The 57671-nt window shown below is 39.8% G+C and carries 64 protein-coding genes (2 of these 64 cut by a window edge); 18 read left to right on the plus strand and 46 right to left on the minus strand.

Annotation, left to right across the window (positions count from 1 at the left end; genetic code table 11):
* The 3 genes from coaD to NYE23_RS12570 all read right to left on the minus strand — a co-directional run.
* A protein-coding gene (gene coaD, locus NYE23_RS12560; protein WP_341078257.1) for a pantetheine-phosphate adenylyltransferase crosses the window boundary here: on the minus strand, window positions 1-450 show its 5' portion. It extends 30 nt beyond the left edge of the window; only the first 450 of its 480 coding nucleotides appear in the window; it begins with the start codon at window positions 448-450; the stop codon falls past the left edge of the window.
* Window positions 451-508: 58 nt separating this feature from the next.
* The gene (rsmD, locus tag NYE23_RS12565; protein ID WP_341078258.1) at window positions 509-1063 is read right to left on the minus strand and encodes a 16S rRNA (guanine(966)-N(2))-methyltransferase RsmD; all 555 of its coding nucleotides are present in this window, start codon (window positions 1061-1063) and stop codon (window positions 509-511) included.
* Window positions 1064-1414: 351 nt separating this feature from the next.
* A complete protein-coding gene (locus NYE23_RS12570) occupies window positions 1415-2818 on the minus strand; it encodes a stalk domain-containing protein (protein WP_341078259.1) in 1404 nt (467 codons plus the stop codon).
* A 185-nt stretch (window positions 2819-3003) separates the two neighbouring features.
* Here NYE23_RS12570 and NYE23_RS12575 point away from each other — a divergent pair, with 185 nt between their 5' ends.
* Entirely contained in the window at window positions 3004-3393 is a 390-nt protein-coding gene (locus NYE23_RS12575; protein ID WP_341078261.1) for a DUF7147 family protein, read from the plus strand.
* Window positions 3394-3428: 35 nt separating this feature from the next.
* On the opposite strand, the gene NYE23_RS12580 is transcribed toward NYE23_RS12575, so the two are convergent.
* The 5 genes from NYE23_RS12580 to NYE23_RS12600 form a co-directional block, all read right to left on the minus strand.
* Window positions 3429-3704 (minus strand): YlbG family protein, encoded by a 276-nt coding sequence (locus NYE23_RS12580; protein ID WP_009330926.1) that lies wholly within the window; start codon window positions 3702-3704, stop codon window positions 3429-3431.
* A gap of 160 nt (window positions 3705-3864) precedes the next feature.
* Window positions 3865-4302: a YlbF family regulator gene (locus NYE23_RS12585; protein WP_341078262.1), complete on the minus strand. Its 438-nt coding sequence runs from the start codon at window positions 4300-4302 to the stop codon at window positions 3865-3867.
* A gap of 59 nt (window positions 4303-4361) precedes the next feature.
* Entirely contained in the window at window positions 4362-4793 is a 432-nt protein-coding gene (locus tag NYE23_RS12590) for a lipoprotein (protein WP_341078263.1), read from the minus strand.
* 116 nt (window positions 4794-4909) lie between these two features.
* Window positions 4910-5152, minus strand: a complete 243-nt coding sequence (locus tag NYE23_RS12595; protein ID WP_341078264.1) for a YlbE-like family protein — start codon at window positions 5150-5152, stop codon at window positions 4910-4912.
* 11 nt (window positions 5153-5163) lie between these two features.
* Window positions 5164-5571, minus strand: coding sequence for a YlbD family protein (locus NYE23_RS12600; RefSeq protein WP_341078265.1), 408 nt, complete (start codon window positions 5569-5571; stop codon window positions 5164-5166).
* 159 nt (window positions 5572-5730) lie between these two features.
* Here NYE23_RS12600 and NYE23_RS12605 point away from each other — a divergent pair, with 159 nt between their 5' ends.
* Window positions 5731-6228, plus strand: coding sequence for a PaaI family thioesterase (locus NYE23_RS12605; RefSeq protein ID WP_341078266.1), 498 nt, complete (start codon window positions 5731-5733; stop codon window positions 6226-6228).
* A 14-nt stretch (window positions 6229-6242) separates the two neighbouring features.
* Window positions 6243-6617, plus strand: coding sequence for a hypothetical protein (locus NYE23_RS12610; protein ID WP_341078267.1), 375 nt, complete (start codon window positions 6243-6245; stop codon window positions 6615-6617).
* A 13-nt stretch (window positions 6618-6630) separates the two neighbouring features.
* On the opposite strand, the gene NYE23_RS12615 is transcribed toward NYE23_RS12610, so the two are convergent.
* The 3 genes from NYE23_RS12615 to NYE23_RS12625 all read right to left on the minus strand — a co-directional run bounded on the left by NYE23_RS12615 (window position 6631) and on the right by NYE23_RS12625 (window position 9116).
* Window positions 6631-7701, minus strand: a complete 1071-nt coding sequence (locus NYE23_RS12615; protein ID WP_445662618.1) for a CAP domain-containing protein — start codon at window positions 7699-7701, stop codon at window positions 6631-6633.
* A 338-nt stretch (window positions 7702-8039) separates the two neighbouring features.
* Window positions 8040-8471 carry a CBS domain-containing protein gene (locus NYE23_RS12620; protein ID WP_341078270.1) on the minus strand — a complete coding sequence of 144 codons (432 nt, stop codon included), beginning with the start codon at window positions 8469-8471 and terminating at the stop codon, window positions 8040-8042.
* A 12-nt stretch (window positions 8472-8483) separates the two neighbouring features.
* Complete coding sequence (locus NYE23_RS12625) at window positions 8484-9116, minus strand: CAP domain-containing protein (RefSeq protein WP_341078272.1); 633 nt, start codon at window positions 9114-9116, stop codon at window positions 8484-8486.
* 234 nt (window positions 9117-9350) lie between these two features.
* Between NYE23_RS12625 and NYE23_RS12630 the strand changes: the two genes are divergently transcribed.
* Window positions 9351-9710: a YugN family protein gene (locus tag NYE23_RS12630; protein WP_341078275.1), complete on the plus strand. Its 360-nt coding sequence runs from the start codon at window positions 9351-9353 to the stop codon at window positions 9708-9710.
* A 102-nt stretch (window positions 9711-9812) separates the two neighbouring features.
* On the opposite strand, the gene NYE23_RS12635 is transcribed toward NYE23_RS12630, so the two are convergent.
* The 9 genes from NYE23_RS12635 to cyoE form a co-directional block, all read right to left on the minus strand.
* Window positions 9813-10163 carry an Asp23/Gls24 family envelope stress response protein gene (locus NYE23_RS12635; protein WP_341078277.1) on the minus strand — a complete coding sequence of 117 codons (351 nt, stop codon included), beginning with the start codon at window positions 10161-10163 and terminating at the stop codon, window positions 9813-9815.
* Window positions 10164-10394: 231 nt separating this feature from the next.
* The gene (locus NYE23_RS12640; RefSeq protein WP_341078279.1) at window positions 10395-11567 is read right to left on the minus strand and encodes a GNAT family N-acetyltransferase; all 1173 of its coding nucleotides are present in this window, start codon (window positions 11565-11567) and stop codon (window positions 10395-10397) included.
* A 129-nt stretch (window positions 11568-11696) separates the two neighbouring features.
* Complete coding sequence (locus NYE23_RS12645; RefSeq protein WP_341078280.1) at window positions 11697-12164, minus strand: DUF420 domain-containing protein; 468 nt, start codon at window positions 12162-12164, stop codon at window positions 11697-11699.
* A 233-nt stretch (window positions 12165-12397) separates the two neighbouring features.
* Window positions 12398-13300 (minus strand): cytochrome c oxidase assembly factor CtaG, encoded by a 903-nt coding sequence (gene ctaG / locus NYE23_RS12650; protein WP_341078283.1) that lies wholly within the window; start codon window positions 13298-13300, stop codon window positions 12398-12400.
* Between the two features lie 180 nt (window positions 13301-13480).
* Complete coding sequence (gene ctaF / locus NYE23_RS12655) at window positions 13481-13816, minus strand: cytochrome c oxidase subunit IVB (protein ID WP_035328686.1); 336 nt, start codon at window positions 13814-13816, stop codon at window positions 13481-13483.
* 4 nt (window positions 13817-13820) lie between these two features.
* On the minus strand, window positions 13821-14450 hold the full coding sequence (locus NYE23_RS12660; protein WP_035328684.1) for a cytochrome (ubi)quinol oxidase subunit III: 630 nt from the start codon (window positions 14448-14450) through the stop codon (window positions 13821-13823).
* Entirely contained in the window at window positions 14450-16318 is a 1869-nt protein-coding gene (gene ctaD, locus NYE23_RS12665; RefSeq protein ID WP_341078286.1) for a cytochrome c oxidase subunit I, read from the minus strand. Before ctaD ends, NYE23_RS12660 begins: the two co-directional genes overlap by 1 nt.
* A 28-nt stretch (window positions 16319-16346) precedes the next feature.
* Complete coding sequence (coxB, locus tag NYE23_RS12670; protein WP_341078288.1) at window positions 16347-17423, minus strand: cytochrome c oxidase subunit II; 1077 nt, start codon at window positions 17421-17423, stop codon at window positions 16347-16349.
* A 111-nt stretch (window positions 17424-17534) separates the two neighbouring features.
* Window positions 17535-18473, minus strand: a complete 939-nt coding sequence (gene cyoE / locus NYE23_RS12675) for a heme o synthase (protein ID WP_341078289.1) — start codon at window positions 18471-18473, stop codon at window positions 17535-17537.
* 634 nt (window positions 18474-19107) lie between these two features.
* Here cyoE and NYE23_RS12680 point away from each other — a divergent pair.
* Complete coding sequence (locus NYE23_RS12680) at window positions 19108-20085, plus strand: COX15/CtaA family protein (RefSeq protein ID WP_341078291.1); 978 nt, start codon at window positions 19108-19110, stop codon at window positions 20083-20085.
* Between the two features lie 45 nt (window positions 20086-20130).
* On the opposite strand, the gene pyc is transcribed toward NYE23_RS12680, so the two are convergent.
* From pyc to NYE23_RS12695, 3 genes are all read right to left on the minus strand, one after another.
* Window positions 20131-23571: a pyruvate carboxylase gene (gene pyc / locus NYE23_RS12685; protein WP_341078293.1), complete on the minus strand. Its 3441-nt coding sequence runs from the start codon at window positions 23569-23571 to the stop codon at window positions 20131-20133.
* Window positions 23572-23751: 180 nt separating this feature from the next.
* A complete protein-coding gene (locus NYE23_RS12690) occupies window positions 23752-24954 on the minus strand; it encodes an FtsW/RodA/SpoVE family cell cycle protein (protein WP_341078294.1) in 1203 nt (400 codons plus the stop codon).
* A gap of 261 nt (window positions 24955-25215) precedes the next feature.
* A complete protein-coding gene (locus tag NYE23_RS12695) occupies window positions 25216-25497 on the minus strand; it encodes a YlaN family protein (protein WP_061793419.1) in 282 nt (93 codons plus the stop codon).
* 264 nt (window positions 25498-25761) lie between these two features.
* Here NYE23_RS12695 and NYE23_RS12700 point away from each other — a divergent pair, with 264 nt between their 5' ends.
* Window positions 25762-26259, plus strand: coding sequence for a peptidyl-prolyl cis-trans isomerase (locus tag NYE23_RS12700; RefSeq protein WP_341078295.1), 498 nt, complete (start codon window positions 25762-25764; stop codon window positions 26257-26259).
* A gap of 88 nt (window positions 26260-26347) precedes the next feature.
* On the opposite strand, the gene NYE23_RS12705 is transcribed toward NYE23_RS12700, so the two are convergent.
* Complete coding sequence (locus NYE23_RS12705; protein ID WP_341080717.1) at window positions 26348-27679, minus strand: PhoH family protein; 1332 nt, start codon at window positions 27677-27679, stop codon at window positions 26348-26350.
* A gap of 335 nt (window positions 27680-28014) precedes the next feature.
* On the opposite strand from NYE23_RS12705, the gene NYE23_RS12710 reads away from it, so the two are divergent.
* Window positions 28015-28620, plus strand: coding sequence for a YhcN/YlaJ family sporulation lipoprotein (locus NYE23_RS12710; RefSeq protein WP_341078296.1), 606 nt, complete (start codon window positions 28015-28017; stop codon window positions 28618-28620).
* A gap of 84 nt (window positions 28621-28704) precedes the next feature.
* On the opposite strand, the gene NYE23_RS12715 is transcribed toward NYE23_RS12710, so the two are convergent.
* Window positions 28705-29160: a pyridoxamine 5'-phosphate oxidase family protein gene (locus tag NYE23_RS12715; RefSeq protein WP_341078298.1), complete on the minus strand. Its 456-nt coding sequence runs from the start codon at window positions 29158-29160 to the stop codon at window positions 28705-28707.
* A 235-nt stretch (window positions 29161-29395) separates the two neighbouring features.
* Between NYE23_RS12715 and NYE23_RS12720 the strand changes: the two genes are divergently transcribed.
* The gene (locus tag NYE23_RS12720; RefSeq protein WP_035328651.1) at window positions 29396-29596 is read left to right on the plus strand and encodes a YlaI family protein; all 201 of its coding nucleotides are present in this window, start codon (window positions 29396-29398) and stop codon (window positions 29594-29596) included.
* Window positions 29597-29659: 63 nt separating this feature from the next.
* Here the strand turns inward: NYE23_RS12720 and NYE23_RS12725 are convergent, their stop codons facing one another.
* Genes NYE23_RS12725 through typA form a run of 3 tightly spaced genes read right to left on the minus strand, consistent with a single transcriptional unit; the run spans window position 29660 to window position 32146 of the window.
* Window positions 29660-29950, minus strand: a complete 291-nt coding sequence (locus tag NYE23_RS12725) for a hypothetical protein (protein WP_341078299.1) — start codon at window positions 29948-29950, stop codon at window positions 29660-29662.
* Between the two features lie 15 nt (window positions 29951-29965).
* Window positions 29966-30280, minus strand: coding sequence for a YlaH-like family protein (locus NYE23_RS12730; RefSeq protein WP_035328645.1), 315 nt, complete (start codon window positions 30278-30280; stop codon window positions 29966-29968).
* A 27-nt stretch (window positions 30281-30307) separates the two neighbouring features.
* The gene (gene typA, locus NYE23_RS12735; RefSeq protein WP_341078302.1) at window positions 30308-32146 is read right to left on the minus strand and encodes a translational GTPase TypA; all 1839 of its coding nucleotides are present in this window, start codon (window positions 32144-32146) and stop codon (window positions 30308-30310) included.
* Window positions 32147-32363: 217 nt separating this feature from the next.
* Here typA and NYE23_RS12740 point away from each other — a divergent pair, with 217 nt between their 5' ends.
* On the plus strand, window positions 32364-32549 hold the full coding sequence (locus NYE23_RS12740; protein WP_341078304.1) for a YlaF family protein: 186 nt from the start codon (window positions 32364-32366) through the stop codon (window positions 32547-32549).
* Window positions 32550-32580: 31 nt separating this feature from the next.
* Here the strand turns inward: NYE23_RS12740 and NYE23_RS12745 are convergent, their stop codons facing one another.
* From NYE23_RS12745 to NYE23_RS12755, 3 genes are all read right to left on the minus strand, one after another.
* Window positions 32581-33051, minus strand: coding sequence for a GNAT family N-acetyltransferase (locus tag NYE23_RS12745; RefSeq protein WP_341078306.1), 471 nt, complete (start codon window positions 33049-33051; stop codon window positions 32581-32583).
* On the minus strand, window positions 33038-33838 hold the full coding sequence (locus NYE23_RS12750) for an inositol monophosphatase family protein (RefSeq protein WP_341078308.1): 801 nt from the start codon (window positions 33836-33838) through the stop codon (window positions 33038-33040). Before NYE23_RS12750 ends, NYE23_RS12745 begins: the two co-directional genes overlap by 14 nt.
* Window positions 33839-34088: 250 nt before the next feature.
* Window positions 34089-34283, minus strand: a complete 195-nt coding sequence (locus NYE23_RS12755; protein WP_035328635.1) for a hypothetical protein — start codon at window positions 34281-34283, stop codon at window positions 34089-34091.
* Between the two features lie 195 nt (window positions 34284-34478).
* Between NYE23_RS12755 and NYE23_RS12760 the strand changes: the two genes are divergently transcribed.
* Window positions 34479-35099 (plus strand): YktB family protein, encoded by a 621-nt coding sequence (locus NYE23_RS12760; protein WP_341078310.1) that lies wholly within the window; start codon window positions 34479-34481, stop codon window positions 35097-35099.
* 78 nt (window positions 35100-35177) lie between these two features.
* Here the strand turns inward: NYE23_RS12760 and NYE23_RS12765 are convergent, their stop codons facing one another.
* Both NYE23_RS12765 and NYE23_RS12770 read right to left on the minus strand, forming a co-directional pair.
* A complete protein-coding gene (locus NYE23_RS12765) occupies window positions 35178-35453 on the minus strand; it encodes a UPF0223 family protein (RefSeq protein WP_341078312.1) in 276 nt (91 codons plus the stop codon).
* A gap of 42 nt (window positions 35454-35495) precedes the next feature.
* Window positions 35496-36455 (minus strand): NAD(P)H-dependent flavin oxidoreductase, encoded by a 960-nt coding sequence (locus NYE23_RS12770; protein ID WP_341078313.1) that lies wholly within the window; start codon window positions 36453-36455, stop codon window positions 35496-35498.
* Window positions 36456-36696: 241 nt separating this feature from the next.
* Between NYE23_RS12770 and NYE23_RS12775 the strand changes: the two genes are divergently transcribed.
* A complete protein-coding gene (locus NYE23_RS12775; RefSeq protein WP_341078315.1) occupies window positions 36697-38166 on the plus strand; it encodes an aminotransferase class I/II-fold pyridoxal phosphate-dependent enzyme in 1470 nt (489 codons plus the stop codon).
* 47 nt (window positions 38167-38213) lie between these two features.
* Here NYE23_RS12775 and NYE23_RS12780 read toward each other — a convergent pair whose 3' ends face one another.
* Window positions 38214-38342 (minus strand): GapA-binding peptide SR1P, encoded by a 129-nt coding sequence (locus tag NYE23_RS12780; protein ID WP_048010629.1) that lies wholly within the window; start codon window positions 38340-38342, stop codon window positions 38214-38216.
* Window positions 38343-38557: 215 nt separating this feature from the next.
* On the minus strand, window positions 38558-38857 hold the full coding sequence (locus NYE23_RS12785; protein WP_035328617.1) for a DUF3055 domain-containing protein: 300 nt from the start codon (window positions 38855-38857) through the stop codon (window positions 38558-38560).
* Window positions 38858-39032: 175 nt separating this feature from the next.
* Between NYE23_RS12785 and NYE23_RS12790 the strand changes: the two genes are divergently transcribed.
* Window positions 39033-39467 carry a DUF1885 family protein gene (locus tag NYE23_RS12790; RefSeq protein WP_341078321.1) on the plus strand — a complete coding sequence of 145 codons (435 nt, stop codon included), beginning with the start codon at window positions 39033-39035 and terminating at the stop codon, window positions 39465-39467.
* A 37-nt stretch (window positions 39468-39504) separates the two neighbouring features.
* Here the strand turns inward: NYE23_RS12790 and NYE23_RS12795 are convergent, their stop codons facing one another.
* The gene (locus NYE23_RS12795; RefSeq protein ID WP_341078323.1) at window positions 39505-40353 is read right to left on the minus strand and encodes a polysaccharide deacetylase family protein; all 849 of its coding nucleotides are present in this window, start codon (window positions 40351-40353) and stop codon (window positions 39505-39507) included.
* A 365-nt stretch (window positions 40354-40718) separates the two neighbouring features.
* Here NYE23_RS12795 and NYE23_RS12800 point away from each other — a divergent pair, with 365 nt between their 5' ends.
* Window positions 40719-42227 carry a glycine betaine uptake BCCT transporter gene (locus NYE23_RS12800; RefSeq protein WP_341078325.1) on the plus strand — a complete coding sequence of 503 codons (1509 nt, stop codon included), beginning with the start codon at window positions 40719-40721 and terminating at the stop codon, window positions 42225-42227.
* A gap of 68 nt (window positions 42228-42295) precedes the next feature.
* On the opposite strand, the gene NYE23_RS12805 is transcribed toward NYE23_RS12800, so the two are convergent.
* Window positions 42296-42541 carry a hypothetical protein gene (locus NYE23_RS12805; RefSeq protein WP_341078327.1) on the minus strand — a complete coding sequence of 82 codons (246 nt, stop codon included), beginning with the start codon at window positions 42539-42541 and terminating at the stop codon, window positions 42296-42298.
* Between the two features lie 285 nt (window positions 42542-42826).
* On the opposite strand from NYE23_RS12805, the gene NYE23_RS12810 reads away from it, so the two are divergent.
* Window positions 42827-43213, plus strand: coding sequence for a small peptidoglycan-associated lipoprotein (locus tag NYE23_RS12810; protein WP_341078329.1), 387 nt, complete (start codon window positions 42827-42829; stop codon window positions 43211-43213).
* A gap of 49 nt (window positions 43214-43262) precedes the next feature.
* On the opposite strand, the gene lpdA is transcribed toward NYE23_RS12810, so the two are convergent.
* The 5 genes from lpdA to NYE23_RS12835 form a co-directional block, all read right to left on the minus strand.
* Window positions 43263-44672, minus strand: coding sequence for a dihydrolipoyl dehydrogenase (gene lpdA / locus NYE23_RS12815; RefSeq protein WP_222497146.1), 1410 nt, complete (start codon window positions 44670-44672; stop codon window positions 43263-43265).
* 6 nt (window positions 44673-44678) lie between these two features.
* Window positions 44679-46025, minus strand: a complete 1347-nt coding sequence (locus NYE23_RS12820) for a dihydrolipoamide acetyltransferase family protein (RefSeq protein ID WP_341078332.1) — start codon at window positions 46023-46025, stop codon at window positions 44679-44681.
* An 84-nt stretch (window positions 46026-46109) separates the two neighbouring features.
* Window positions 46110-47087, minus strand: a complete 978-nt coding sequence (locus tag NYE23_RS12825) for an alpha-ketoacid dehydrogenase subunit beta (RefSeq protein WP_341078333.1) — start codon at window positions 47085-47087, stop codon at window positions 46110-46112.
* A 3-nt stretch (window positions 47088-47090) separates the two neighbouring features.
* A complete protein-coding gene (pdhA, locus tag NYE23_RS12830; RefSeq protein ID WP_341078335.1) occupies window positions 47091-48206 on the minus strand; it encodes a pyruvate dehydrogenase (acetyl-transferring) E1 component subunit alpha in 1116 nt (371 codons plus the stop codon).
* A gap of 581 nt (window positions 48207-48787) precedes the next feature.
* On the minus strand, window positions 48788-49456 hold the full coding sequence (locus tag NYE23_RS12835) for a YkyA family protein (protein WP_341078336.1): 669 nt from the start codon (window positions 49454-49456) through the stop codon (window positions 48788-48790).
* Window positions 49457-49719: 263 nt separating this feature from the next.
* Here NYE23_RS12835 and NYE23_RS12840 point away from each other — a divergent pair, with 263 nt between their 5' ends.
* Together NYE23_RS12840 and def are read left to right on the plus strand one after the other, a co-directional pair.
* Window positions 49720-49854, plus strand: a complete 135-nt coding sequence (locus NYE23_RS12840; RefSeq protein WP_081757237.1) for a YjcZ family sporulation protein — start codon at window positions 49720-49722, stop codon at window positions 49852-49854.
* A 175-nt stretch (window positions 49855-50029) separates the two neighbouring features.
* The gene (gene def / locus NYE23_RS12845) at window positions 50030-50581 is read left to right on the plus strand and encodes a peptide deformylase (RefSeq protein ID WP_341078337.1); all 552 of its coding nucleotides are present in this window, start codon (window positions 50030-50032) and stop codon (window positions 50579-50581) included.
* Between the two features lie 67 nt (window positions 50582-50648).
* Here def and NYE23_RS12850 read toward each other — a convergent pair whose 3' ends face one another.
* Window positions 50649-51425, minus strand: coding sequence for a Cof-type HAD-IIB family hydrolase (locus NYE23_RS12850; RefSeq protein ID WP_341078339.1), 777 nt, complete (start codon window positions 51423-51425; stop codon window positions 50649-50651).
* A gap of 637 nt (window positions 51426-52062) precedes the next feature.
* Between NYE23_RS12850 and NYE23_RS12855 the strand changes: the two genes are divergently transcribed.
* Together NYE23_RS12855 and rnjA are read left to right on the plus strand one after the other, a co-directional pair.
* Entirely contained in the window at window positions 52063-52275 is a 213-nt protein-coding gene (locus NYE23_RS12855) for a DNA-dependent RNA polymerase subunit epsilon (RefSeq protein WP_035328587.1), read from the plus strand.
* 3 nt (window positions 52276-52278) lie between these two features.
* A complete protein-coding gene (gene rnjA / locus NYE23_RS12860) occupies window positions 52279-53946 on the plus strand; it encodes a ribonuclease J1 (protein WP_341078340.1) in 1668 nt (555 codons plus the stop codon).
* A gap of 73 nt (window positions 53947-54019) precedes the next feature.
* On the opposite strand, the gene NYE23_RS12865 is transcribed toward rnjA, so the two are convergent.
* From NYE23_RS12865 to NYE23_RS12875, 3 genes are all read right to left on the minus strand, one after another.
* Window positions 54020-54679: a potassium channel family protein gene (locus tag NYE23_RS12865; protein ID WP_061794223.1), complete on the minus strand. Its 660-nt coding sequence runs from the start codon at window positions 54677-54679 to the stop codon at window positions 54020-54022.
* A gap of 126 nt (window positions 54680-54805) precedes the next feature.
* A complete protein-coding gene (locus NYE23_RS12870) occupies window positions 54806-56629 on the minus strand; it encodes an ABC transporter ATP-binding protein (RefSeq protein WP_341078342.1) in 1824 nt (607 codons plus the stop codon).
* A gap of 11 nt (window positions 56630-56640) precedes the next feature.
* On the minus strand, window positions 56641-57671 hold the 3' portion of the coding sequence (locus NYE23_RS12875; protein ID WP_341078343.1) for an ABC transporter ATP-binding protein. The gene runs 724 nt beyond the window's last position; only the last 1031 of its 1755 coding nucleotides appear in the window; the start codon falls outside the window, past its right edge — the gene reads right to left on this strand; it ends in the stop codon at window positions 56641-56643.

A 57671-nucleotide genomic window follows, 5' to 3' on the forward strand; every position in this document is an offset into this window, starting at 1 on the left:
TACAATATCAGGGACTAGTTCTGATATGTCCCCATTATATTTTGCCACTTCTTTCACAATGCTTGAGCTTAAAAACGAATATTGATTATTAGTCATAATAAAAAAGGTTTCCACTTCATCATTTAAGACTCTGTTCATGGATGTGATCTGCATTTCATATTCAAAATCAGACACTGCACGAAGGCCTCGAATAACAGCATTTGCATTTACCGATTTTGCATAATCCATCAGCAGCCCCTGAAATGAATCGACTTTAACATTCTTAAGATCCTTTGTAACTTCTTCTATCAACTTAATTCTTTCTTCAACACTAAAAAGAGGTTTTTTTGAAGAATTATTCAATACAACTACATAAACCTGTTCGAATACCTTTGCCGCTCTCTTAATAATATCCAGATGGCCGTAAGTAATTGGGTCGAAGCTGCCTGGACAAACCGCGATGCCTCCCATTGTTATCCCCCTGTCATGTTCTTATATGTATTTTTTCCATTACAATTCCCAGTATGTATTATTTAGCCCAGCTGTAAATAGAGATAGAAATTATCCCGTAATTTTCATGTTTCTGCTGAACCAGTCTTCCAACAGTTTCAGGGAGCTCCACATCTGACCCATGTTCACATAGAATCGTTCCCTGATCCGAAAGCAGATTATTCTCATCAATTACCTTAAGAAGCTTAAGCAGCTGCTGCTTGCGGTATGGCGGATCGAGAAATATATAATCAAAAGCCAGATCTCTCTTTAAAATTGCCTTGAGTGCACGATCTGCATCATTTCGATATATTTCCGCCTTTTCTTCAAAATCGCAATTCCGAATATTTTCATGGATGGTCTGAATGGCCTTTCCGTCCCTATCCACAAAAATGACCTTGTCCGCTCCTCTGCTCAGAGCTTCAATGCCAAGGCCGCCGCTGCCCGCAAATAGATCAAGCCCTTGGCCACCTTCAAAATAAGGCCCTATTATATTAAAAATAGCTTCTTTTACTTTATCAGTAGTCGGACGGGTTGAGCTGCCCGGAACAGCTTTTAATATCTTCCCTTTTCTAGTTCCTGATACCACTCGCATACGATCACCACTAACCTGCAATATTTCAATTTTCCAGAATTCGAAATGGAAAACTGTTTTTTTCTATCCTATCCTACCATATCTTACAATTTGTAGCCAACCGGCAATTTGTAAGCGAAATCATCAGCTGGAAAAAAATATAGTATGAAGTGTATATCCATGAGGATTGTGGAAATAATGTAATTAACAGCATCTATTCAAGGATGTTGTTGCCAACCGCGGAGAAGACTTACGTTTCCCCATAAGTTCTTCCTCCGGTTTCTCCTCTCCCTTTGCCTTCTATCCTGAAAAGGATATAGAAGGACCCTGCAGTTAACTGCAGGGCTTTTTATTTGCTTTTATTAAGTCTTTTTAGGGCGTCAGGTGAATCCCGCCTTCTCTTTCTTCCGCAGTCACTCCGAAAAGTGCTTTAAACCATTGGATTTCCATCCATACAGTTCCGTTTTGCCTGGTTAATGGATTTATTAGCAATCCATAGTCTTCTTCATTATAGATAAAGACATTTTTATTCAAATAGAACCGATAACTGTTATTCCCTTTTGACACAAGCATCGTTTCCTCGCCGGATAGAATCTTCACTTCATATCCCAATGCCTGCATCGCGGCAGTAAATGGAAGAAAAACCTTCCCATCCCTATATAATAAACTAATGCTTGCCTTCTCAGCACCAGACACCCATAGCTTCTTTTCTTCCTGAAAATACAACGGGACAAGCGGTGCTTCGTTTTTGATATTCATCGTGAAAAATTGTGTTTGAAGACCTTTAGCATTACCTAAAAGCTTGTCCAGCTTTCCTGCATTCAGAGAATCCGCCTGGTATACATTAATAAGAAAGTTTTTTAGTTCATCTTCGGTCAACTTCCCCTTAAATTCCTTCAGGGCTATGCTTCCTTTCGCTGAGCCGGGTTTTAAATCTAATAATCCTGCTGTGAATGCATCAACAATCCAGTCAGGAGAACCATCTGCAAACTTTCTCTGAAACTGCAAAGCTATAAGCTCTTTTTCCAGCTGGTCAACTTTAATGTATGGAGATGCAATCAGGATATTTTCATCCATATATTCAGGATAGCGATCGGTAAGGATAATCGACATAAATGGAAAATCCCCGATGTCATTCAGTTTCTTAAAATCTAAGCTGGCTGCACGAGTACCTGCTGTGTATACATCTGTGTTATTTATAGCCGTCTTCAAAAGAGGTTCCTCTTGCCAGTAGAGTGATGGAACATTTCCATAGCCCTCGAAATAATAATAATCGATATGATCTAATTTCTTTTGGGCTTTTAACCTGATTCCCGCAGCCCATGACCCCTCTCTTTTGAAAGAATCCGAAATTGATATGGACAAGCTTTCAGCCTTTATTCCGATGATTTTAACAAACCAATCAGTTAACAATAATGCTTTTTTCTTATCATTTATCGGTACAGTATACTCAAATATCATCTGATCATCAGCAGAAAAAAATGTATAAGGACTTTCGTCTGCTGAATCACAGGCTTTTCCGGTTCCAGTTTTGCAATTCCATTTATATAGAGTGTCGGGGATATCAAGCCTATATTCTTTTCGGGCCACAAGTCCGTATAACTTTTGAGTGATTTTTAGTTCTTTCAGATGCGTTTCGACTGTGATTTCCTGTGTAATCGCCTCGGAACTCTCCAAGGCAATCGCACGCTCAGAATAAGCCTGCCACTGCCACAGCACCATACCTGAAATAATTCCAGACAAAATTAAAAAAATTAATAAAGATGCCTTCCACATCGCTATGCCCTCTTAGTCATTTTTCTTTTAACCTAACAATACCAAAGGGAAGGTCATCAGTCACATTAATTTTTATAAATTTTATGATTTTTTTCCATTCTATTTTTATGCTGAAAATGATAAAGTATGGATGGACGAAAAGCATTTAAGAAGTGAATGCTATGAGTTTTAAGGAGGTTCTAATTTTGATACAGCGTTTTATAGAAATTGGCGAGGGATACTCAGATATTTATGAATTAATTGAAATTGCGCGGGCGAACAAGCATCGCTTGTCCCACATGGCTGCATTCCATACGAGCATCAATAATAGAGAAATGACATCCCTGGCAGTTATATTGAAGCCGACAGACCCTGGAGGATTTCAGCCGTTATATATTTGCCGTGAAGGGATACCGAATCCAAACTCAGTGCCTAATAAAAGGTATGATTTATTCGAGGATGCTGCGAAAGAGCTGAATAAAGAAATTATTCAGCTGACAGTAAAGCCTTCTGCTATTTTTAATGAAAAGGAATTATATTATCAATATTTGATTGGAATATTAAGGCTTAATCATTTTATTGCACCTTTGCGATAAATGAGAAAAAGGCATGAGCTTTTGCTCACGCCTTTTTATATTCCCATCTTATAATCATATTCTTTAGCCTTGTCCGGTTTGGAATTTTCAAATTCCGTTTTTAGGAACGGCTTATAGGATGGTTCCACTTTTTTAACAAAAGAATATGAATTTATCTTCTCCATAATTGTTTCCGTATCGGCAAGATCACAGTATAGCACTACATATTTGAGCCGTTTTGAAACATAATGAACATTTCCAAATCTTCTTAACATTTTTGCCTGCTTTAAAGAATAAAGCCATACGATTATTCCTTGCCTTTGACCAAGCATATAGTTTTCCCCTTCAGTGATCGTTTGTTTTATTTAGTCTAGCATAGAAAAATAACAGTTTTCAATGGGAAGGTTCAAACTGCGGATTATATTTAAAAAGAAAAAACCAGCATTAGCTGGTTTTTGAACGCTGACTCAGTGGAACGGCACTTATTCTTGTCTAAGAACAGCCACAGCTGCCTCCAGAACCGCAGCCTCCTCCGCAGCTTGATTCAAAGAAAGGATTGCCGGTGGGAACTTTAATATGTTCAGACACAGAACGTCCTATCAGCATGCTTACCTCATCCAGGAGGTTTTGCAGGCCGTTCTCTGCTCTTCTGAATTCCGCTACATGGATATCCATGTCCATGTCGCGCTTTAGCTCCCTAATTGACATCATCACCCTCTTATACTCTGGATGATATTTACCAAATCGCTGAACTTCTTCATACAGTTCTTTCATTTTGATAAAATCCTGTATCTTCCTTTGAGTTTCACGGCTGTTCTTTAATTTATATAAACTTTTACGGTAATGTTCCGCTTCTTCAGATTCTGTAATCATCGCTGCAAGTTCGTCAGCTTTGTCCAAAATAGCCATTCTTTCTAATGTAGCAAGCAAAATAGCTCACCTCCGTTTCCTATTTTATCATGAAACGGTTTAAAGCTAAAGCAAGTAAACTAAGGGATCACCACAAGAAACTCTCTTTTTAAAGAGGCTTCAGCACTGTCGCCTTTAACAAGTTCCAGTCCGATAAGATGTTTGCCTGAAGGAAGCCCTTTGATAATAAAAGCAGCTGAATGGATTTCATCCTTCTTCTTTCCGTTTATATAAAGGAGAATTTTGCCTCTTTCTTTGCTGCTCTGCTTTCTAAAGGACACATCACGCGCAATACATTCAACAAAAACTTCTTTTCCTTTTATTTGATGCCTTACAAAAAAAGGATCCTTGGCTGAGCTTTCCACACCTGAAACTGGCAATAGCTGTTCTGCTTTAACTGCATTCACCGGAGGACTGGCTTCCGCTTTTGTTTCGGGCTCGGGAATATCTTTCTGGCATGCTGCAAGAACAAAAATAACCAGCAATATAAAAATGTATTTTTTCATTTTCATTATTTTACACTCCTTTAGGATGTCTTCCGTAACGCTCTAATAAAATTAGTGTTTGCCCGGCTGCTTATTTTTACTCTATAACAAATAAAAAGCTCTCTCGTGTACGAGAAAGCTTTCTAATTGGATTGAGAATTCATGGCCTGAAACATGCTCATCATCATGGAGGCCATATGCACTCCATTCGTGAATTTTTCAACCTGATGGGGAATTGTTTTTTTATAATAGTGCAGTGCGGCCACTTCCAGAGATTGAATTTCGTTCGGATTTCTGCTCAGTTTTCTATACCAATAAGGCTGCTCACGGATAAATTGCCTAAGATCCTGCTTTTGTTCAAGATACTCGACGATGTCTTTTCTCATCTGTTTACCCCTTAATCCTTTTTAAATGTAAAAGGGCTGCTTGGTTTAGTCATACTTGGCTTTGAGCCTCCTGATGGTTTCTGGCCGCCGCCCTGAAATTGCGAAATAACCCCCTGCACAGCTGAAAGTGCCTGGCTGAGATTAGTGATGTAACCCTGCATTTGATTCGCATCCATTTGCTTAAGAGTACCCATAATGGTGCCCATCCAGTCACTTTTTTTCTCTTCGGTCTTTTGTGTATTATCTTTGTTTTCTCTATAGGGATCCCACCTTGAATCTTCTTCCCCAAGCAAATACCAATCCTCATATAATTCCTGCCACGTTGCATTTCCCTCCCTGACTTCTTTGATGATCAGGGGATTCTGTTTAACAAACTCTTTGAACTTTTCAACAGAGGGATGAAGCTTCGTTTTGGACATGCAAAATCACCTCGTTCTAATGCAAATGCCTATAATACCATATGAATATGAATGAAAAAGGTGAATATTTATGTCTGCTTTATTGGTCCATTAAAATTCAAAAATTCAGCCATTAATGATAATATATGAATGCAGAAAGATATTGAAAGGTGAATACTAATGAATAGAGATCTTATGGAATTATTTGATCAGTGCACCAGGAATGCGACTGACGAAGAATTAACCGCTTTAGAATCCCTGCTTTTAGGTTTTCATAAAAGACAAACCGGTCAAAACAGCTCTTATATTGGCGGACTGCTTCATATGGAACGGCACATAACTGAAGGTGAATGCATACTGACAGTTCCTTTAAGTAAGATCGTCAATAATCCGCTCGGAATTCTCCATGGGGGAATAACCGCTACAATTATTGATTCTGCTATGGGAACACTTGCGGCTTCGCTGCTTCCTGAAGGTTTTGGTGCTGTTACGACACAGTTAAATATTCATTATCTTGCAGTCGGCAAAGGGGAATACGTAACATGCAGAGCGACAATTGACCATAAGGGAACAAAAAGCATGGTATTATCTGCAGATGTTCTCCGTTCGGATGGAAGGAAAATTGCACAGGCAACAGGCAGCTTTTTTATCATCGAAAAGAAAAATGTAAATAATTAAAGGCAGGTGGGAAGATGGTCACCGCTATCGTTATACCAATAATTTGCCTTTATTTTTATTGGCTGACAAACAAGGAAATGCGGGAGGGTTATGAGAAGTGGGCGAACCTGGCAGATGTTCCCGAAGAGGCCATCATTTCCGGCGAAGTCGTCCATCTTATCGAGAGCAGGCAGCGATATAATTACAGCCGCTATGTACATGTTCTTGAACTGACCGTCCAAACAAAGGGCTTCAAGCATTCAAATATAAAAAAAATTACTCCTTTAATGAATAATGCTTCAATTCCTTCTGTCAAGATCGGTGACCCTGTTCACTTGTATGGAAATTGGAAGGATGATTTTTTTCAAGTTGGCCGAATTCAGATTGTTAATACTAAAAAAGAGCCTTAATTTAGGCTCTTTTTCACTTTTTGGCTTCTTCATCATCAGCTTTTTTTATGAAATTTTGAGTATAATGCTTTTTATAAACTCCAACTCCAAGATGTGTAAATTCTTCATTCAGCAGACTATCCCGATGACCTTTGCTGTTAAGCCATCCTTCAACTACAGCGGGGGCATCCGAATAATTTGCAGCTATGTTTTCCCCTGCCGCCTCATATGAGACCTTCCCAGCTTCAAGCCGGTCCGTCAAAACGCCATAAGTTTTGGAAGTATGAGAAAAGACATTGGATTCATACATATCTTTACTATGAGCTAATGCTGCTGATGCAGTTAGATCATCCCATATCAGAGGCTTTAATTGATGTCTGACTCTTATAACATTGGTGATGTCGAAAATTTGCTTCTCTTTCGCTCTCTCCACTTCTTCTTCAAAGGCAGGAGAAGGCAAAGGCGGCTCCAATAATTCACCACGGTAAACCATTTCATACGGGCGAAGTTTAATTAAAGCGGCTGCATCCATTAACCTCACACTGGACAGCGTTCCTGTAAATCTATCTATATTAAGCTGTGCATAATACTCACCAACCATGACCAGCGGCCTAGTATTGAGGTCATCTTCAGATAATTCAAAACGGTATGAGCTGTCCTTTACTTTAAGACTGAATTCTGTTTCAAAAAAGACGGATGAATATAATTCACCAATGGGCTGCCCTATTTTGAAAGGATAAATGTCAGAATCTTCGCCTGTCGCAAATAAACTAACCACTTTATTATTGCTGACGCCAGCCTGTATATAATCAGTGCTGCTTTTATTATATATCCACCAATCGTAGCCATAAAAAGAAGGATCTATTCTGGACGGCTCTCCCAGACTTTCTTTAAGCTCCCCAGCTGATTTTCCCATTAGTGAGGCAACACCCTTTTCAGGGAACCCCGTATTGGAGGATAAGTTATTTTCCTTATTATTTATATCCTTAATTGTATTTTCCTGACTGACAAGGATTTCCCCTTTTTCTTTACGCCCAATATCGATGTAAAAGCCTGCTGCCAGAAAAATGCAAATCAATACTAAAATTCGGAAAAGTGCTCGCAGAGAACCGTACCTCCCTTCTTTTACTCGCTTTATTTAAGGCGATTTAAAGTATAACATGCAGACGTTCTGCTAAATGGAAAATAAAATGCTCTTTTCGTATATATTGTTGTTTTTGCCTATCAATGTTGTCCGTTGGTTTCCGCTCCAGGCTGCTCGCTTTCCGCTACAATAACTCAGTAAATCATATACAAAAATCAACAACCTTCCGAAAACAGCCAAATAAAATAATTGCATATATTATTAATCATACCATTAGGTGTATTGTTTATCTATTATTTTCAATAAGTCTGTATGCAGCATCCTTTGATGAAAAAAAAGAACACCATGGCGGTGTCCTTTTAATGCTGTGCTTCAGTTTCGTGCTTTGAAATATCAGTAAGGGCTTCTCCAGCCTGGTCATCTGTTAAATGACGCACGGCAAAGTCACCTAGTGATACTATCCCAATAAGCTTGTCACCTTCCACTACAGGAAGCCTGCGAATTTGATGTTCTGCCATCAAGCGGGCTGCTTCCCGAGCCTCTGTATCCCTCGACACAGTTACTAAATGGCTGCTCATAATATCTTCTACCTTAGAAGAAGCAGGGTGTTTTTCTGCTACACATCGAAGAACGATATCCCGGTCAGTAATCATTCCGACGAGCTTATCATTATCCACAATCGGGATAGCACCTACGTTTAATTCTTTCATCTTAACTGCCACTTCATAAACATTGTCCAATAGAGAACAGCTTTCAACCTGGTCTGTCATAATATCGCGGATTTTTTCCATTTTTAACCCTCCTTAATTTTTTTCAACAATGAATATGGTCCAATAATGACCGTGCAGGCCTCCTTGACTATATCCGGAACCAATATGAGTTGCCTTTTTGTTTAGAATATTTTCCCGGTGGACTGCGGAATTCATCCAGGCATTAAACATTTCATCAGCAGTTTTATAGCCCGCCCCGATATTCTCCTTTACGGTCAGAAAAGAAATATCCTCATTCCTTAACATTTCTGTAGGATTTCCATAAGTAGGAGAATTATGTGAAACATATTGTAATTTCATCATATCCAAAGACTTTTTTTGAGCTGCACCATTCAGCTTCAAATCTGCAGACAATGGTTTTAGCTTTAACTCCCTTCGTTTTTCGTTGGCGAGCCTCATAAGGTCATTTTCATTATCATTCATTTTGGGGATATCCATCTTCTTTCCATGGTCGGGAATGATAATAATTTCACCTGGAAAAATTAAATCAGGATTTTCTATCTGAGGATTGATATTGATAATTTCCTGCAGATCTTTCTGAAATCTTAGTGCAATTTCCCAAAGAGTATCCCTTTGCTCAACTCTGTAATCCGCTGCAGCACCTGCAGGCTGTGTTGTTAGAAAATATAGAAAAAAGAAGATACTTATGGCTTTGTATTTCTGCAATTGACGCTTCCCCTTTCACACTTTGGCAGCTGAGAGTTCCAGATGCTCAAGATATGCCAGCCAGGCGTTAAAATAAGGCATTTCTGCTAACGTTCTTTGAGAGAAGGATGTTTTCTTGCATGAATCCGTTGCAAGTTGCGCTTTTTTCTACTATTATTAAATTTGAGATAAACTTGTTTAAATTATGCATGGATCATTCAAGAGAACCATGGATTGTTTTCAGGAGGGACAAATATGAAATTTGAAAACACAGGTCTGGAAAATAAAAAAGCAGACTTAACCCGCTTAGATGAAGTAATGCTTTCTCATGGCCTGGTCCGTGAAGGGCAATGGGATTATGAAAGAGTTACATATGACCGTAAATTCGAATTAAAAGAGGGCGTTTTTTACCTTCGTGTATTTGGATATGCGACTGAAGGAGATGTAGGAGCTCATAGAGCAACTATCCAGCTTATGACCCCGCTGCTTGGCAAACATTATTATCCGCATGGGATTGAATACGGTGAAGGCGAAAGCTTCCCTAAATCATTAGTAAGTCAGTGCGAAAAAACTCTAAATGAGATAAAAGCAGAGATTGACCAATTCGCTGAGTAATTTTTACCTGCATTAATATTACTGAATTTATTTTCAGCATGGAAAAGAAAAGACGCATGAATATCATGCGTCTTTTTTACATCAGCTTTAGACCTGCAAAATTTAGTTTTCTGAAAGAGTGTTTCCTGCAGATATAATTTTTTGAACTGAGAGATCTACTCTTTTTACCTCCAGTCCTGTTAAATGGACAATTTCATCCTTGATTTCTTTCTGAATCCTTAGAGTTTCCTCCAAAATATTCTTACCTTTTACTATGTTAAGCTTAATTTTTAAATATACTTCAGTGTTCCTAAAAGTTATGGAGATCGGTTCTTCTTTTCTCTTAAAGAAAGTGAATCTTTCACGCTTAAGAGAAATGACACTTTTTCTTCCCTCCAGGCTGGATTCTACGATTGCGGAGATTATATCACTGGCTGCCTGAATCGTCTCGAAGTCAAGATGACCGTTATGCATCTTCCTTTCACTTCTTTCTGTACGATTTTTTAATCAGGGCAACAATCTCTCAGGAAAAATACAATAATTTATTTTTTACAATATGTAATGCTTACAGCAATAAAAGTGTTACAGTCTTTTTATCGTTACCTTATTCACCGGATTGAATCACAAAGTGCTGCGAAAACTGAACAAAATAAAAAAGCCCCCGCCTGGACGCTTTTTCTTTCATTTATCTGCAGATGCTTTTTCTTAAAAAAAGTCATAGAAAAAGGAGTTTTGCAAAGGGATTTTTCTTTCAAGCATTTCCGCATCATTTCTTGGACCTTTAATTTCGCCTAATTCATATAACTCTATTGGTCTTTTGTAGCCAATTATTATAGCTGATAGCGCATTAATAGACATTTGCAGACCTCTTGCGGGAGGTTTTGTACACTGGCTTCCTTCTTTCTCTTTAAACACCCTGACACTGTTATCAGCGATTAAGTAGGTTCCATTATTCCATGGTGCATGGTGATCCACAATATGGAGAAAGACATTTTCATCGTTATCAAGGAACGAATATTGAGCGAGACATTTTTCAGCATTGACGATTCTTCCCATAAAGTACGGGAAAACCTCCATTTTTAAATTAGGCTGATTCAAGTAATAAGGGAATGGATCATGTACAGATGTAATGATCTCTACTTCCTCAACCATCGAATCATGCTGACAGATAAAGTTCCATAAATTCACTCTGGCTTCCTGATTTAGAGCTGCGAATTCTTGGATATCCATTTTATTGTCTTGTACCTTAAATAATATATAGCCCTGTCCTTCACCTGAATCGTTAAAAAACACCGCAATCTGGTAATCAGAATACACAAAGTTCTCCCACCAGTATGAGTCCCTTACAAGCCCTCCTGAATACCGCTGCATATATTCTTTATAAATCTTTTCGATGGTTAATGTGTGCTGGTTTTTAGTAAATCGCTTAATGGTCCCTGATGATTTTCCTGTCATTTTTAAATCTATTTTCTTAATATGCGTTTTCTTATATTCTGTGAATATCTCCCACCCGTATTTCCTGTAGAAAGAAATATCAAATGGATGCAAAAATGAAAATAGCTGACTCTTATTGTTCATCTCGGCTAAAGCGTGCTTGATCAGGCCGCTTACATGCCCTTTTCTTCTGAATTCCGGATATGTTGCCACACCTGCAACACCTCCCATATCCCATTCAAAGCCATTAATATGAACTTTAAGGGGGATGATGTGAAGTTTGGCAGCCAAACTTTCCTCTTCCCAGATACCGAAAATGGCATGATTTTTTAAACGCTCCATCCTGGCAGGAATGTCAGCTTCAGGCACATTGTACTGGAAGGCATACATGGAAAGCTTCATGGCCTCTATATATTCATTCTCTGTTAGTTTTCTTACCGACACAAAATTCACTCCCAATTAAATATCATTATAAATATTCGCCATATACTTAATAAGTCCTTTTAATTAAGATGTGGATAATATTATGAGCATAAAAAAACCGCTATAGAGCTAGCGGCATCTCATAACCTGTTACGTACCCAGGATTGCTTTTATAACTGAGGTGGTTTCTCCTCCATGGTAGAAAACATACAGCAGCAGATAGACTGCAACACCTGTTATGCCAGTAAAAAACCAGACCACACTGGTTATCGGCCCCAACTTTCTATGTGCTGCTACTTTATTTTTATAGCCCGTATATAACGAGATAATTCCTAAAACTGCTCCAACAGTTGCCAGTGTAATATGAAAAATTAAGAAGATCGTATAATAAATTTTTATATCATCAGGGCCGCCAAATGCAGTATTTCCAATAAAAACAGTTCTGCTGGCGTAAATGATAAAGAAAATAACAGCAAACACAGCAGCCAAAGTCATTGTTTTCTTATGAGCCTCAAGCTTTTTTTTGCTGATTTGCACCCACCCAATCGCAACCGTTATTGCACTTAGAACAATAAAGGCTGTGCTTATGGTAGGGAGTATAGGCAATGAGTATTCCATAAATTCTTCCTCTCTCCACTATCAGTTTAAAATTCAAATTCAAGGTGTTATTTATCACAAAGTTCATTTTATTAGAGTGTACTATATTTTTCAACAAACTGTATGAGCTTTTAATAAAAGTTCCTTAAATGTTCAATATTTATTTAATTCCATGTGATCATTATCATTGCAATATGCCAATATCTTTACTTTATTGAAAAAATAAACTCCAGCCTCTGACTGGAGTTTATTTTTTATTTTACTAAATGCGGATTTAGTATTGCTTCTTCTTCTGAAGGTGTAATTTCCTGTTCTTTTTTGTACCATGCATAGAAGATCTGCGCAAGAATAAAGCCATATACAATTTCCTGAATAATCTTCATGATGACCCCGCCAAGCTGCTGATCGTGTATAAGTGACATTGAATTGAACATTTCCGGCCCGCTAAGATTCAGGCTTGCCAGTGTCGCAGAAGGGACACATAACTGAAGAGCCTGAGCCCATGCATTTGGATCAGAATATGTGCTGTACATTGGAGTATCTGAAAAAATGATCAGAGCACATGCAGGTGTCAACAAAACGCCATTTGCAAAAATATATCCTACCTTTTTTAAACCGTCCAGTGACTCCATTTCAGGAAGCTCATTAATAGTCGGCCACCACATAAAGATTGCCAGAAGAAACAGGCCAGAGGTATACACAGTATGAAACATCATATCCGTTTTTACCACATCAAAAACATCTGGTATGTGGTATATGGAAAATACTCCATTGAACAGGATAATAGCTATTAATGGCCTTGTAAAAAGACTGAATACAGGTTTAATAGCTTTGTGATTAACCACTGCTCTCCACACCCACTGTGGGATTCCCATGACTACAAGGGGAGGAACAACTAAATACAGGATCGCCATCTGAATCATATGAGCATAAAACATTAAATGGCCCATCAGGTCAAGCGGTGAGCCTTTGATCGCATATAACACAATCATAGCGATTGTAAAATACACACCCTGCCTTTTAGTTAATGGCTCACTATCTTTGAACTTTCCACGATACTTTACTGTTAACATATAGTAGCCTGCAAGAATCAATGCTACAAATAAAAAGAAATATGGACTCCAAAGTGCACGGAAACCGAATATTTCCAAAGACATGAATATCACCTCATTAAATATTGCTCAACCGGCCTCATACGTATCCAATACTAAGCGATATTGACAAGTACTATTATACTCTCTTCAGTCTGCAATCTCAATAAATCGGAAATGGGTATTAATTGCAAATATTGCATTACATAAAAAGAAAATCGGCCTACAGCCGATTTTCTTTTTAACTTACCACCAAATAACCGTCAAGAAAGCAATGATTGTGATAAATCCGACAAATGCTCCTGAGTATAAGAACAAAGACGGTGCTTCATGACCTTTGTGGCTCATATGCATGAAATAATATAATTGGAAGATTACTTGCACAAGAGCAAGAATCAGGATGAACGGCACTATGAACCATCCGGAGAAACCTTCATAACCTGCTGCGACGAACGCAACAATTGTCAGGAAGATCATTAGTGCAAAAGTGATAACTTGATGTCTCATCTCTTCTGCACTTTTTTTGCGTCTATATTCAATGTCTACTCTTGGGTTACCTGAGTTTGGTTGTTGATTGGCCATCAGTTTATCCCACCATTCCCATTAAATATACTACTGTGAAGATGAATACCCAAACAACGTCGATAAAGTGCCAGTATAAGCTGGCTACATAGAACTTAGGAGCATTGTAAAGGCTCAATCCTCTTTTGCTGTTGCGGATCATCAACGTAGTGATCCATAGTAAACCGAATGCCACGTGAGCACCATGGAAACCAACTAACGTGTAGAAAGCTGAACCGAAGGCACTGCTTGTGAAGCTATGATGGAATTCATGCACATAGTGATTGAACTCGTAAATTTCCAAACCGAGGAATCCAAGTCCAAGCAAAACAGTAATTCCAAGCCATAGCTGCATTTTTTTGAAGTTGAAGTTCTTCATGTGATACATAGCATAAACGCTTGTGAGCGAGCTTGTTAATAGCAGCATTGTCATAATGAATGCCAAAGGAATTTCAAACAAGTCTTTCGCAAGAGCCATGTCACTGCTTGGTACTTTGTCTTTTAAAGCAAGGTAAGTAGCGAATAGGGAGGCGAATAAAACCGTCTCTCCCCCAAGGAAAAACCAGAAACCTAAGAATTTGTTCTTGGCTTCGAGGGTTTGTTTTTCAGGCGACGCAGGCCATGTTTCATAAGTCATTTTTTGTTCAGTAGCCATTATGCCTTAACCCCCTTATCATTAGTGTCTTCCAAATCTTCTTTATGAATGTGGTATCCATGATCATCCTTAACAGAACGCACAAACATGGAGCCTAGAGTAATAAGCATACCAACGATTAGTACTGGAACACCCCAGCTGTGTTCTGCGCGGTACATTGCACCAAATGCAGCAACAAATAGACCGAAAGAAATCACAAATGGAATGAATGAGTTGTTTGGCATATGAATATCACCAAGCGGCTCAGCAGGCGACATGCCTTTTTTGCCTTCCATTTTTTCAAGCCAGTATGCATCAAGGCCGCGAATCAGCGGAAGCTGCTTGAAGTTGTAGAATGGAGGCGGTGATGGAATGGCCCACTCTAATGTACGGCCGTCTCCCCAAGGATCATTGCCAACCTTTTCATTTTTAACGCTAGTAATAACAATATTTATTAACAAGATGATTACTGCAGCTGCCATGAAGAAAGCACCTACAGTACTTACCATATTTGACGTTTCAAACCCCTGTCCAGGAAGGTAAGTGAAAATACGGCGCGGCATTCCCCAAAGTCCAAGGAAATGCTGGATAAAGAATGTTAAATGGAATCCAATAAAGAATAATACGAACGTAATTTTTCCAAGGAATTCGTTTAACATTGTACCGAACATTTTTGGCCAGTAAAGGTGAGCGCCTGCAAATAGTGCAAACACAACACCGCCGACAATTACGTAATGGAAGTGGGCCACTACAAAGTAGCTGTCATGATACTGGTAATCCTGTGCAGCAGACGCCAGCATTACACCAGTAACACCGCCGGCTACGAATGAAGGAATAAAGGCAATAGCCCAAAGCATCGGAGTTGTGAAAGTGATGCTTCCGCCCCACATTGTAAATAGCCAGTTAAAGATCTTAATACCAGTTGGTACTGCAATTGCCATTGTTGCAACAGCAAAAATCGCGTTTGCAATCGGCCCCATACCAGTTGTAAACATATGGTGAGCCCATACCATGAATCCTAAGAAACCGATAAGAACCGTTGCGAATACCATTGAAGAGTATCCGAAAAGGCGCTTTCTTGAGAAAATCGCAAAAATCTCGGAGAAAATACCGAAAGCAGGCAATACCAAGATGTAAACTTCAGGGTGTCCAAAAATCCAGAAGAAATGCTCCCAGATAATTGTATTACCGCCCATAGCAGGATCAAAGAAGTTAGATCCAAACATGCGGTCGAAAATTAACAGGAATAGTCCTACTGTTAAAGCAGGGAATGCAAATAAAATCAATGCTGATGTAACAAATGTAGCCCAAGTGAACATTGGCATACGCATGTATGTCATACCAGGAGCACGCATGTTAATGATGGTAACAAGGAAGTTGATCCCCCCGATTAACGTACCAGCACCTGATATCTGCAGTCCAAGTGCATAGAAGTCGATCCCATGCCCTTCAGAAGCAATTGATAAAGAAGCATAAGAAGTCCAGCCGGCATCAGGAGCTCCACCTAAGAACCATGATAGGTTCAAGAAAACTCCACCAAAGAAAAACAGCCAGAATCCTAAAGAATTCAAGAATGGAAATGCAACGTCACGCGCACCGATCTGAAGTGGCATAACAGCATTCATAAACGCAAAAATCAGTGGCATAGCCGCCAAGAAGATCATCGTTGTACCGTGCATAGTTAAAATTTCATTATACAATCCGGCACTTACAAAGTCATTATTTGGTACTGCAAGCTGGATACGGATGAACATAGCTTCCAATCCGCCAAGCAAGAAGAAAAATCCGCCAGCTATAAGATAAAGGATTGCGATTTTTTTATGGTCGACTGTTGTTAAGTAATCCCATAAAACCGCTCCGAAACCTTTTTTTTGTGCTAAGGTACTCACAATTTTACCTCCCTTTTCAAAAAATCCCCTATTGTTCCATAACTTTCAAGCCCATTAAATATTCTGTCAGGGCATCAAGCTCTTCTTCAGATAATTCACCATAAGTACCTGTCATTTTATTGCCAGGTTTGAATGTTTCCGGATCTCTTAACCAATCCTTAAGATCTTCTTCAGTATGATCGAGGATACCGGCAATACGGTCACGATCACCGAAGTTTGTTAAGTTAGGAGCTAAACGAGCTGCTTCTGGAGCAGTGTTTGCCGGTGTTACAGCATGACAGCCGATACAACTGTTATTGAAGACTTCCTGACCAGCTTGAGCCAGATCTGTCTCTGCCTTTTTAGGTTCTTTTACTTCTGCCATTGCAGTTGCCCATTGATCGAATTCATCACGTGGAACCGCTTTAACTTTGAAATCCATTAATGCATGGGAAGGACCGCAAAGCTCAGCACATTTTCCATAAAAGTAATTGTCGGCTTCCTTAGCCTTTTCACTGTCAAACTTCAGCCAGAATTTATTCACGTTGTCCGTGTTCGTATCCAGCTTACCGCCTACAGCAGGAATCCAGAATGAGTGCTTAACATCAGAAGCAATAAGATTGAAATAAACTTTTTCATCCGTTGGCACAACTAATTCCTGGCCAGTGATAATTTCCTGGTTTGGATACTCAAATTCCCACCAGTATAAGTTTGCACGCACATTAACAACAAGTGCATCTGTTTTGCCTTCTTCATTCTTCTTTTCCATTGGGCCTACATCAGCAAGCTTAAAGGTAGCTGAAACTGTCGGTACAGCAAGAATAAGAAGCAAAAGAATAGGAATAACAGTCCAAATGATTTCCAGTTTGTGGCTTCCTTCAACTTGTTTTGGAATTCTGTCGTCCTTGCGGCGGAATTTAAAAACAACAATAAAGAAGATTACTGTTACGACGGCAATTACTCCTACCATTATTACAGTACTTAACACCATCAAATCAAATTGTGTCTGCGCCACTTCGCCGGCAGGTTTAAGCGTAGATAAATACGGTTTGCCGGAGCAAGCGGAAAGAATGAGCGCCATCATTGCAAACAGAGAAAAAAGACGCCACTTTGCAAGCCTTTTCATAGCTTAATCAAACCCCTCTTTCGTAAAGATTTCATTTTTTGAATTGTTTGATCAAAAAATATGGATAAATCCCCTCTCGTTAAAAACGAAAGAAGGAATTTCCTAACTAAGTTAAATAAGTGTGATAATTACCATAGCTACAAACATGATAGTCAGATATTGCAGGGAGTATACAAACATTAATGTAGCCCATTTAATATCATCATTAAACTTTCTTGCATATAACCCAGTCAATAACCAGCCGATGTTTAAAACCCCAGCAAGTAGTAAGAATGGCAATCCAAGTGATGGCATAAGAAACGGCAGCGGCAATAATGCTGCAACCCAAATATAAATATGCCTTTTAGTGGTTTTAAACCCTTTTACTACTGGGAGCATCGGAACTCCAGCAGCCCGGTATTCTTCTGCCCTTCTCATAGCCAGTGCATAAAAATGAGGTGGTTGCCAGATAAACACGATAGCGAACAGCACCCAAGCCATAGGGTCAAGATTGCCATCCGCAGCGGCCCACCCAATCAGCGGGGGAACTGCCCCTGAAATGCTGCCTATAATAGTATTGGAAACAAACCTGCGTTTCGTCCACATTGTATATAGGACAACATAGCTGAAAACACCAATTAATCCAATTACAACTGCTGTTGCTGTTGTAAACATTAAAAAGGCCGTACCAAGGCCAATAAGCAGAAAACTCAAAAGTGCCACCTTGCCCGGGTTCACTTTCCCAGTAACAGTTGGCCTCCCTTTTGTCCTTTCCATTAATGGATCAATGTCGCGGTCAATATAATTATTTAAGCTGCAGGAGCCTGCAATAATCAATGAGGAGCCGATTACTGTATAAAGAACCAGTTCCAGATTATTAAAAAATCCTTTTCCTGAAAAATGCAGTGCAAGCCAAATACCGGTGAAGGTTGTAATCAGATTGGAATTTACAATGCCAATTTTGATAAGAGCAAGGAAGTCCTTCCAAACTGTAGTCTCAGGTATATCTTGCTGAAGGCTTCGCTCTCTGTTCTCAATAGCAGCATCACTCAAAGCCCGTGAGTCAGACATATCTTTTCCTCCTTAATCCCTTATCGCGAACATTACACCTACTATAAAGTATAAATGCACTGAAAGCCATATTCACGATAAAAAACGAGGGGTAAACCCTGGATGAATAATAATCATACTAATAGTTTTCTACCATTAATAATGTCTTTAAACTGTTTACTATCTAAATGAATCTAAACCATTTCTCTGTATATTAAATCACACTTTAAAACTCTTTTGTGAATTTTTTTAGAATAATTTATGACTAATTTGTGTCAAAGTCTAAATTCACTTAAAGAAAGGGTTTATTTTTGAGATAATAAAACTGTTTCAAAGAACTATGGAGGAATAAACATACTCACTTTTATGTATTTTGGGTTACTTTCCGCGACAGGGGACATCCATTTTATACCCCCTTTATATTTCTAGCAAACTCTATTATAAGTTTCAACCTTTTTTACTATAATTAACATTATAATTTTTATTACTGTTGTAAAAAGCGTTTTATTCCTGTACTATCGAAAAAGTAAATGGACGCACATTCATATATGTCTTTTTATAGAATCTTTGTTAAGATAGATAATGGACAAATACGCAGTAAATCAATTATTGACACTATTGATAAACCTAGAATATTTAAAGAAGGTGAAAGGCTTTGCAACGATCTTTAAAATGGCTTGCTGTTCTTACATCAGTCGGCATGCTTTTGGTTTTGCTGGGCGGTGCCCTGGTAACGAAAACGGAATCAGGAATGGGGTGCGGGAAATCGTGGCCGCTTTGCAATGGCGAATTAGTTCCTACCGATATTACTCCTGAACTGATTATCGAACTGGCACATAGACTAGTTTCAGGCGCTATCGGATTTATGGTTCTTATCTTATCGATTTGGACATGGAGAAAAATAGGACATATTAGAGAGACAAAGTTTTTAGCGCTTACTTCACTTTTTTTCCTGGTCCTGCAGGCTTTAATTGGAGCTGCCGCAGTAGTCTGGGGGCAATCTGATTTTGTGCTCGCCCTTCATTTCGGGATTTCTTTAATATCATTTGCTTCAGTACTGCTCCTGACTTTGCTTATTTTTGAAGTTGATAAAAAATTCGAGGCAGAAAAGCTTATTATCGATAAAAGAATGAGGAAACATATTATTGGAGTTTCTTTATACAGCTATGCTGTTGTTTACACCGGCGCTCTTGTGCGTCATGTAAATGCTAGCCTTGTATGCCGTGACTGGCCGCTTTGCATAAATGGGTCTTTCGCACTTCCGGCTAATATGTACGAGTGGGTGCAAATGGGGCACAGGGCTGCCGCGGGATTAATTTTCATATGGATTGGTTACATTACCTATCTGGCCATTAAACATTACAAGGACCAGAAGGTAATTTACTGGGGCTGGATTATTTCATTTATATTAGTATCACTCCAGGTTGCCGCAGGAGCATTAGTTGTTTTAACCAGACTTAACTTGTATATAGCTCTTGCACATGCCTTCTTTATTTCCTGCTTATTTGGAGTATTAAGCTATTTTATCCTCCTGTCTTCACGAAGCAGAAAAAATGAGCTTGCTGTTTCAGAAGTTAAGGAAAAAGAGAAAAATGATGAATCTGCTATCCCTACCTTTACTTCCATTCCATAAATGCAATAAACAAAAGAGCTTCGGCAAATGCCGAAGCTCTTTTGTTTATTTTGACAACTCTATCAGGAGGTCTCCAGTTTGAATGGCTTCACCATTTGAGACGAAAATATCCTTCACAATTCCAGAGAATGGTGCCTGTACAGTGGTTTCCATCTTCATAGCCTCTGTAATCATTAAGTGATCGCCTTTTTCGACTTTTTCACCTTTTTCTACAAGTAACTTGATGACAGTTCCCGGCATGCTGGCTGCAATATGGCTTTCATTGTGCGGATCAGCTTTTGCCTTTGCTGCTGCTGTAGCTTTTATGCTTTCATCTTTTATGCTTACTTCCCTCGACTGGCCATTTAGCTCGAAATACACAATTCTTGTGCCATCAGCTTGAGGCTGGCCTATCGAAACTAATTTAACTATTAATGTTTTACCTGTTTCAATTTCAATTTCCACTTCCTCACCCAGTCTTAGACCATACAGGAATGTAGGGGTATCAAGAACAGAAATATCACCGAATTGATCGCAGATCTTAATATATTCCATAAATACTTTTGGATACAGTGCATAGGCAATTGCATCAAAACTTGTAACCTGTCTGCCTAATTCTTTAAAGAGTTTTTCTTTTAAAGCATCGAAGTCTACATCTTCAAGCAGCTCTCCCGGTCGGACTGTGATTGGCTCCCTGTCTTTCAATATGACCTTTTGCAGTTCAGCCGGGAATCCGCCATATGGCTGCCCCAGGTAGCCTTCAAACAGCTCTACAACTGAGTCTGGAAAGTCCAGAGATTTTCCTTTGTTCAAAACATCCTGCTCTGTCAGCTGATTCTGGACCATAAACAACGCCATATCACCAACTACCTTGGATGAAGGTGTAACTTTAACAATGTCACCAAACATTTGGTTCACACGGGAATACATGTCCTTAACTTCATCCCACTTATCCCCAAGGCCAACAGCTTTAGCCTGCTGCTGAAGATTACTGTATTGTCCGCCAGGCATCTCATGCTGATAGACTTCTGAATGAGGAGCTTTCATCCCGCTTTCGAAGTCCTGGTAGTATTTGCGCACATCTTCCCAATAGTAAGATAATTGCTCGAGCGACTGGATATCAATTTTTGGCTGTCTTTCATTTCCCTGCAGCGCGTAATATAAAGAGTTAGCACTTGGCTGGGATGTTAAGCCTGCCATTGTGCTCAGGGCCGTATCCACAATATCCACTCCAGCTTCAATAGCCTTTGCATATGTGTAAATTCCATTCCCGCTCGTATCATGTGTATGAAGATGAATTGGAATGTCAACAGTTTCTTTCAATTCAGAAATAAGAGTGTATGCTGATTGCGGCTTCAATAAACCAGCCATATCTTTGATGGCCAGTATATGAGCTCCCTGATTTTCCAGCTCCTTTGCCAGGTCTTTATAGTATTTAAGATTGTACTTGGTTCTGGCAGGATCCAGAATATCACCTGTATAGCACATAGCGGCTTCAGCAATTTTTCCTGTCTGGCGCACAGCATCAATTGCGACTTCCATCCCTTTTACCCAGTTAAGGCTATCGAAAATCCGGAATACATCGATGCCAGCGTAGGCTGATTTTTCTACGAACTCTCTTATTACATTATCCGGATAGTTTTTATACCCGACTGCATTCGAAGCACGAAGAAGCATCTGGAATAAAACATTTGGCATTTTTTCCCGCAGCGTCAGTAATCTATCCCAAGGGTCTTCTTTCAGGAATCTATAAGCAACGTCAAAAGTTGCACCGCCCCACATCTCAAAAGAAAACATATCCGGAAGCAATTTTGCTGTTGGCTCTGCTATATGCTTCAGGTCATTAGTTCTTACCCGCGTCGCGAGCAGGGATTGATGCGCATCACGGAAGGTAGTATCCGTAATCAGGACTTCTTTTTGTTCTTTAATCCATTTAACAAGCCCTTCAGGACCTTGATTATCTAAAATCTGCTTTGTTCCATCCTGGTAATCTGTGCTGTATTTTAATCTCGGTACTCGCGGCTCTTCAAATACCGGACGCTTTTTCTTTTCAATTCCCGGAAATCCATTTACTGTTACATTCCCGATATAATTCAGCATCTTCGTTCCGCGGTCTTTCCTTTTCGGGAAGAGGAATAGTTCAGGTGTTTCATCAATAAATGAAGTATCATATTCCCCTCTTAAAAATTTCTCGTGCTTTACTACATTCTCTAAGAAAGGAATGTTTGTTTTAATGCCCCTGATTCGGAACTCCTGCAGATTCCGCACCATTTTTGATGCTGCCTGCTGGAAAGTCATAGCGTGTGTTGAGAGCTTAACAAGCAGTGAATCATAATAAGGAGTGATCACGGCTCCCTGGAAACCGTTCCCCGCATCAAGTCGAACGCCGAAACCGCCTCCAGATCTGTAAGCCATTAACCGGCCAGTATCAGGCATGAAGTTATTTAAAGGGTCCTCTGTTGTAACACGTGATTGAATGGCAAAGCCATGTATATGAATATTTTCCTGTTTAGGAACACCAACTTCTTTGCTGTGCAGCGAGTAGCCCTCAGCCACCAGTATTTGCGTTTGTACAATATCAACACCTGTTACCATTTCGGTGATCGTATGCTCAACTTGCACACGCGGATTTACTTCTATGAAATAAAACTGATCACCAGAAACAAGGAATTCCACAGTTCCTGCATTTACATAATCTACATTCTTCATCAGGTTGACAGCAGCCTGGCATATATCGTCTCGCAGATGCTCCGGGAGGGAGACGCAAGGTGCAACTTCAACAACCTTCTGGTGGCGCCTTTGGACTGAACAATCTCTTTCATACAGGTGAACAATATTTCCTTCATGGTCACCTATGATTTGAACTTCGATATGCTTTGGTCTTTCTATGAATCTCTCAACATAAACCTCATCATTGCCAAAAGCTGCTTTTGCCTCTGATTTTGCACGCTCATATGATTCCTTTACTTCTTCAAGGTTCCTTACGATGCGCATGCCTCTTCCGCCGCCGCCCAGTGAAGCTTTAATGATAATTGGGAAGCCATGATTTTTGCCAAAGCTAATCACTTCATCCAGGCTGTCTACTGGACCATCACTGCCTGGAATAACCGGAATTTCAGCAAGCTGGGCTTGAGTTCTTGCTTTAACTTTATCTCCAAACATATCCAGATGCTTTGAAGTTGGACCGATAAATATGATGCCTTCTTCCTCGCACCGTTTTGCAAATTCAATATTTTCAGATAGAAATCCGTAGCCCGGATGAACGGCATCAACATCACTGCTTTTTGCTATATCAATGATTCCTTCAATATCAAGATAGGCATCAATCGGTTTTTTGCCCTCCCCTACCAGATATGCTTCATCCGCTTTATAGCGGTGGTAGGAACCGGAATCTTCTTTCGAATAGATGGCTACCGTGCGAATATCCAGCTCTGTGCAGGCACGGAATACACGAATGGCAATTTCTCCTCTGTTGGCTACTAATACCTTGTTAATTCTTCTGCTCAAACAAAACACCCCGTCTTTATGTATTTTTTGGCAATATTCTGCCAAATCTAAGTTAAGGCCGGGCGGGTATTCCGCTAACCGGCCATAATAACTTTGATTGGCTGCCCCCTGATGGAAGCAATTATGTAATCAGCATCTGCCGATTGATATATAAATAAAGCACTGTGAAGTTATCTGTGCTTATTTATGAATAGAAAATGTTTTTTCGGAAGCCATTTCCATCGATTCCGGATTTGTCTCTTCATGTTTATTTTTGTATTTCTTTTCATAATTGACGAACATAGAGACATTTACTAGAATTCCCATGGCAATTGAAAGCTGAAGCAGGGATGACCCTCCATAGCTTATAAAGGGAAGTGTAACACCAGTGAGCGGCATAACACCCGAAATTCCCGCAAGATTAATGAACGCCTGAATTCCTATCATGGCGGAAATCCCGATAGCAAGCAGGCTGCCAAAAGCATCTTTACACTTTAAACTGATAAAGATCCCCCTCAGTACAATGTACCCGAGAAGCAAAATGACAAAACCTACTCCGAATGCCCCCAGCTCCTCAGCAATTACGGCCATAATGAAGTCTGTATGGGCTTCAGGAAGATACCCAAGTTTTTGTATACTCTCACCAAGGCCCAGCCCTTTTAACCCGCCTGCCCCGAGGGCAATATAGGAATTCGAAAGCTGATATCCGAACTCCGATCCAAAGGGATCTCTAAATGCTTCTACCCTTCCCATTCGATAAGGCGCAAATATCTTATCTTTTAACAGAAGGATAAAAGGAGCAGCCAGCAGTACTCCGAAAAGCCCCAGTTTAAATATGTTCCTGAAATTCATGCCTGATGTAAAGATCACAGCTCCAGCCACAAGCAAAATGATCATGGCTGAACCAAAATCAGGCTGGACGGCAACCAGAATTACGGCAAGAATCAGATAAGCCAGCGGGGGAAGAACCCCTTTGTTAAATTCATTAATATAGGGCTGCTTCTTTGCATAGACAGCAGCCAAATATATAATGACTGAAAGCTTGACAAACTCTGCAGGCTGAAGGCTTCTTTTGCCGATTTCAAACCAGCTCATAGCCCCGCCCGCTACTTTTCCAAAGATAAATAACGCAATCAGGCCGAATAACGAAAGGAACACCATCGGAACAAGAAATTTGTTGCTCTGCATAGCTTTGTATGGAAATAGAGCGACAAAAACGAAAACAATGCCTGAGATAATTAAATTCAGTTTTTGTTTATTGTAGAAAAAGTCGCTATCCTGATCATAAATCTGCACAGCTGTTACCATGCTTGCACTGAAAACCATAATGAGTCCAAAAACAGCTAACAGGGCTACAGCTATTATCAGGGTATAATCATATGATTTTAATATTTTTTTTAACATCCAGCCCTCTTCCCTTATCTTCTAAGTTTATTACTTATTCTACTATAGTATTGAATATCCTGCTTTGAAGAAAAGAAAAGTTAATTTAAATGTAACACAGCAAAGAAAAAAATTCTATAATTATGTTATACTATTTTTAAATTAAGTTATACAATATTAATTATTCTTTTCTTTTAGATATACTAATTCCTATTCTAATAATACGGTTATAAAAAAACTCAAACAATCTTTGGAAGATGTTTGAGTTTTTTATTTTTATTTTTATTTTTTTACGGAAGCTTCGTGGAGCATAGACAGCTCCCTTTCCAATTCATCTAAAATAGCCTTGCCTTCAGTCTCTTCAATCAATCCAAGACGGACAGCAAAATCTATTTCTCTGGATAAGCCAAACATCTGGGTATCAAGAACTTCCTCATATAGAGGGCATTGAGGCATGGTTAGATTATCCATTTGTACCTTTATTAACTTTAATATTTTAGCAGCATCTGCCTTTAAAAGGGCATTTGCTTTTTCTTTGTGATCAATAATCATGTCAGAAGCCAACTTTCAATCCCTCCATTTCCGAGCGATTATCCTATCTATAAATTTTATACTTAAGCATGAAAAAAAGCAAGGATTATAAGGGATTCGATAGAGAAATGATTCCGGCTTCAATTCAGAACTCCACTTATAAGGCGTGTCACCAATCATTGATTCGTTCTGTTCATTTAGCGCCATTAACCAAATAGCACCTGGGCCTGTATGACAAGCGCCTTAAAAATCTGTATACTTAAATTTAGAATAAAAGCTGCTGCCAGGAGGTTCAATATGGAAAATATTATTGCTTTCAAAGGAAACGTAAAATATCAAATCACCTTAGATCCAGGAGTCTGGATATTCGATGACCGGAGGGTGGATTTGACAACGTACTTTATGCAAGAAAATATCAGAAAAAATGAACTTGAGGAATATACAAAAGCAGTCTCAAAGCATTGGGACAGAGAAATCATGGAAGGCGCAGTTTTTCCGCCAACACTTAAAACAGAAAAGAAATTTGAAAAAGAAAAGGTCCTGACAGGCACATTCGGAATACCTTTTAAACCATTCCTATTGAATGCGGAGCCGGAAGAGAATGCGGAAATCGTTGTCATTGAAAGTGAAGATGGTGAAACCAGATTGCCTCTATCTGAAGCCGAGGAATTAATATTGGGGTTCTCAAAGGATGGAAAACCATTAAAAGAGGATGGGCCCGTTCATGCCTATCTTGGAGATGGCAGCAACCAAAATTCCCCCATAAAAAGAGTGAAAGCATTTAGAGTGGAATGACCGGAGAGGGCGATTTGCATCGCCCTTTTTTTTCGCAGTCTCCTCCCCGGCATGAAATCCTCAGAATTCACAAACTCTGTCGGGCAGGCTATAACAGGTCAGCAGCAAGCTGCGCAAGGCCAGATCTCTCACCTTTTACAAGTTTGACATGACCTGAGATAACCTGATCTTTAAATCTTTCCACAACATAGGTGAGACCGTTGTTATAAGCATCCAGGTAGGGATGGTCAATCTGCTCGGGATCTCCCATCAGGACAATTTTACTCCCTTCCCCCACCCTTGTTAATATGGTTTTTACTTCATGCTTCGTCAGGTTCTGAGCTTCATCAATAATAATGAATTGATCCGGTATGCTTCTGCCTCTGATATATGTCAAAGCTTCCACCTCAATCGAGCCCATGCCTGCCAATATGGCATCCAATTCACCTGGCTTTTTGACATTAAACAGGTACTCCAGATTATCAAAAATCGGCTGCATCCACGGTCTTAACTTTTCCTCTTTTTCACCCGGAAGAAATCCCAAATCCTTGCCTACCGGCACAATGGGGCGGGCGACCAGCAATTTTTTGTACTGGCCATAATCTTCGGTCTGCATTAAGCCGGATGCCAGCGCCAAAAGAGTTTTTCCAGTCCCCGCCTTGCCGATAAGAGTAACAAGCGGCAGGTCGTTTCTCAGCAATAGCTCAAGAGCCATTGTCTGCTGCACGTTCCTGGGCTTGATCCCCCATATATGGTCATGATCAAAAATGAGTTTTTTCACTTTCTTTCCACTTTTGTCCACAATACCAAGTGCAGACGATGAGGAACCCAGTGCATCTTTCATCACCAGAAACTGATTCGGATAGAAAGGATGATTTGCTATTTCAGAAAGCGACAGCTCTCCTTTTTCATAAAAACGGTTCATAATATCGAGACCTATATATACCTCCAGAAACCCAGGATATAAATGATCATTTTCAACTACACGATCACTTAAGAAGTCCTCTGAAATTAGCCCGATTGCATCCGCTTTAACTCTGACAAGGGCATCTTTGCTTACAAGTATGACCGTTCGTCCATTTTCTTTTGTCTCTTCCTCCAAGGATAAGTTTTTTGCAACTGCCAAAATCCGATTATCATTCGTTTTTTCTACAAAGATCTCCTGAAGTTCATGAAATGATCTATGATTTAACTCAATTCGCAGGCTTCCGCCATTTTCAAGAGGTATTTTCTCATGGAGCTTACCCGTCTCCCTCATGCTGTCAATCAGCCGGGATACTTGCCTTGCGTTCCTCCCAATTTCATCCATATACCTTTTCTTAGAATCAACCTCTTCCAGAACTACAGCCGGGATAACTACTTCATTATCTTCAAATGAAAATATGGAATTAGGATCCTGCAACAAGACATTGGTATCTAATACGTAAATTTTACTCAATATGATGCCTCCTGCTCCTCTTGTGTCTTGATAAAGCAAATTACAAAAGCAAGGTCCCCTGCCTGCAGATTTGCAGTTTCATGAAAAAGATCACCTTCATTCCTGATGGATTATAATCCTGTTGTTTTATATTATTCAGCCTTGGAAAGATGTTGATTAATTAGGAAGAAAGGCTTCTTATGAAGTGGACAAATCTATCTTGGTAAAAATATATGTAATGCCGAATAAAGATAGAAGAAATTTTGCACAATAACATTAAACAATCCTCAATATTCCTGAACTTGAAAAAATTCAAGCTTTCATTTTCAGGGAATTTGAATGTCCCGGAGGTGTCAAATATGAATAAATGGCTGCTGTTATGGATGACAGGATTACTATTAACAGGGTGCGGCATAAACAACAATCAGGCCCAAGACCATCAGGAACAGAAAAATATCAACACCGTAAATGTAAAAAATAGTACAATACAGGAAGTTGACAGGGAGACTGGACAGCAGGTTTCCAGGCATCTTGTCAATTTGGCTGTCCGAGTTCCCAATGTCAATGATGCAACAGCAGTTGTACTTGGACGATTTGCTGTAGTCGGAGTAGATGTGAATAAAAATCTCGACCGTTCTGAGGTCGGATCAATCAAATATTCAGTTGCCGAAACCCTTAAAAATGATCCTCATGGTGCAAGAGCAATTGTAGTGGCTGATCCGGATATTAACGCCAGGCTTCGGGAAATAGCCGCTGACATTCAAAACGGAGAGCCCCTGCAGGGAATCATGAATGAACTGGCAGATATCGCTGGCCGGCTAATGCCTGAGGTCCCAGCCGACCTGGTTGATCCTAAAAAGGAAAATGAGAAAAACGCAACCGAAGATCCAAAGAAAAAACTCAACAATGATCAGAAAAAACAACTTGAACAAAAACAGGAAAAACAATCAAATTATTATAAGTAAAAGTGCCACCACCGATGGCATTTATTATTTAGCGAATAGGTGAAAGGCACCGTTAGAGCAGCAAAAGCTTAGTTCCCTGGGGAACTAAGCTTTTTTCATTGCTTCCATTACCTGTTTGTCCAAACGGGCTGCTGCGTCTTTATCGTATGTTTTGTCATATTGAGGTTCCACAGTGATTTTAGAGCCATAAAACATGACATCACGGACTTCCTTCACAGTGATGGCCATAAGCGCGAGCTTTAAAGGTACGCCTTCCATCTTTTCCGCCTTAACCGATGCTTCGCCTGCGATGGAGTATGTAGATTCGTTCGCGATAATATTCAGAACAACTTTGTTATTGCTATTTATGTTTTGAACAATTCTCGATCGGTTATCAACTGCAAAATATAATGTTTCCTCGTCTTTAGCCAGTACCCATGAAATCGCATTGACATTAGGTCCGCCAGTTTCAAAGTCAATAGTGGCAAGAGTGACGAAACGTTCCTTTTGCAGTTCGTCATATAATGGTTTAATTAATTTCGGTTCTACCTGATTTGCCATTCTTTTCCCTCCTTTATTAATTTCATCATAGTATGATAACGCTTTTCTTTCAACTTATAACTTCTCTTCCGAAAGTCTGTTTTAACCTATAGCGCTATCTATACTAATATAAACTAACACATGCGACCCGATACGGGCTGGCACTAAAAAATTAAATTTCCGCAAAGCATTCGAATCAACCCTTAACTTATACTATAATGGTATTAACAACAGTTAAAACAATATGAGGTGTCCAATGCGAGTAAAATGTGTACTATGTGATAAAATTGAATCCATTGAGAACGAGTCCTTACAGGCTAAGCGTCTCCGCAACCGCCCGATTCACACATATATGTGCAGACCCTGCGAAACAAGAATTACAGAAAAAACACAAAAAAGAGCTGATACTGGAAACTTTAAGCTATATAGGAGCAAAGTCCAGGAGGAAGAATGGTAAACTGCACAGCATTCACGAACAGCAAAAAAGCCGCCCCAAACAATTTGTCTGGGGCGGCTTCTTTTAATCGTCCGGATAGTTTACATATTTTTCAGGTTCACTTTGAATCTGTTTAAGCATTACTTCTATTAATTCACGGGGAAAGCGGCTCTTATTCCGTTCTTCACCCTTTGTATAATGCACATAGTACATTACATCATCTTTTTCAAAGTGGATATCGGAAATATTATGCTCTTCCGAAAGAATCTCAAGGAACATTCTTTCAGTGTCTGCTGCTGCTGTATCGTCCGGACGATCCTCACAGACAATTTTTATCGTCAGCCAGTTATACAGTGAATCCTGCAAAGATTTCATCTGAGCCTCTCCCTGTTATTCCGCCTTTGCCTGTTCCTTCTTTTCCTGGTTAAGGCGGATTTTGTAAATGATCAAGATTAAGGCAGCCACAACAAGACCTTCAGCTACAGGAAGGAACACTCCAAGAAATGTCAGCATCGTACAGCCTAAAATCAGGAAAGTGTATATCATAGCTGATTTTAAAATTGGGAGTTTCTTGGCAAATCCTAATTTAAAAACCAATATTGACAGCAGAACAATTGTTATATAAAGAAGCCACATTCCGGTCGTGGGATTCTCATCGACTTTGAACAAAGCAGCAAAAAAAGACAGGCGCTGTGATACATCCATATCCTTATCTCCTCCCCCTTCTTAGTCTTAGTTAGTTTCAGCGTATTTCTTCTTCTTGGCCATTCTTTCTCTTTCATTCTTATCAAGAAGCTTCTTTCGCAGTCTGATTGACTCAGGAGTTACTTCAAGCAGCTCATCATCATTCAAGTATTCCAAAGCTTCTTCAAGTGTCATAATACGCGGCTTTTTAATTACATTCGTCTGATCTTTATTAGCAGAACGGATGTTGGTCGCATGCTTCACTTTAGTGATGTTGACAGTAAGGTCATTTTCACGAGTATGCTCTCCTACAATCATTCCTTCATAAATTTCAGTTCCCGGCTCAACGAATATTGTTCCTCGGTCCTCAACTTGCATAATTCCGTATGTGGATGACTTGCCGCTTTCCATAGATACCAGAACACCTTTGCTCCGGCCTCCGATTTGACCTTTAATTTCAGGCTGGTAGCTGTCAAATGTATGATTGATAATACCATAGCCGCGTGTTAGCGTCATAAATTCTGTGGAGTAGCCGATCAGTCCGCGGGCAGGGACATTGAATGTCAGTCTTACTTGACCATTGCCGTTATTGACCATATCAAGCATTTCACCTTTACGGGTACCCATAGATTCAATAATTGATCCAGTATTATCTTCCGGCACATCGATTTGAACACGTTCTACCGGTTCACAGCGAACACCATCAATTTCTCTAATAATTACTTCAGGCTTAGAAACCTGCAGTTCAAAACCTTCACGGCGCATATTTTCAATTAGGATCGATAAATGCAATTCCCCACGTCCGGATACAACCCAGGCGTCAGGTGAATCTGTATTTTCAACACGAAGACTTACGTCCGTCTCAAGCTGTGCACGAAGTCTTTCTTCAACTTTTCTTGAAGTAATATATTTGCCTTCTCTACCAGCAAATGGACTATTGTTAACAAGGAAAGTCATTTGCAGTGTCGGTTCATCAATCCTTAGAACAGGAAGTGCTTCCTGATGCTCAACAGGGCAAACAGTTTCCCCAACGTTAATGTCTTCCATTCCGGAAACGGCAATAAGGTCTCCAGGATAAGCTTCCTGGATCTCTTCACGCTTCAGCCCAAAGAAACCAAAAATCTTTGTAACCCGGAATTGCTTAACAGAGCCATCAAGTTTCATTAAGGCAACCTGCTGTCCGACCTTGATTGTCCCCCGGAATACCCGGCCAATTCCAATTCTCCCCACATAATCATTGTAATCAAGGAGTGCCACCTGGAATTGAAGCGGCTCTTCACGGTTATCAGCAGGTCCAGGAATATGTTCAATGATTGCTTCATAAAGAGAATGCATGTCATCATCCTGCTTGTCAGGGCTAACACTTGAAGTTCCCGAAATAGCGGATGCATAGATAACCGGGAATTCAAGCTGATCTTCATCTGCACCCAGTTCAATAAACAAATCGATTACCTCGTCAACAACTTCTGTTGGACGGGCAGATGGTTTGTCAATTTTATTTACAACTACGATTGGAGTAAGTTTTTGTTCCAAAGCCTTTTTAAGAACGAAACGCGTCTGCGGCATACATCCTTCATATGCATCGACAACTAATAATACGCCGTCAACCATTTTCATGATCCGTTCAACTTCTCCGCCGAAATCGGCATGTCCTGGTGTATCCAGAATGTTGATTCTTGTATCTTTATATTTAACTGCAGTGTTTTTAGCTAAAATCGTAATACCGCGTTCTCTTTCCAGATCGTTTGAATCCATCGCACGCTCTTCCACGTGCTCATTTGAACGGAAAGTTCCGGACTGTTTTAAAAGCTCGTCAACCAATGTTGTTTTACCATGGTCAACGTGGGCTATAATCGCAATATTTCGAATATCTTCTCTTAATTTCAAAAGATTTCCTCCTATTTATCAAAACTGAATCAAATTCATTTTTCAACATTTTTCACAACTGATACATTATATCACAATTACTATAGAAACCTAAAAACTTTTTGTGTAAAATAATGTAGAGAAGGAATATTTCTGATAAATTATACTGCTGGGCAGTATATTCTCTACATATTTTTCACCAGTATTCAACTAAATTAATCCTCTTGGGAGTGAAATTATGAAGAAAATCAAGTGGCCTTTATTAGCCTTTGCGATAGGAGCAGCTATATGCATGATGGGTATTGGCGTTGCGGTGGCTGAAAGAAGCATTTTTGGGGTTATCCTGGCCATCATCGCTTTAATATTTGTGATGGGATATGGTTTTAAGACTAAGAAGAAAATGAGAGAAGAGGGTTTGTTATAATTTAAAGCTGCAGCGATGGCTGCAGCTTTTTTCATATTAATGGACAGACCATTATTAAAAATTCCCGGCCATCGTCGGAAGTCTCCGTCTTAAACTGCTCAAATCCGGAATCAGATAAAAAGTAAATCCATTTGTTCCGATTTTCAGGGACACCCGCAAAGAAAGACTTTTCGCCTTTCTTCTTTAATTCATCTGTCAACAGTTCTATAACCTTTGTTCCGATTCCTTTTCGTCGCATTTCTTTTTTAACCAGGATCGTACCGAGCCATGGCTTCCGGTTAGAAGGGGATAAATTCACATGGAAAGTGACGGCTGTTCGTTCTCCGTTAAGACGCCAAATTCTCCATTCCCCATTCAATTCCTGATGCCTGGCCATATAATTGCACATGTTATTCCCGCACTTCTCTTCTTCTTCCCAGTCTGTGCTATCCTTGATGACTTCTAAAATAAATGGCAGGTCTTCCTCTGTGAACTTGCTGCTTGATAGGTTACCAATTGCCATTTTTTAAGTATTCTTTCATAATTTGCTGATGCAGCCCTGGCTTAGAGACAAATACAGAATTGTTTTCAAGGTAGTTCAGCTGCTCGCCTTTAACGGTTGTCGCAATTCCTCCCAATTCTTCAATCATAATCACACCCGCAGCGAAATCCCAGGGGGCCAGACGCATGGTTATGTATGCATCAACTCTCCCGGATGCTATATATGCCATTTCCATTGCTGCTGAACCGTAGGATCGGGTTCCCCTTGCATTTCGAACAAGTGGAGCCAGCAGTGATGGATCAATCCTTCTATTTTCGGTAACCCATGTAGCATTCAATCCAATGATCGCTTTTGACACATCCGTGTCATTTAAGGGAGGCAGTTCCAAATCATTCATGAATACACCATGCCCCTTCATGCAATGATATAACTCGTCATGAACTACATCATATATTAATCCGATTTTGCCTTTTCCATTTTCATAAATACCAACCGAAATGGCGAAGTTTCTCTGCTGATGAACAAAGTTCATTGTTCCGTCAATCGGATCAATAATCCAGACGACTCCATCCAGGTCGCTTAGCTTATCCCCAAAGCCTTCTTCACCAAGGATCCGGTGCTCAGGGTATTTTTCATTTATTTTCTTTATGAAGAATTGTTCTGTTTCCTGATCTATATCGGTAACTAAATCATTCGCATTTGACTTGGTGGTTATGGTCAGAGTTTTGCTGAAAGATTTTTTAATATTCCCGCCCGCCTCTTTAATCAAAGCTTTGGCATATGTATGAATCTCACTCCAATTTGTCATGGGTCAGCCCTCCGGATAGTGATAGCATTAAAATATAACTAGCTTAAATGAATTAGCAAGGTTCTTCAAGTTATATACTCTCCAATGATAGGGTTATCATTTCCGTGTGAATAATTATTTATTGAAGACCGGCCGTGATTTTTTTATTAAAAATAATAAACGAACCCCTCAAAGCATCACGGAGTTCGTTTCTAATTATTCCTTCTTATTTGCATTTTCTCTGCCTTTTCTCCTTTATCGACAATTCATCTTATAATGCTTTTAATCTAAGAAGTTCCTGCCTGATTTTTTCCAGCTTTAATTTAGATTGTTTTTGAAGGTCTTCATTTTTTTCTGACATGGCATCAAACAAAGTAGCCAGCTCATAGTCCATTTCCAGCCTTAATACCGCTGTTCTTTCCCTATCACCATTTTTCTTTTTCACTGTATTCATTAGTTGTTTCATTAGACAGTACACCCCTTCCAAAAGTGTTTAATTTTCTGACTATTTTTACTTTTATCATATGAAGGACAATTCTCAGTTGCAACTAATTTGTGCGATAACCTAAAACTTTATTTCACCCATTCTATAGAGCTTTAAATTTTTGGATTGTACCCGGTTATGCTACAATATTTGACAAAGCATACAGGAGGTCAGCTTATGTCTTTTTCCGGTTTTACAAACGATGATTTTGATGTCTTTAAAATAGATGGATTGGATGAAAGAATGGACAGGTTAAAATCTGTTATTAGGCCTAAATTAGAAGAATTGGGCCGCCATTTTGCACCATCCCTCTCAAACCTGTCAGGAGATGAAATGTTCCCTCATGTTGCCAAACATGCCAGGAGAACAAAGAATCCGCCAAATGATACTTGGGTCGCATTTGCAAGCAATGCGAGAGGGTATAAAATGCTTCCACATTTCCAGATAGGATTATGGGAAACGCATGTATTTATCTGGTTTGCCATTATCTATGAAGCACCAGATAAAACTGCTGCAGGCAAGTTATTTGAGAACAGCCTGGACAAAATTTATAAAGAAATACCCAACGATTATGTCTGGTCTGGCGACCATACAAAACCAGATGCTGTTATGCATGAGCAAATGGACAAGAAAGAATTGAGATCCATGTTTCAGCGTCTGCAAAATATTAAGAAAGCGGAAATTCTTTGCGGCTATCATATTTCTCGAGAAGATGCCGTTCGCATGTCACCTGATCAGTTTATTGAAAAAGCTGAATCTGTATTTAGAAATTTATTACCCCTATACAAATTGGCATAAACATGTTTTGCAGAATGTGGATTTGGCAGTAAAAAAACAAAACCTTCAGCAAGTTGAAGGTTTTGTTTTTTTCAAAGTCTATTTCTGCATTTTTAATTTGTCCCCGGCTGAACGTTCTTTTGCCAATTTTACTGTCCTGTAGGAAGAATAGCCGCTTTGTTCTTCAAAATCATCGCAGATGTTTTTCTCCTGAGCTTTGCCCGGAACGATTTCCTTGAAGCGTCTATATGCATTCATGAATTGTTCCCGGTCAATTCCTTTTTCGTATGCCATTTCAATGCTTTCAAAATATTTTATAACATCCACTATTTCTTCTGTTGACCAATCCTGGTCAATCGGGTATTGATATTCCATTATCTTTCACCTCATTTATGATATTCATGATGCATGTTATTATTAATTAGACCATTTTCCCCTGATGGTTTCACCTTCTGCAATAACCCGCTCAAATAGTTCTTCCACAGAGGGGATATCTTTAATTAATCCCATAACTTGTCCAGCCCATGCAAACCCTTCCTGATCTTTCCCTTCATATATATATTTCTTATTAGCATTCCCGCTAATGTAATCTTTTAACTGCTCATAGCCGCCGTTTTGTTTTTCGATTTCCAGAATCTTATCCGACCATGAGTTCGCAATCACCCGTGCAGGTGCACCTATAGTTCTTTTAATGACAACTGTGTCATTTTCTGTTCCTTCGACTAAGCGATTTTTATATAATTCAGATGCATGGACGCATTCCTTTGTTGCAACAAATCTTGTCCCCATCTCAATACCCTCTGCTCCAAGACTTAATGCTGCCATCAGCCCCCTGCCGTCTCCGATTCCTCCTGAGGCAATCACAGGTATGGAGACAGCATCAGCCACCTGAGGAACGAGTATGAAGGTTCCAATATCATCCCTGCCTAAATGCCCGCCGCCTTCCTGCCCTACAACCATCACTGCGTCTGCACCAAGCTCCTCCGCCTTTACTGCCTGCCTTTTTGCTGCCACAAGAACAAGCTTCTTAACATTTACACCCTTTAGTTGATCAAAGATAGGTGCAGGATTGCCTCCTGTCATAGAAATAACCGGAACTTCTTCTTCAATGGCTATATCCAGATAATCAGAGAATGGCCTTCCATGCTGCCCAATAGCAAAATTAACCCCAAATGGCTTACCTGTCAATTTCTTAACCTTTTGAATCTCGTCTCTTAATTTTTCCGGGCTGCTGAGGGACATTGCGGTAATCTGCCCTAAACCTCCTGCATTTGAAACAGCTGCAGCCAAATCTGAATAGGCAAGATGCGCAAGTCCGCCCTGTATAATTGGATATTTAATTTTCAGTAATTCTGTCACACGTGTATTCCATTTCATTTATGTACCCTCCATTTCTTCATAACTTTTATTTCGATTTATATGGTTTAAATTCCTGTTAACTTCTAAAACTAAACCGGAACTGAAATGTGAAGGCGAATGTCCGGAAACAACAGGCTTTAACAGAATAAAAAACCAATAGAACTTTCTATGCAAAGGGATTGAATAATGCTATAATGCAAATGTTTTAAATCAGCTTGAGCTTTTTGAAATATTATTATTAAAGAGGTGTGGGAATAAGTTGTCTCAATACAAAACACCGTTATTCAGCGGTTTGCTTGCACACGCAAAAAAGGATCCTGTACAGTTTCATATACCCGGCCATAAAAAAGGAGCGGGGATCGATCCGGAATTCAGGGAATATATTGGTGATAATGCACTTGCCATTGATTTGATCAATATTGGCCCGCTTGATGACCTCCATCAGCCAAAAGGCATTATTAAAGAAGCCCAGGATCTTGCAGCTGAGGCCTTTGGAGCGGACAAAACATTCTTTTCAGTTCAAGGAACAAGCGGAGCCATCATGACCATGGTTATGGCTGTCTGCGGCCCCGGGGATAAAATTATTGTTCCGAGAAATGTTCATAAATCAGTCATGTCTGCCATTGTTTTTTCAGGCGCAACTCCTATCTTTATTCATCCTGAAATTGATGAAAACCTCGGCATATCTCATGGGATTACAACTGAATCAGTATCTAAAGCCCTTGAACTTCATCCGGACGCAAAAGGGGTATTAGTCATTAACCCTACTTATTTCGGGGTTTCGGCAGATTTGAAGAAAATCGTCGAAATTGCACATTCTTACAATGTGCCCGTACTTGTGGATGAAGCCCATGGTGTGCATATTCATTTTCATGATGAGCTGCCCTTATCCGCTATGCAGGCAGGTGCTGATTTAGCCGCAACATCTGTACACAAACTGGGCGGGTCCATGACGCAAAGTTCAATTTTAAATATGAAAGGGAATCTTGTTTCGGCCAAAAGGGTTCAATCCATTTTAAGCATGCTGACAACAACTTCCACTTCCTATTTATTGCTCGCCTCCCTGGATGTTGCCAGGAAACGTCTGGCTACAGAGGGCAAGGAACTCATTCAAAAGACGATTGATTTGGCCCAATCGATTCGCCGCAGCATCAATGAGATTGACCGGCTCTATTGTGTCGGTGAAGAAATCCTGGAAACCAAAGCGGCGCATGACTACGATCCGACCAAATTGATTATTTCAGTCAAAGAGCTTGGCATGAATGGTTTCGATGTGGAGAATTGGCTTCGGGAACATCATAATATTGAAGTAGAAATGTCTGATTTATATAATATCCTTTGCATTGTTACCCCTGGTGACTCTGAACGGGAAGCCGATATTTTAGTTTCTGCTCTTGCCGAACTCGCCAGTGAGCGCAAAGGGAATACTGAAAAGCTTGAAACTCAAGTGCTTCTCCCTGATATTCCCGTTTTATCTCTTACACCTCGTGACGCATTTTATGCTGATACAGAGCTTGTTCCATTCGACGAGTCTGAGGGCAGAATAATTGCTGAATTCATTATGGTTTATCCGCCTGGGATACCTATTTTTATTCCGGGAGAAATCATAACCGGGGAAAACCTTCGTTATATAAAAACGAACATGGAAGCTGGACTGCCGGTTCAGGGACCAGAGGATTATGATTTCAAGTATCTTCGCGTTATTGAAGAGCACAGAGCCATCAGATAAATGCAAAAGAGCCTTCCAATTAGGAAGGCTCTTTTTATGATTAACGGCTATTTGTTTGTCTTCTCTGTTTTTTCTCCGTCACAGCAATTGCATTTTTTTGAATATAATACAGTTACTTTTTCATCCTCAAAGTGATCAATAGTTGAATTGCAAGCCTGGCATACGATTGTACCCATCTTTTCATTCTCCTTTTCAATGAGTTTTATTGTAATTTGAAAGCGCTTTATCTTTAAATCTATAATAATATAACATTATTAATTTATCAAGCCCAATTGTATAACATATTTATTGTTTTTTATTGGCATTTACCTTATTTGCACTTGAATCTCTACACTAATAGTATGACATAATATAAAAAACAGACCAATTATGGCCTGTTTTTTATATTTTTTTAGTCGTATTGTTCTTCAAAACGGGCTCCTGGTATTGCTTCTAAGAAAAATTCGCTTAAATCTGCAGCCTGTTCATATAAATCAAGTTTGAATGCCTTTTGCAAGTATTCGATATCTTCGAGATCTTTAGGGTCGAGGAGAGTTGAGCGGCCTGTCTGCATACAAATAACCAGAGGCTTGGAAAAGAAGAGGTTTGTATATACGATTCCAAAATCATAACGCGTTGACTCCGTTGTAAAGCCAACAAAACGGACATTCACGTTTTCATGCTCATCATAGAGCTTCTCAAAAAAATCCATAAGATTCCTCCTCATTTATAATAATATTTAGAATATTATTATAATTCATTATGAGCCCTTTGACAAGTAATATAAATTCTCCTTATTTTTTTAAGTTGTCATAAGATTTTATCTAATGCTAGAATGGAGAAGGATGTTCATTACCATAATTATTGGGATAATGGGGGGAAAGAAGTTGGCAGCTAATTCTTTTATCAAGCTGGTTCCTTCATCAGCTAAGGAAAATATTTCAACAGAAGAGCTTAAAGAACTTTTTTTATATTATAGGGATATAACCGGAAAAACAGGCAGCCAGATTAAATGGGATTATAATGATGCCGCTTTTCCTTATGAAATTAAAGAGAAGCCTGAAGCAAAAGGAACATGGTTTTACCTGCATTCTCAACATGACCGATATAACGCTATATTGCTTGGCATTGACAAAGAAAAAGTGAAGGATGAAGACGGTTCTGAACGCGAGCAGTCTTACATACAAGTTACATTGCCGGAAGGTGCAACATTCGGAGATAAAGGCAAAGCAAATGAATTTTGCAAATTCCTCGCTAAAAAGCTTCAAGGTGAATTGCATCTTTTCAATGGAAGAGTCATGTATTTTTATAAAAGAAAATAATTAAATTCTTAAAAAATGAGAACAGCAGCGGCTGTTCTCATTCTATTTCCGTGCTGATCAGAGCTGGGTCGACTGGCGTAAAACCTTTATTCCTAAGCCCCTTCACAATATCCTCTAAGGCTTCTTTTGTCCATTCCCTATCATGCATCAATAAATTTGCACCCTTCATTAAATAAGGTGAATTAACCATAATATCCGCTAAAGCTTCTTTTGATTGATATTCTTTCTCCCAGTCATACCCGTATGTCCAATTCATAAGCACCATGTTTTCATCTTCAGCAATTTTCCTGCTGTAGTCTGTAATAGACCCGAATGGTGCCCGAAAGAATTTTGGCCTCTCTCCAATAATCTCCTCAACTCGATCATTAAGTTCAACAATCTCTTTATACTGCTCCTCTTCAGGTAAGCTTTGCAGGTTTAAGTGGCTATTTGTGTGATTGCCAATAGCAAAGCCAAGTTCATGTATTTCCTTCAAAACTTTAGCTTCTTCCGGGGTATCTATGAAATGTCCATTAACAAAAAAGATTGCAGGTGCTGAAAGTTTCTTTAAAATCCTGGCCATTTCCAATGCATTTTTATCAGGAGCATCGTCAATGGTCAGTAATACAACTTTTGAATTGGCCTGACTGATTGGTTCTATTGACCAATTATGTGCATTTATCTTGTATTGCGGCTCTGGCAAGGATACCGCTTCTTCTTTAGGCTTTTCATCGGCATCAGCTTGTTTATTTTCAGACTTAGATTCCGGAACTTTAGAATGATCAGCAAGATTATTTTCTTCTTCTTTTTCCAATTCTGATGGCTTACCTTCAACAGCTGAAAAATTTGTGCATGCAGTCAGGATTATTGCGAAAAAAACATAAATAAAAAGTCCAGCTATTCTCATTGTGACCTCCTTAGTGCATATTTCTTTTAACTCACTTTTATAAGTGTTAGTATGTAACATGGTCGTTTAAAAAAGAAGTTCCCCTTTAGAAACCTTACCATTACCTACTGATTTTACCCGAAACAGGTTCGTTTTGAACATCTTAAAGTGAAATTTAGAAATTAGTGTGGTTCTCTGCATCCTTTCAATTTTGCTTAATAGATCTTGTTCGGGAAGCTGCTCTCCCCTGCTGAGCTCCAATTGCTTAAAAAAATCAAGCAAAAACTGTCAGGAAAGCGGGATACTTAAATGCCTGCATTTTTAGGATTGGAAGTTTTACAGAATTATTTTATTTAGGTTTATTTTATTAAGACTGGAGGGATTTGATGAAGAAACTGACACCCGTTTTTACGGTTTCAGTCATATTCACAGCAATATTTATTTTATGGGGACTTGTTCCGAAGACCATTTTGCCAAAAGGCAACCTTGATTCTGTTACAGCATCTGTTCAGGGATTCATATTGGAAAAGTTCGGCTGGTTTTACCTTTTATCAGCTTCTATCTTTTTAATTTTTTCAATCCTATTAGCATTCAGCAAGTACGGGAATATTCGTCTGGGAAAGGATGCAGACAGACCCGAATATAGCTACTTAAGCTGGTTTGCCATGCTTTTCAGTGCAGGAATGGGAATTGGCCTGGTTTTTTGGGGAGTTGCGGAACCAATGTATCACTACTATGCGCCACCTTTTCTTGACGGGCAGACACCAGAAGCAGCAAGAGCTGCCATGAGGTACTCCTTCTTCCACTGGGGGCTTCATCCATGGGCTATATATACAGTCATTGGGCTGGCACTCGCTTATTTTCAGTTCAGAAAAGGTGCACCGGGAGTTATCAGCTCCATATTGAGGCCAATTTTAGGGAGCAAAGTGGATGGTCCACTTGGAGTATTAATTGATTTTATAGCCGTCTTTGCTACTATTTTTGGTGTTGCGACATCATTAGGGCTGGGAGCCATTCAAATATCCGGCGGACTTTCTGAAACATTTGATGGTATCAGCAATAATTTCACCACTCAATTAATTATTATTGTGGTTGTGACGATCTTGTTTATGGTTTCAGCACAAACCGGTTTAAACAAAGGAATAAAATACTTAAGTAATTTAAATATTATTTTAGCTATCTCATTATTGTTATTTCTGTTGTTTGTGGGGCCTTCAAATTTTATTATGGATCTGTTTACAACAACGATTGGCTCTTATCTTCAAAATCTTCCTTCTATGAGCTTCAGGCTTAGTCCTTTTGACCAGGAGCTGACATGGTTTCAGGATTGGACAATTTTTTATTGGGCATGGTGGATTGCCTGGGCGCCATTTGTCGGTACATTCATAGCCAGAATATCCCGCGGAAGGACAATAAGAGAATTCGTCATTGGCGTGCTTGCTGTTCCTACCCTCTTTGGAGCGCTTTGGTTCTCAGTTTTTGGAGGAACAGGCATATACCTTGAATTCTTTGAAGCTAAGCCTATAATGGATACAATCGACCAGCAGGGGATGGAAGTTGCACTGTTCACTGTGTTTGATAACTTCCCTTTCAGCACTGTTTTAAGCTTATTGGCTATATTCTTGATCAGCACATTCTTTATAACTTCTGCAGATTCAGCTACTTTTGTTCTTGGGATGCAGACGACGAACGGAAGCTTGAACCCTCCGGGCAGAGTGAAATTTGTATGGGGCATTATCCAATCTGCTTCTGCAGCCATCCTTTTATGGACGGGAGGGCTCGAAGCACTCCAAAGAGCTTCTATTATAGCTGCACTTCCTTTTACCGTCATTATGCTTTTAATCGTGCTATCGCTTGCTAAATCGTTTAAAGAAGAAACCATACCGAAAAAATAGATAATAATTTCTAAAAAAAATCGGCACCTGAAATGGGTGCCGATTTTTTTTGCTTGTCACCTTGCCAATTACCAATGTGTAATGTAGGACATCGCCAAATGAAGAGAAGCATATAAGCCTAGGCTCATAACAGTAACCATAAATGTTTTTTTTGCTGACTTAATAACCCAATTTCCAATATTTATTGCCAAGTAGAAAAAAACAAAAAACATAATAACTTTATATACGAGCTGATCATATTTTGACAGCCACTCAATGAAAGTATATCCGCTCCAGATTAACATCTGCAGCAAAAGAGCTGTATAAATCTTCATACACTCCACCACCAAATTTTTTAATCCTTACCCGTTTATTTAAAAAAAGAAACACTTGTGTTTGTAATATATGTTGAAAAGGATATTCTTATTTTTCATTTCTGTATCAATTGAATGACAAGCTAATATTTCCATTTGCTATATGATAAAATACTCATAATTATTAGGAGATTATTATGAATTACTTACCTTCTGTCAGAATGATGGAAAATTATCGAGACTTCTATCCTGTTTTCAGTCAGTTAAGTAATAAGGTGGAATTTATTATAAAGTGAGGGCAAAACGATGAAAGGTCTGCCATTGTTATTGATTACTGCACTCTTGCTTGTGACCTCTTCATGCAATCATAAGGAAGTAAAAAAAGAGCTGAAGATAGACGACAGTGTTAAGCAGCTTATTTTTTTTACTGATAATAAACAATATGAACAGGAAATATCCTATTATGATGCCATCATCGAATTAAAGAGAAGCTATCCTGAACTGATTAAAGATATGAAAGTGATAACCGCAGCGGAAGCCAGTCACTTAAGCAATTATAAGGTAGAAAACTGCCCTGCCATACTGCTGGTATATCAGGACAAAGTTTTAGTAGAAATAAAAGGCACTGTATCTAAAGATAAGATCATTTATCCCCTCGCCAAAGCAATGGATGAAGAGAACGAAAATCCGTAATTATCCACAAAAAAATCCTTCCCTGACAGGGAAGGATTTTTTTGTATTACTATTTTACAATGTGAATTGGGCTTCCAATAGCAACTTCTGCTGCTTCCATTGTGATTTCACCCAATGTAGGATGTGCGTGAATTGTCATCGCAAGATCTTCTGCAGTCATGCCTGCTTCAATTGCTAATCCAAGTTCTGCAATCATATCAGATGCACTTGCACCGGCGATTTGCGCACCAATTACTAGTCCATCCTCTTTGCGTGTCACAAGCTTTAAGAATCCGTCAGTGGAATCAAGTGCAAGGGCACGGCCATTAGCTGCAAATGGGAACTTAGCTGCTGTTACTTCGATTCCTTCTTCTTTAGCCTGCTGCTCAGTATAACCTACAGAAGCTAATTCTGGCTCAGAGAATACAACCGCAGGGATAGCCAAGTAATCAATTTCTGCGTTATGCCCTGCAATTGCTTCAGCGGCAATCTTACCTTCGTAAGAAGCTTTATGTGCTAATTGAGGACCTGCAACAATATCACCGATCGCATAAATATTGCTTACACTCGTACGGCATTGTTTATCAATTTCAATAACACCGCGTTCAGTCATCTTAACACCGGCTTGCTCTAAGCCAAGTTCGTCTGTATTTGGACGTCTTCCGACCATTACAAATACATAATCTGCATCAAGAGACTTCTCTTCGCCTTTTTCTTCAAACTTAACGGTCACTCCATTTTCATTCTCTTCAACACCCTTAGCAAGTGCCTTGGTAATGAATTCAACGCCTTTTTTCTTCAGGTTGCGTTTAACAAGAGATGACATTTGCTTCTCAAAGCCGATAAGAATATCATCTGCACCCTCAAGTATCGTTACTTGTGAACCAAAGTTCGCATATGCTCCTCCAAGCTCGATTCCGATAACACCGCCGCCGATTACGACGATTTTCTCAGGAATTTCCTGAAGAGCAAGGGCGCCTGTTGAATCAAGAACACGTTTAGAGAATTTAAACGTCGGCAGTTCAATTGGACGGGATCCTGTTGCAATAATTGCATTCTTGAACGTGTAAGTTTGTGCAGAATTTTCATCCATTACACGAAGGGTATTACCATCAACAAAGTAAGCTTCACCGCGTACGATGTCAACTTTATTCCCCTTTAATAGACCTTCAACTCCGCCTGTAAGCTTCTTGACTACACCGGATTTGAATTCTTGAACTTTTGTAAAGTCAACTTTTACATTTTCAGCTGTAATTCCCATTACATCTGAGTGCTTAGCATTTTCGTAGCGGTGTCCCGCTGCAATTAAAGCCTTTGAGGGAATACATCCAACGTTTAGGCAAACTCCGCCCATATTAGCTTTTTCTACGATTGTAACTTTTTGTCCAAGCTGTGCTGCACGAATCGCTGCAACATATCCTCCTGGACCCGCACCGATGACTATAGTATCTGTTTCGATTGGGAAATCTCCTACTACCATTTGTAATTACGCCTCCATTAACAATAGTTCTGGATCGTTCAGTAAACGTTTGATGTGATTCAATGCATTTTGTGCAGTTGCTCCATCAATAATTCTGTGGTCAAAGCTTAGTGATAATGCCAATACTGGAGCAGCAACAATTTCTCCATCCTTCACTACCGGCTTTTCAGCAATACGGCCAATTCCAAGAATGGCAACTTCAGGGTGATTGATGACAGGAGTGAACCACTGTCCGCCTGCAGAACCGATATTTGTGATTGTGCATGAAGCACCCTTCATTTCATCTGGAGCAAGCTTGCCGTCACGCGCTTTACCAGCCAGCTCATTGATTTCATTTGAGATGGCAAATGTAGATTTGCGGTCTGCATCCTTAACAACTGGTACAAGAAGACCTTTTTCAGTGTCTGCCGCAATACCAATGTTATAGTAATGCTTCTGGATGATTTCACCTGCTGCATCATCGATTGAAGTATTTAGTGCCGGGAATTCACGCAATGCACTTGTTAAAGCTTTTACCACATAAGGAAGGAATGTAAGCTTAATTCCTTTATTCGCTGCAACTTCTTTAAACTTCTTGCGGTGTGCAACAAGTTTCGTAACATCAATTTCATCCATCAATGTAACGTGTGGAGCTGTATGCTTAGAGTTTACCATAGCTTTTGCAATAGCCTTACGGATTCCGCTCATTTTCTCGCGAGTTTCCGGATATTGTCCAGCAGGGATCGCCTGTGCAGCTGCCGGTGCAGTTTCTTTTGCTTCTGCTTGTGGTGCAGCTTCCTTAGCAGGTGCTTCATTAGCTTGAGTACCGCCATTTAAGAATGAATCAATGTCATCTTTCTGGATGCGTCCATTTTTGCCGCTTCCAGCTACCTGGCGAATATCTACGCCTTTATCTCGAGCGTACTTTCTGACTGAAGGCATTGCAATGATGCGGCGGTTAGGATCCACATCCGTATCAGAAATAACTACGCCTTCTTTTGGTGTCTCCTGTGCAGGAGCTTCCTCTTTCTTTACATCCTGGCCAGCTTCAGCAGTCGCCTGTACCTGTGCTTCTGTTTTTTCTTCTTTAGGAGCCTCATCTTCATGGTCTCCCTTGAATTTAAGATCTTCATATCCTGGAGCATCAAAGGTGATCAAAACTTGACCTACAGTTGCCACTGTACCTTCTTCAACAAGGATTTCTTCAACTTTACCTTTAACTGGCGAAGGAATCTCTACAACCGCTTTATCATTTTGAACCTCACAAAGCACGTCATCTTCTTGTACTTCGTCACCCGGCTTTACAAACCACTTGACGATTTCACCTTCATGGATACCTTCACCGATATCAGGCAATCTAAATTGGAATGCCAATGGAATTCACCCTCCTATTATTTCAATCGTTCTAGTAAAACACGTCAGGGGGATATTTTCCCCCTTGTGTCATTAGTTATTCAATTAGAATTCAAGTACTTTTTTAGCTGTTTCAATTACATCTTTATAGTTTGGAAGCCAAACTGTTTCAGCCTGCGGGAAAGCAAATACTGTATCTGGTGCAGCTACACGCAGAACTGGTGCTTCCAGGCTAAGAATTGCACGGTCATTGATTTCTGCCACGACATTTGCTGCAATACCAGCTTGCTTTTGTGCTTCCTGAACAACAATGGCTCTTCCTGTCTTTTCAACAGAAGCAATAATTGTTTCTATATCGAGAGGTGCAACTGTACGCAAGTCGATAACTTCGGCAGATTTCCCTTCTTTTTCAAGCTCTTCAGCCGCTTTTAAAGATTCATGGACCATTGCCCCGTAAGTTACGATTGTCAGGTCAGAACCCTCACGTTTAACTTCTGCCTTGCCAAGCGGAATTGAATATTCCTCTTCTGGCACTTCCTGGCGGAAAGAACGGTATAATTTCATGTGCTCAAGGAAGATAACAGGGTCGTTATCACGGATAGCTGAAATAAGAAGCCCTTTCGCATCATATGGAGTTGATGGAATTACAACCTTTAATCCTGGCTGCTGAGCCATAAGGCCTTCTAGGCTGTCCGCATGCATTTCAGGAGTATGTACGCCTCCTCCGAATGGCGAACGGATTGTAACCGGTGCACTGTATCTTCCCCCGGAGCGATAACGCATACGCGCCAGCTGGCCGGAGATAGAATCCATTACTTCATAAACGAATCCAAAGAATTGGATTTCAGGTACCGGACGGAAGCCTTGTAAACCAAGACCGACAGCCAGACCGCCGATTCCGGATTCAGCTAGGGGTGTATCAAATACACGCTCTTCGCCAAATTCTTTTTGAAGGCCTTCGGTAGCACGGAAAACGCCGCCGTTAACGCCCACATCTTCACCGAATACCAATACATTCGGATCGTTGCGCAATTCTGTGCGAAGAGCATCAGTAATTGCCTGAATCATTGTCATTTGCGCCATGGCTTACTTCGACTCCTTTTCTTTGTATATTTCATACTGTTCTTTAAGGTTGAATGGCATTTCTTCATACATGATGTTCATAAGGTCAGTAACCTTTTGCTTAGGTGTATCATCAGCCTTTTTAATAGCTTCTTTAATATCTTCTTTTGCTTGTTCAATTACTTCGTTTTCCATATCTTCATTCCAGATTCCCTTGTCTTCAAGGAACTTGCGGAAACGAACAAGAGGATCTTTCTTTTCCCATTCATTATCAAGGTCAGAAGTACGGTAGCGTGTTGGATCGTCTCCAGCCATGGTGTGCGGTCCGTAACGATATGTCAGCGTTTCGATTAATGTAGGACCTTCACCATTCAATGCGCGTTCACGAGCTTCCCGAACAGCTGCATAGACAGCAAGCGGATCCATGCCATCAACCTGAATTCCAGGAATACCGGCCGCCACTGCTTTTTGTGCAATTGTTTTAGCTGCTGATTGCTTTTCAACAGGAGTAGAGATTGCAAAACGGTTATTTTGCACAATAAAGATAGCAGGTGCTTTGAATGCTCCTGCAAAGTTGATGCCTTCATAGAAGTCACCTTGTGAAGCACCGCCGTCACCAGTATAAGTGATGGCAACTTTCTTTTCGCCGCGCTTCTTCATGCCAAGGGCAACCCCTGCAGTCTGGATATATTGTGCTCCAATGATAATCTGAGGTGAAATAACATTTACACCTTCAGGTATATTTCCGCCTTCGAAGTGCCCGCGGGACCATAGGAAAGCCTGGTATAACGGAAGGCCGTGCCAAATGATTTGAGGCACATCACGATATCCCGGAAGAATGAAATCTTCCTTCTCCAGTGCAAAATGAGATGCAAGCTGAGAAGCTTCTTGTCCGGCAGTAGGAGCGTAGAAGCCCAAACGGCCTTGTCTGTTAAGTGAAATAGAACGCTGGTCAAGAATGCGAGTATAAACCATGCGGCGCATTAATTCCTGAAGCTGCTCATCGTTTAAGTCAGGCATCGCTGAATCATTAACAACCTTGCCTTCTTCATTTAAAATTTGTAGAGTTTGGAACTGTTCTTCAACTGTTTCGAGCTGTTTTTTCGCATCGAATTGTGCCTTCTTTGTTTTAGAAGCCATATCAGTCACCCTTTCCTTTCATAAAAAGACGTTAATTAAGAGTTTTTATACACAAAATTTAGGTTACCCAAAACACTCTCTCAAAAAGCAAAAAAGTACTTTTTCAGGCATGTTTTTATTAGCATCTCTAAATAGCAGAACGTTCTTTTCTGCCATATGCATACTTATAAATAGTGTTCCACAGATCACTTCTAAAAAAACGTCTTTCTGTTCATCTTTAACTATCATATTCTGTATTAGTTTATTTTGCAACAAAATTGATACAGAAATACTTACGAGTTTTAGTTTAATACACCTTCAGGACCTTCGTCAATTACCTTGCCTTTTGTTTTTCACAGTTACCATACTTTTTATATTCTATATCAAATTCCAAAACTGTATTAACGTCCATACGATATCTGTACTATAAAAAACTATTATATTTTCTTGTGTTATAGTAAAGAAACTTCACCTGTCACTATTTTAAAATAAAGACGCATACACAAAACAATGAAAGCGAATTCATTTTGATAAGGTGTCTCCATACGCAATAATAGCCAAAAAACAAAAAATGCCGCGCATTTAACATGCCGGCATAAATATTATTCTTTTGTATTTATTTCGAGCCCTGCTTCTTTATAGAACTCCATTTTTGCTTCATTGTACTCTTTTGTTTTTTCATTGAACTGCTTATTTGAAGACAGTATCTTTTCATACATTTCATTTATTTCGCTAATTTGATTTTCCAGCTGCTCTAGAGTAAGATCTTCCTTTTTAAACATTGCGTAAAGTTCCTTATCTAATTGCAGCGCTTTGGAATAATCCTCATAAAGGGTGTCATGTATTTTATACCTGTCCATCATAATTTCGTACAGTTCTTTAGCTTTATCTTTCAATTTTTGACTCTCTATCTCCTCTATGATTGGAGATAATGAATCAAATTCCTTTTTTGAAGCCTGTATGCTTTTCTGCTCTTTCTCCATATGATTTTTCCGCTGCTCCACAATGGTGGAAGCCTCGTCAGACAGCTTCTTAATTTCCTCGAAATCCTTCATTCCCAGGTTAATAATTTTATCGTATAATTCCTTTTCTCTTTTCTCCAGCTTCACGAGCGGTTCCTGCTGCTTTTCAAAATCCTTTTCTTTTGCAACTACATTCTCCAGAACATCATACACTTTCTCCTCTGGTTTTGGCTTGTTCATACAGCCCGAGAGGAAGATAGCCACTATTATAAAAACAAGCAGCAGTCTGCTTTTGTTCAAAATTGACACGTTGAAACCTCCTTACTTATAACATTTTTAACTATAAAGGTACCTGCCCGGTTTGACAATAGCCCTTTGGTTTGACACTTTTCACAACAGTTCACAGTTTTTCCTTTTTAGAAGTGTATTTAAAATCTATTCGCTTCATTTTTCCTTTATGACTTGGGCAAAGGCCTACACCATTCATCATTTAAAACATAGGCTATATTAATCGTCCGATGTGGCAAGGCAAAAAGATGGACGATAATCTTACTTTAGGGAGGTTATCCTTCATGTACGGATATGGCGGATACGGTTATGGATGCGGTTATCCAGTAGCGGGTGCCGGCTGCGGCAGAGGTTTTGCGTTAATTGTAGTATTATTCATTCTCTTAATCATAGTTGGCTGCGCTTGCTGGAAGTTTTAATTACTTGAGAAGGTGCTAAAAGCGCCTTCTCTTATTAACTTTTTTGCACCGCTCTGCTAGACTGAATATTATAATATAAAATTAATACCTGGCGAGTTTTTGGCTTTCCATATGATCTTCTTGCCAATAATTTAGCCACTTTTTTATTCTTTATTACATAGCGGGAGTGATAATCATGCTGAGCATGAAAGATATTATACGCGACGGCCACCCAACTTTACGGAAAATTGCTGCGGAAGTAAACATGCCTCCATCTGCAGAAGAAAAACAAATCCTGCGGAAAATGATGGAATATGTACAAAACAGCCAGGATCCTGAGCTTGCTGCTAAATATGGATTAAGGGCAGGCATTGGATTAGCTGCTCCTCAAATTAATATTTCCAAGAGGATGATCGCTGTTCATGTAACCTATAACGGCGAGCTGTTCAGTTATGCATTCTTCAACCCTAGGATCATCAGCCATTCTGTGCAGCGTTCTTATCTGGCTGCAGGAGAAGGCTGTCTGTCTGTTGATGAATCCATACCCGGTTTAGTACCCCGATATGCAAAAGTGACTGTTAAAGGTACTGACCTAGGGGGCAATGAAATTAAACTCAAGCTAAAAGGGCTTCCTGCTATTGTGTTTCAGCACGAAATTGATCATTTGAACGGAATCATGTTTTATGATCACATTAACAAACAAAATCCGTTTCAGCCAATTGAAAATGCCATTGCTATAGAACGATAGAATGCAAATGCATTCACTGTGCAACAAAGGAATGCCTCCAGCTATTGAACGGAGGCTTTTTGCACTGCTATATTAATTGTAGTTCCTTTAGTCCCTTCCAGATTCCTTCCTGGTCCACTCCGGATGTTACGTGATCTGCTGCCTTCTTAACCACTTCATCTGCGTTTCCCATTGCTATCCCTGTTCCGACAGCATTCAGCATCTCTATATCATTGAGCCCATCTCCAAAGGCATATACATCCTTCAAATCGAATCCGAGCCTTTTAATCATTTGCTTTATCCCTTCAGCTTTGGACCCGCCAGCAGGCAAAACATCAACGGAATATGGATGCCATCTGATAAAACCAAAATCAGGATATGCAGATGAAGAAATATACTTTTCCTCATCCTTTTCCTCGCAGAACAGCAGTGATTGATATAATTCCCTGCCGCTGTAAAACTTCTGGTCTTCCTCAGGATGCGGGAACTTTAAGCTCCCCATGCTTTCTTCAATAAAAGGATGATGGGTTACTGAGGCTTTCATTGTTTTCTCATTCATAAACACTAATGGATGTCCGTTTGACTGTGCATGCCGATATAGCTTTTCAATTTCAGCCGTTTTTAGAGGATTTCGGTATATCGGCTCATTTTCAAATACGACATATTGCCCGTTAAAGCTGACAAATGAATCAATATCAAGCTCACTGCGCAAGTTCTCATACATGAAAGGAGCCCTGCCGGTCGCAATCGCCACAAAGGCCCCATTCTTTTTCAGCTTGTCAATTGCCTCTTTCGTACTGTCCGGCAAATTTTTTTCGTGATCCAGTAAAGTCCCATCTATATCAAAAAAAACAATCTTTTTCATATAAAACAAACTTCCTTTCAAGCGTTATTCTGCTGGCTTCTATTACATATTTTATCGTAATAAAACACTAAACCCATAAAGTAAAAAAGTCAATTTCATTACTATAAACAATGGCAATTTCCATTTTTACCCACGATAGATTTAACTATTTTACCATATAATATAATTAAGAAAAGCGGAATCTCCTTGCCCGCGAAGGATCGCATACTATAAAAAACACAAGAGTGCAGCCTGCCAAAGCGTTCTCTGTGGACCTGGACAGTATCAAAAGAAGCCACATTAATAACAAAAATCTGTTTAAAACTTCCCTGCTGCCTTTACTTTGGACAAGGATCGTTTAAAATAGAAAGTAAGGAGTTGATCCACTATGTTAAAGAAGCTGAGAAAGAAGCTTTTAAAACAGTGGAATGAAATGCTTCGAAAAAAATCTATTGCCTGACAAATTTGAGCCCTTCAAACTTGCGAAGGGCTCCTTCCTTATTGTAAATTGGTTATCAGTATACTTTTTACATAGATTCGGAAGCGTTTAAGCATTGAGAAGAATTAATATTCATATCCCGCAGGAAAAAACATGTAATACATGTTATTATTTTATATATAAGATAAAAGTTTTTTATCGAATTAAGGAGAGATAGAAATGATTTTCAAGGTATATTATCAGGAATCCAAGACAGAGGTACCGGTTAGAGAAAAAACAAAAACTATTTTTGTGGAAGGCGATTCTGAAAGAGATGTTCGCAAAAAGCTGGCTGACCGCAACTATAATATTGAATTTGTCGCATCTGTTCAAGGAGATTTCCTGGAATATGAAAAACAAAGTGAAGACTTTAAAGTATTGGAGATTGAGTAATTTATGAAATTCGTTAAAAATGATCAAACAGCCGTTTTCGCCCTGGGGGGACTTGGGGAAATCGGAAAGAATACTTACGCAGTACAATTCCAGGATGAAATTATCCTGATTGATGCCGGAATTAAATTTCCTGAAGACGAACTTCTAGGAATCGATTATGTTATTCCTGATTACACTTACTTAGTAAAAAACGAAGATAAGATAAAAGGGTTATTTATCACTCACGGACATGAAGACCATATTGGAGGAATTCCATATCTTCTAAGAGAAGTTAACATCCCGGTTTACGGCGGAAAGCTGGCTCTGGGGCTCCTGAGAAATAAACTTGAAGAACACGGACTATTAAGACAGACCACTCTTCATGAAATCAAGGAAGACGATATCATTAAATTCAGAAAAACTTCCGTGACTTTCTTCAGAACAACTCATAGTATTCCTGATTCATATGGAATCGTTGTCAAAACACCACCAGGACAAGTTGTTCATACCGGGGATTTCAAATTTGATTTTACCCCTGTAGGAGAGCCGGCTAACCTGACGAAAATGGCTGAAATCGGTAAAGAAGGTGTCCTTTGCCTGCTTTCAGACAGCACAAACAGTGAAATACCTGAATTCACCATGTCTGAACGCCGGGTTGGCGACAGCATTCATGACATCTTCCGCAAAGTTGAAGGACGGATTATCTTTGCTACCTTTGCTTCTAATATCCACCGTCTTCAGCAGGTGACTGAAGCGGCGGTTACAAATGGCAGAAAAATTGCTGTCTTTGGGAGAAGTATGGAAGCAGCCATAAATATAGGACAGGAATTAGGATATATTCAGGCACCAAAGGATACTTTTATTGATGCACATCAAATTAACAGACTTCCAGCCAACCAGGTGACAATTCTTTGTACAGGAAGCCAGGGAGAGCCTATGGCGGCCCTTTCAAGAATTGCTAATGGAACGCATCGCCAGATACAAATCATTCCTGGCGATACCGTTGTATTCTCTTCTTCACCTATTCCAGGGAACACAATCAGTGTCAGCAGAACGATTGACAGACTTTCGCGTGCAGGTGCAGAAGTCATTTATGGTAAATTAAGTGATATTCACACATCCGGTCATGGCGGCCAGGAAGAACAGAAACTAATGCTTCGTTTAATAAAGCCAAAATTCTTCATGCCGATTCATGGTGAATACAGAATGCAGAAAATGCATGCCAAATTGGCTGTAGATTGTGGAGTGGAAGAAGAAAACTGCTTTATCATGGATAATGGTGAAGTTCTGGCTCTCAGCGAAGATTCTGCTCAGATAGCCGGAAAAATTCCGTCTGGATCTGTCTATATTGATGGAAGCGGAATCGGTGATATCGGAAATATTGTATTAAGGGACCGCCGCATTCTTTCTGAAGAAGGGTTAGTGGTTGTCGTAGTGAGCATCAATATGAAGGACTTCAAAATCGCTGCCGGTCCTGACTTAATTTCCCGCGGATTCGTCTATATGAGAGAATCAGGAGATTTAATCAATGATGCACAGGCACTCATCACCAAACACTTAAGCAAGGTAATGGAACGCAGAACAACTCAATGGTCAGAAATCAAGAATGAAATTACTGACACGCTTGCACCATTCCTTTATGAAAAAACTAAGCGCCGTCCAATGATCTTGCCGATTATCATGGAAGTTTAAAAGATCCCAAGAGGTATAAATATATACAAAAAAAGGCTGTATCACTCACATGAGAGATACAGCCTTTTTCAAATTATGACATCACTTTTTTTTCAAAACGGTTAATATCCACGTCTGCTCCAATAACAATAAGAATATCGTCAAATTGTATTTTTTCATTTGCCTGCGGAGAAACGATAATTTCATTTTTTCTTTTAATTGCAACAATGTTGATTCCGTACTTTGCACGAATATCTAGATCTATAATGCTGTGGCCGGCAAGTTTTTCATTAGCCACGATTTCTACTATGCTATGCTCATCAGAGAGTTCCAGATAATCCAGAACATTATTTGACACAATACTATGGGCAATCCTTCTGCCCATATCCCTTTCAGGATGAACAACATGATCGGCGCCTATTTTCCTCAATACTTTAGCGTGATAATCATTTTGCGCCTTAACTGTAATCTTATTAACTCCTACCTCTTTTAAAATTAAGGTTGTCAGGATAGAAGCTTGAATATTATCGCCAATCGCCACAATAACATGGTCAAAATTGCGTATTCCCAAGCTCTTAATGACGGATTCGTCCGTGGTATCGCCAACTACTGCGTGCGAAGCAACTCTGGCAAATTCGTTTACACGGTCTTCATTTACATCAATCGCCATTACTTCCATTCCTTCTTCGGCTAGAGCATGGCAAATGCTTCCTCCAAAACGTCCAAGTCCGATAACAGCAAATTCTTTCTTCATCCTATCTTCCCCCAGCAAAGTTAGCAATATAGACAATAATACCATAATAGCACACACAGCAGTATAGTGATCAGTCATTACTTCCTGACAAAATAAAACCTCCGGCTGGAGGTTTCATTTTGTTCATTAAATTGCTTCAAGCATATTGAATTGTGCCTTAACCAAATGAAAATATTCACCTTTCACATTCATCAATTCCTCATGATTCCCCTGCTCTAAAATATTTCCATGATCGAGCACGAAGATTTGATCAGATTCCCGGATCGTGGACAGCCTATGAGCGATAATTATGGCTGTTCTGCCCTTCAAAAGAGTCTTTAAAGCCTGCTGGATCTTCATCTCAGTCTCTGTATCAATACTTGCAGTAGCTTCATCAAGGATAAGAATACGCGGGTCTGCAAGCAAAGCGCGGGCAAAGGAGAGCAGCTGCCTCTCTCCGACCGATAATATATTCCCTCTTTCCTCCACCTCGGTTTCATATCCCTTTGAAAGTTTTTCAATGAATCCATGCGCACCGACTGCTTTGGCTGCTTTTACTACTTCTTCATCCGTGGCATCAGGCCTGCCAAAACGGATATTATCGCGGATTGTGCCGGAAAATATGAAAGTATCCTGAAGCACGACACTGATTTGCTTGCGCAGACTTGATAAAGAAACATCCTGTAAATCATAGCCATCTATTTTTACAGTACCTTCTGAGGGATCATAAAAACGGCTGATTAAACTCGCAATCGTTGTTTTTCCAGATCCTGTATGACCGACAAGCGCTGCTGTCTGCCCTGCTTTTATCTCAAGGGAAGCTCCATTTAAGGCAGTTCTTTTTCCATCGTAAGAAAAAGTGACATTCTCAAATTCTATCTTGCCTTCTATCTCCTGCAGATTCACAGCATTGTCCCTCTCAGAAACGATTGGCTTCTCATCAAGAAATTCAAAGATTCTTTCAGAGGAAGCCATTCCCATGAGCAGCTGGTTATAAACCATACCAAGCCGGGAAATTGGCTCCCAGAACATCCCTAAATAAAAGGCAAAAGAAACAAATACGCCGATCGATATTGACCCGGTCTGAATTAGATGGGCCCCAAACCAAATCAGTACAGCGGTACCCAGGGCATTGGTCAATTCAACCAGCGGTCTGAACATAGCGTTTTTCTGGGAGGCAACCCTCCAGCTTTCAAAGTTCTCCGTATTCACACCATCAAAGAATGCCATATTCTCTTTTTCCTGTGTAAAAGACTGGGTAATCCTTATTCCCTGTATACTCTCATTTAAGTGAGAATTCAATTTGGATTGTTTTAACCGGACAGTTTGCCAGGACCTGCGGATATTTCTCCGCAAACTGGTTGAAATAAAAAACATGATGGGCAGGATGACCATTATTGCCAGGGTCAGTTCCGGACTTAGTGTAAATAAAATAATAAGAATTCCTGCCAGCATGATCAAATCCATCAGCAGATTTATGACTCCATTAGTAAAAAGCTCCTGAAGAGAATTAATGTCATTCATGATCCTTACCAATATGGATCCTGCCGAACGCTGATCAAAAAAACGATGTGAAAGCGTCTGTACGTGTGTAAATAAATGTTTTCGAAGGTCATAAATAACACTTTGGCCAAGCTTATTCATCCATTTAATCCTTAAGTAGTTTGCAGCGTATGAAATGATGTAAAGTACTGCAATCAATGAAACCAGGACGGCAAGCATCCGGCCGTCTTTTTCAATTAAAGCTTTATCTAACGTATACACACCAATCAAGATAGGAATGATCAGCCTGACTGCCGTATTTATTAATACCATTATGATGGAGAGCGGAAGTAAATCTTTTCTGTACGGCTCCATATAACTGAATAACCGCAGCATCTGCTTCCAATTAAATGGCTTCTCGATCACTTCGTCAGCTGAATATTGGAACCTGTTTAACACTTTGTCATTTTCCGATTTAGTTTTTTTCAAGGACGCACCTCCTAGCCTGCATTTGATTGGAGAACCTTATCCCGGTCCTGATATTGAATATCGTAAATCCGCTGATATGGGCCATTATTTTTAAGCAGCTTTTCATGTGTCCCCCGTTCAGCCACTCTCCCGCTCTCAAGCACAAGTATTTCATCGGCATGTTTAAGGGAAGAAATCCGGTGGGCAATGATAAAAGTAGTTCGGTCAGCCATTACTTCTTTCAAAGCTTTTTGTATTCTGAATTCTGTTTCCATATCCACGGCGCTTGTTGCATCATCGAGAACTAATATGCTGGGATCTGCACAAATAGCCCTTGCTATCGCAATCCTTTGCTTCTGGCCGCCTGAAAGCCCCATGCCCCTCTCGCCAAGAATGGTATCGTATTGATCAGGAAGCTCCATTATAAATTCATGAGCCTGTGCACGTTTGGCAGCTTCAATAATTACCTCCATGGTTGAGTCAGGCTTCCCAAATGCAATATTTGCTTTAATCGAAGAAGAAAATAAGAAAGATTCCTGAAGAACAAAGCTGATGTTTCTTCTCAGAGACTGAAGAGAGTAATCCTGCACATTTATCCCATCAATCATCACCTTACCTTCAACCGGCTCATAAAATCTTGTCATAAGCTGTGTTAAGCTCGTTTTACCTGATCCCGTAGAGCCGATTAACCCAATCACCTTTCCCGGCTCAGCATGAAAAGAGATATTCGATAAAGCATCATTGTCATCCTTCGTATATTTCAGGGTAACATTGCGGAATTCCACCTCTCCCTGCAAACGCTCTGCATGAACACATGAATCGGTATCCTCAATCTCATTGTCTGCTTCAAGGATCTCAATGAGCCGCTCTCCGGAGGCTTTTGACTGTGAAAATAGGTTAACAATAAAGCCTAAGTTCATAATTGGCCACATAATATACCAGACAAGGCTGTAAAAGGCGACAAGTTCCCCTGGATTCAGACTGCCGGCCATCACAAGATAACCGCCGTAAGCGAGAAGCAGTACAACACTTAAATTACCCAGAAACTCCATTAACGGAAAGT

The sequence above is a fragment of the Cytobacillus sp. FSL H8-0458 genome (genome assembly GCF_038002165.1).
GTDB lineage: Bacteria > Bacillota > Bacilli > Bacillales > Cytobacillaceae > Cytobacillus.

Coding starts and splice junctions, on each gene's coding strand:
- NYE23_RS12760 (WP_341078310.1), top strand. CDS start 34,479: ATGTCTTTTTCCGGTTTTACAAACGATGATTTTGATGTCTTTAAAATA.
- NYE23_RS12635 (WP_341078277.1), bottom strand. CDS start 10,163: ATGCATAACGGTCATCTTGACTTCGAGACGATTCAGGCAGCCAGTGAT.
- NYE23_RS12800 (WP_341078325.1), top strand. CDS start 40,719: ATGAAGAAACTGACACCCGTTTTTACGGTTTCAGTCATATTCACAGCA.
- NYE23_RS12780 (WP_048010629.1), bottom strand. CDS start 38,342: ATGGGTACAATCGTATGCCAGGCTTGCAATTCAACTATTGATCACTTT.
- NYE23_RS12660 (WP_035328684.1), bottom strand. CDS start 14,450: ATGGCTACTGAACAAAAAATGACTTATGAAACATGGCCTGCGTCGCCT.
- NYE23_RS12785 (WP_035328617.1), bottom strand. CDS start 38,857: ATGGATTTTTTTGAGAAGCTCTATGATGAGCATGAAAACGTGAATGTC.
- NYE23_RS12765 (WP_341078312.1), bottom strand. CDS start 35,453: ATGGAATATCAATACCCGATTGACCAGGATTGGTCAACAGAAGAAATA.
- NYE23_RS12770 (WP_341078313.1), bottom strand. CDS start 36,455: ATGAAATGGAATACACGTGTGACAGAATTACTGAAAATTAAATATCCA.
- rsmD (WP_341078258.1), bottom strand. CDS start 1,063: ATGCGAGTGGTATCAGGAACTAGAAAAGGGAAGATATTAAAAGCTGTT.
- NYE23_RS12740 (WP_341078304.1), top strand. CDS start 32,364: ATGAAGAAAATCAAGTGGCCTTTATTAGCCTTTGCGATAGGAGCAGCT.
- NYE23_RS12595 (WP_341078264.1), bottom strand. CDS start 5,152: ATGAGAAAAGACATCGTCGAGTATCTTGAACAAAAGCAGGATCTTAGG.
- NYE23_RS12810 (WP_341078329.1), top strand. CDS start 42,827: ATGAAAGGTCTGCCATTGTTATTGATTACTGCACTCTTGCTTGTGACC.
- NYE23_RS12620 (WP_341078270.1), bottom strand. CDS start 8,471: ATGGAAAAAATCCGCGATATTATGACAGACCAGGTTGAAAGCTGTTCT.
- ctaF (WP_035328686.1), bottom strand. CDS start 13,816: ATGGCCAATCAACAACCAAACTCAGGTAACCCAAGAGTAGACATTGAA.
- def (WP_341078337.1), top strand. CDS start 50,030: ATGCTGAGCATGAAAGATATTATACGCGACGGCCACCCAACTTTACGG.
- NYE23_RS12755 (WP_035328635.1), bottom strand. CDS start 34,283: ATGAAACAACTAATGAATACAGTGAAAAAGAAAAATGGTGATAGGGAA.
- NYE23_RS12580 (WP_009330926.1), bottom strand. CDS start 3,704: ATGCTTGGTCAAAGGCAAGGAATAATCGTATGGCTTTATTCTTTAAAG.
- pdhA (WP_341078335.1), bottom strand. CDS start 48,206: ATGGCTTCTAAAACAAAGAAGGCACAATTCGATGCGAAAAAACAGCTC.
- rnjA (WP_341078340.1), top strand. CDS start 52,279: ATGAAATTCGTTAAAAATGATCAAACAGCCGTTTTCGCCCTGGGGGGA.
- NYE23_RS12710 (WP_341078296.1), top strand. CDS start 28,015: ATGAATAAATGGCTGCTGTTATGGATGACAGGATTACTATTAACAGGG.
- NYE23_RS12805 (WP_341078327.1), bottom strand. CDS start 42,541: ATGAAGATTTATACAGCTCTTTTGCTGCAGATGTTAATCTGGAGCGGA.
- NYE23_RS12700 (WP_341078295.1), top strand. CDS start 25,762: ATGGAAAATATTATTGCTTTCAAAGGAAACGTAAAATATCAAATCACC.
- NYE23_RS12840 (WP_081757237.1), top strand. CDS start 49,720: ATGTACGGATATGGCGGATACGGTTATGGATGCGGTTATCCAGTAGCG.
- NYE23_RS12850 (WP_341078339.1), bottom strand. CDS start 51,425: ATGAAAAAGATTGTTTTTTTTGATATAGATGGGACTTTACTGGATCAC.
- NYE23_RS12610 (WP_341078267.1), top strand. CDS start 6,243: ATGGTCACCGCTATCGTTATACCAATAATTTGCCTTTATTTTTATTGG.
- NYE23_RS12690 (WP_341078294.1), bottom strand. CDS start 24,954: ATGTTAAAAAAAATATTAAAATCATATGATTATACCCTGATAATAGCT.
- coxB (WP_341078288.1), bottom strand. CDS start 17,423: ATGAAAAGGCTTGCAAAGTGGCGTCTTTTTTCTCTGTTTGCAATGATG.
- NYE23_RS12570 (WP_341078259.1), bottom strand. CDS start 2,818: ATGTGGAAGGCATCTTTATTAATTTTTTTAATTTTGTCTGGAATTATT.
- NYE23_RS12865 (WP_061794223.1), bottom strand. CDS start 54,679: ATGAAGAAAGAATTTGCTGTTATCGGACTTGGACGTTTTGGAGGAAGC.
- NYE23_RS12590 (WP_341078263.1), bottom strand. CDS start 4,793: ATGAAAATGAAAAAATACATTTTTATATTGCTGGTTATTTTTGTTCTT.
- NYE23_RS12730 (WP_035328645.1), bottom strand. CDS start 30,280: ATGGATGTATCACAGCGCCTGTCTTTTTTTGCTGCTTTGTTCAAAGTC.
- NYE23_RS12630 (WP_341078275.1), top strand. CDS start 9,351: ATGAAATTTGAAAACACAGGTCTGGAAAATAAAAAAGCAGACTTAACC.
- NYE23_RS12715 (WP_341078298.1), bottom strand. CDS start 29,160: ATGGCAAATCAGGTAGAACCGAAATTAATTAAACCATTATATGACGAA.
- ctaG (WP_341078283.1), bottom strand. CDS start 13,300: ATGTCTTTGGAAATATTCGGTTTCCGTGCACTTTGGAGTCCATATTTC.
- lpdA (WP_222497146.1), bottom strand. CDS start 44,672: ATGGTAGTAGGAGATTTCCCAATCGAAACAGATACTATAGTCATCGGT.
- NYE23_RS12720 (WP_035328651.1), top strand. CDS start 29,396: ATGCGAGTAAAATGTGTACTATGTGATAAAATTGAATCCATTGAGAAC.
- cyoE (WP_341078289.1), bottom strand. CDS start 18,473: ATGTCTGACTCACGGGCTTTGAGTGATGCTGCTATTGAGAACAGAGAG.
- NYE23_RS12645 (WP_341078280.1), bottom strand. CDS start 12,164: ATGGAATACTCATTGCCTATACTCCCTACCATAAGCACAGCCTTTATT.
- NYE23_RS12745 (WP_341078306.1), bottom strand. CDS start 33,051: ATGGCAATTGGTAACCTATCAAGCAGCAAGTTCACAGAGGAAGACCTG.
- NYE23_RS12725 (WP_341078299.1), bottom strand. CDS start 29,950: ATGAAATCTTTGCAGGATTCACTGTATAACTGGCTGACGATAAAAATT.
- NYE23_RS12855 (WP_035328587.1), top strand. CDS start 52,063: ATGATTTTCAAGGTATATTATCAGGAATCCAAGACAGAGGTACCGGTT.
- NYE23_RS12750 (WP_341078308.1), bottom strand. CDS start 33,838: ATGACAAATTGGAGTGAGATTCATACATATGCCAAAGCTTTGATTAAA.
- NYE23_RS12795 (WP_341078323.1), bottom strand. CDS start 40,353: ATGAGAATAGCTGGACTTTTTATTTATGTTTTTTTCGCAATAATCCTG.
- NYE23_RS12600 (WP_341078265.1), bottom strand. CDS start 5,571: ATGTCCAAAACGAAGCTTCATCCCTCTGTTGAAAAGTTCAAAGAGTTT.
- NYE23_RS12605 (WP_341078266.1), top strand. CDS start 5,731: ATGAATAGAGATCTTATGGAATTATTTGATCAGTGCACCAGGAATGCG.
- NYE23_RS12825 (WP_341078333.1), bottom strand. CDS start 47,087: ATGGCGCAAATGACAATGATTCAGGCAATTACTGATGCTCTTCGCACA.